Origin of the sequence: Enterococcus sp. DIV1368f (assembly GCF_051712245.1) — a bacterium.
GTDB lineage: Bacteria > Bacillota > Bacilli > Lactobacillales > Enterococcaceae > Enterococcus > Enterococcus faecalis.
This window is the reverse complement of the sequence record NZ_JBIOON010000001.1, coordinates 2,095,930-2,153,600: the sequence shown is the minus strand read 5'-3', so window position 1 is coordinate 2,153,600 and position 57,671 is coordinate 2,095,930. Positions and strand designations below refer to the sequence as shown.

The window sequence follows — 57,671 nt, the reverse complement described above, 5'->3', positions numbered from 1 at the left end:
AAGAATATTCTTCAAAAATTCGTAGTGTCGTTACGCATTTAGTAGCTGCTCAGTTAAGTGAATTACGTGAAACAGAACAATCTTCTCTTAGTGAAGGGAACTATCATGTGATGTTAGCACAACGACCTGTCAAAAAAACAGGCTATATCGTTATCACTTCTGACAAAGGGTTGGTTGGTGGCTACAATAGCTCAATCTTAAAACAAACCATGAGTATGATTCAAGAAGACCATGATTCTAATAAAGAATATGCCTTAATCGCCATTGGTGGTACAGGGGCGGATTTCTTTAAAGCACGCGGAATCGATGTTTCCTATGAGCTAAGAGGCTTAACGGATCAACCAACGTTTGAAGAAGTCCGTAAGATTGTGACAACGGCAACGACTATGTATCAAAACGAAGTGTTTGATGAATTGTATGTTTGTTATAATCACCACGTTAACTCACTAACGAGTCAGTTTCGTGTGGAAAAAATGTTGCCAATTACTGATTTAGATCCATCAGAGGCGACCTCTTACGAACAAGAATATCTTTTAGAGCCTTCACCTGAAGCAATCTTGGATCAATTATTACCACAATATGCAGAAAGCTTAATTTATGGGGCGATCATTGATGCGAAAACAGCAGAACATGCTGCTGGGATGACCGCCATGAAAACAGCCACTGACAATGCGCAAAATATTATTAGCGATTTAACAATTTCTTATAACCGTGCTCGTCAAGGGGCGATTACCCAAGAAATTACAGAAATTGTTGCTGGTGCAGCTGCACTAGAATAATCTAGTCTTACGTTTGAACGTTTATAAAAACGTTCAAAGCGTGTGACTTTATGAAGACTGGAGGAAAGAAATTATGAGTTCAGGAAAGATTGTTCAAGTAATCGGTCCCGTTGTTGACGTGGAATTTTCATTAGATCAATCCTTACCCGATATTAACAACGCTTTAGTCGTTTATAAAAATGGCGAAGCAAAACAAAAAGTAGTACTTGAAGTCGCTTTAGAACTAGGTGATGGAGTGATTCGTTCTATCGCCATGGAATCGACAGATGGTTTACAACGTGGAATGGAAGTTATCGATACAGGAAAATCAATTTCAGTTCCTGTTGGTAAAGATACATTGGGTCGTGTGTTTAATGTTTTAGGAGACACAATTGACTTAGAAGCGCCATTCCCTGCAGATGCTGAACGTAGTGGGATTCATAAAAAAGCGCCAGCATTTGATGAATTAAGTACCAGTAATGAAATTTTAGAAACAGGGATTAAAGTTATTGACTTATTAGCACCTTATCTAAAAGGTGGTAAAGTCGGACTTTTCGGTGGTGCCGGTGTTGGTAAAACCGTCTTAATTCAAGAATTAATTCATAATATTGCCCAAGAACATGGAGGGATTTCCGTCTTTACTGGTGTTGGTGAACGGACACGTGAAGGGAACGACCTGTACTATGAAATGAAAGATTCAGGCGTTATTGAAAAAACAGCCATGGTTTTTGGTCAAATGAACGAACCACCAGGTGCACGGATGCGTGTGGCCTTAACTGGGTTAACGATTGCTGAATATTTCCGTGATGTGGAAGGACAAGACGTGCTATTATTTATTGATAACATTTTCCGTTTCACTCAAGCGGGTTCAGAAGTTTCTGCCCTTTTAGGTCGGATGCCGTCAGCCGTTGGTTACCAACCAACCTTAGCGACTGAAATGGGACAATTACAAGAACGGATTACTTCAACGAAAAAAGGATCAATTACCTCTATTCAAGCAATCTATGTTCCAGCCGATGACTATACCGATCCAGCGCCAGCAACAGCGTTTGCCCATTTGGATGCAACAACTAACTTGGAACGTAAATTAACCGAACAAGGGATTTATCCAGCGGTAGATCCGTTAGCTTCATCTTCTAGTGCCTTGGCTCCTGAAATTGTTGGAGAAGAACACTACGAAGTGGCTACCGAAGTGCAACATATTTTACAACGTTACCGTGAATTACAAGATATCATCGCTATTTTAGGGATGGACGAATTATCAGATGACGAAAAAGTACTTGTTGGTCGCGCACGCCGTGTTCAATTCTTCTTATCTCAAAACTTTAACGTTGCTGAACAATTTACAGGTCAACCTGGTTCTTATGTACCAGTTGCGGAAACAGTTCGTGGCTTTAAAGAAATTCTTGAAGGTAAGCATGACAATCTACCAGAAGAAGCCTTCCGTAGTGTCGGTAAAATTGAAGATGCCATCGAAAAAGCGAAACAATTAAACTACTAGAAAGGCGGCAAACACAATGGATAGTCTTACTGTGAATGTAGTAACGCCTAATGGTCTAGTTTATGACCACCATGCAAAAATCGTTGTGGCGAAAACAACAGATGGTGAAATTGGTATTTTACCAAAACATGCGCCAATCATCGTTCCGCTAGCGATTGATGAAGTCCGCATCAAACGGACCGATTCAGATACACATGTTGACTGGGTAGCTGTAAATGGTGGTATCATGGAAGTCCGTGATAATGTCGTTTCTATTATTGCCGATAGTGCCGAACGTGAACGAGATATCGATGTACCTCGTGCTGAACGAGCAAAACAACGAGCAGAACGTTTAATTGAAGAAGCCAAAGCAAAAGATGACCGCGATCAACTACGTCGTGCGACTGTTGCTTTGCATCGTGCAATCAACCGGATCAACGTATCGAAACATGGGTAAAAAAGGCTGAAGGATTCAGTCACTTTTGTAGAGTTTAAGGCGCTTGCTATTGAGTCAGTTGCCTTAAACTCTATTTCTTCGTATTTTTTAATAAATAGTGTCAAATTTTGGCATTTCAAGTGGATTAATTATCGGTTTTTATTATTTTGTGATAAAATGTTCCTACGTTAGAAAAAAGGAGGCTCCTTATGCAATACTATGGAGTAGATGCTATTGTTCGAATCGTTAGTCATCTTATGTTCATTTACATAAGTTTTTGGGCGTTGCAATCATTGCGTATTGAGCAATTTTTCAAAACCCAATTTACACCGCAAATTAGAATGTTGATGGTATTTTTTGCCATCGCTATCGGATACACAGTTAGCTCGTTTGCTTTAGAATTGATTGCGCTTTGTCGAAATCTTTTCATTGTGTATTTTCCTTAAAAATTGAAAAATAAAAAAAGGTACAATTTTTAGTTGAATAATGGTATAATAGTAAAGATTTTGAATAGGAATACCTATTCTCATTTTTTTGGGGGGAACAAAATGGAACAAATTATTGTTCATGGTGGTAATACAAAATTAGAAGGAACTGTAAAAATTGAAGGCGCCAAAAACGCTGTTTTACCAATTTTAGCAGCTACTCTTTTAGCTGAAGAAGGCGTTACTACTTTAAAAAATGTACCAATTTTATCTGATGTATTTACAATGAATCAAGTAATTAAGCATTTGAATGTAGCCATTGATTTTGATGAAGACGCGAATGAAGTAACAATAGACGCAACACAACCTTTAGGGATCGAAGCAAACTATGAGTACGTTAGTAAAATGCGTGCTTCTATCGTTGTAATGGGACCTTTATTGGCTCGTAATGGCCATGCCAAAGTGGCAATGCCAGGTGGCTGTGCCATTGGCAAACGACCAATTGATTTACACTTAAAAGGCTTCCAAGCATTAGGTGCAAAAATCATCCAAAAAAATGGTTATATTGAAGCAATTGCGGATGAACTAATCGGTAACACTATTTACTTAGACTTCCCAAGTGTCGGCGCTACGCAAAATATTATGATGGCTGCTGTTCGTGCGAAAGGAACAACCATCATTGAAAACGTTGCTCGTGAACCTGAAATCGTTGACTTAGCAAACATTTTAAACAAAATGGGTGCCAATGTTATCGGTGCTGGGACAGAAACGATGCGTATCGAAGGCGTCGATAAATTACATGCCGTAGAGCATTCAATCGTTCAAGATCGAATTGAAGCAGGTACGTTCATGGTAGCTGCAGCAATGACTGAGGGCAATGTTTTAATTGAAGAAGCAATTTCTGAACATAATCGTCCGCTGATTTCTAAATTAACTGAAATGGGTGCAATCATTGAAGAAGAAGAAAATGGCATCCGTGTAATTGGACCAAAACATCTAAAACCAACAGATGTTAAGACAATGCCGCATCCTGGTTTCCCAACAGACATGCAAGCGCAAATGACAGCGATCCAAATGTTTGCTGAAGGAACAAGCATCGTGACAGAAACAGTCTTTGAAAATCGTTACCAACACTTAGAGGAAATGCGTCGAATGAACGCTGACTTAAAAATTGACGGCAACATTGCCGTTATTAATGGCGGCAACGAGTTACAAGGAGCAGCAGTGGAAGCCACTGATTTACGGGCAGCTGCCGCATTGATTTTAGTAGGGTTACGTGCAAATGGCATTACACGTGTCTCTAATTTGAAATATTTAGATCGTGGCTATTATGAGTTCCATAAAAAACTTCAAAAATTAGGCGCGAACGTTGAACGCGTCAATGATGAAAAAATTGAAGAAAAACAAGCAACGACAGTAATCTAAAGGAGTCAAACGTATGAGTTCATTTCGTTATATTTTAGTAACATTATTGAAAATTCTAGTGGTCATTTCGTTAGTCATTATCTTATTTGTTGTGGGAACAATGATTGGTTATGGGTTGATTGGAAATGGGAATCCAATGGATGTCTTTGATGAAAAAATTTGGACTCATATTATGAACTTCTTTAAATAAAAACTTATTTTAAGGCGGTGAACAAAAGTCAATTGACGATTGTTCACCGCCTTTTCTTTTTCCTGAATATCTATTTTATTCTATGCTATAATAATAGAAGTAAGATAATGAAGGAGTGGGATGGAAGATGCAAGCAACCGTAACAGAAATAGGCAAACATGCAATCGATGATTCAGAAAAAATGATTATTCTTTTTGGAGAAACTGCGACCGATACCTTGAAGCAACATGCAGTTATTCAATCATTCCCAGAAAAAGACCAAGTTACCTTGGCAGAAGGAGATCACCTGAAAATTGGCGATACAAACTATACAATCACAAAAGTGGGTTCTTTTGCCAATAGTAACTTGCAAAGTATCGCTCACAGCACTTTAATCTTTGCTGATGCACCAACCGATGAGGATGATGTTATCCGAAATGGTGTTTATCTAACGCCCCATCAGTTACCAAAGATAACTATTGGAACAACAATTGATTATTTAGTAAATGGAGCGTGAATCAATGGATAAAAAACAAACGACTGATAAACGCCTGTCTTGGTTTTGGCGTTGGTTTTTAAATAATCAAGTAGTAACAGCCTTACTGATTGTCTTATTGGTGCTGTTAATTATTCTAACTTTTACGAAAGTTTCTTATTTATTTAAGCCCGTCTGGCAGTTTTTTGGCGTTGTCGGCTTACCAGTAATTATGGCGGGGATTTTATATTATTTATTAAATCCGATTGTCGATTATTTAGAGAAAAAACAAATCTCACGTGTCTGGAGTATTATCGGCCTATTTATTTTAATTGTGGCACTACTCATTTGGGGTGGTATTGTAATCGTTCCTAAAATTCGTGAGCAATCTGTCAGCTTTGTGAATCATTTTCCTCAATATATTGATACAATTGATCAAAAATCGCAGGAAATATTAAGTGATCCACTTTTCGCGCAATTTAGAGAACAAATTGAAGCGGCAGGCGATAAAGTTGTCAGTTCGTTAGGTACCATCATTAAAAACGTCTCAACGTTCACAGTACAAGGAATTGGTAATTTCTTTGGGGCGGTGGCTACGATCTTTGTCGCCATCATTACGATGCCGTTTATTCTATTTTATTTACTGAAAGATGGCAAAAACTTAGCGCCATATTTAATGAAGTTTTTACCAGTGAAGATGCGTAAACCAACCTTAAAAGTTCTTGCAGAAGTCAATGATCAAGTCTCTTCTTATATTAGAGGACAATTAACTGTCGCTTTTGCAGTGGCAATTATGTTTATGATTGGTTTTTCTGTCATTGGCTTAGATTATGCAGTCACTTTAGGTATTGCAGCAGGCTTTTTAAATTTAATCCCTTATTTAGGGTCATTTTTAGCCATGATTCCAGCAGTCTTTTTAGGAATTGTCAGCGGGCCAGCTTTGTTAATTAAAGTCTTGATTGTTTTTGCCATTGAGCAAACGGTCGAAGGTCGGTTTATTTCACCACTTGTCCTAGGCAGTCAGTTATCCATTCATCCAGTCACCATTTTGGTTGTTTTATTAACGTCTGGTAAACTATTTGGGATTGTCGGGGTAATTTTAGGAATTCCTGTTTATGCCGCAGCTAAGGTGATAATTACACACATTTTTGAGTGGTACCAAATTGTTTCTGGTTTGTATGATGAAGATAAGCCAGATCAACAAGAATCTACGTAACAAAAGAGACAAGCAGTGAACGAACTGCTTGTCTCTTTTTGCTGTAAATCACTCGGAAAATTTAGAATGTTTTACCGTATTCAGTTGCTTTGGTCATAGCAGTATTTAAAAGTTCTTCCGCACGATCAGGGAAATGATCGATTCCTTCGATGAATAATCCGTCGACTTGATCAACACCAATAAAGTTTAGAATCGCTTTAATGTATTGAGAAGCAAAATCTTTTCCTTCGTAGAAGCCGCCATTTGATTGGATGTGTAAGGCTTTTTTACCACTTGTTAGAGGTTTTGGTCCTTCTGCAGTATATTGGAATGTTTTTCCAGCAACGTTGATTGTATCTACCCAAGCTTTTAAGCGTGTCGGTACGTTTAAGTTCCACATTGGATTAGCAATTACTACTTTGTCTGCAGATAAAAATTGATCAGTTAATTCATTAAAACGAGCCACTTTTTGTTGTTGGTTTTCGCTTAATGTTTCAAATGCTGCGCCAGCGCGAAGTGCACCCCAAGCAGATAATAATTCTTCATCGATTTCCGGCATGTTTGTTTCTGGGGCATAAACATCTAAAATTTCGATTTCGTCTGATGGATTTGTTTCACGGTATGAAGCTAAAAATGTTTCTAACGCACGAACTGAGCGTGATTCTTCTTTTGTTAATGGATGTGCTTTAACAACTAATAATTTTGACATTGTGTAATCTCCTTAAAATAAATAGTTTAAAAATTCAACATCTCTATTTTACTAATAAAAAGTAAGAGAAAGCAAGTCTTTTTTTTAGATTTAGTAAACTTTTTTTTAAAATGGATCAACAGAGTAAAAAATAAATAAAAATATTTTTTTGGAAAGGCTTGCATATTAAAAAAAAGCATGCTATTATTACTTTGTAAATAAGGATTGTTACTGCTTTGCAGGCAAAACCAGAGTCTTCCATTAACACAATCAGTGGAGGGATTCTGGGCTTTTTTTATAAAAAAGTGAGGTTGCATTCATCATGAGGATTGAAAAAGTTTTAAATAATAATGTCGTGCTTTCAAGAAATGAGCAAGGCGAAGAAATTGTTTATATGGGACGCGGCTTAGCCTTTCAAAAGAAGATTGGAGACACGATCAATCCAGATTATGTTGAAAAGGAATTCGTGTTAAAGGACTCCGCTATGGCAGGGCAATTCCAGCAGCTGTTCGAAGACGTCCCCACCAAAGAAGTAGAAGTCGTCAAACAAATCGTTGATTTAGCAGAAACAACGCTAGCGATTGAGCTTTCATCAAATATTTATTTAACTTTAACGGATCATATTCACTATGCGTTACTTCGAGCCAAAGAAGGAATTGATATTCCGAATCCTCTTGTATTCGAAACACGCAAATTTTATCCTAAAGAATTTGAAATCGCAAAGCAAGCATTAGCGATTATTGCTGAAAAGCTAGGGGTTCAATTTTCAGAAAATGAAGCGGGCTTCATTGCTTTTCATATTGTGAATGCTGAACAAGGAAATGGCAATATGGAAGTTACCATGGAAGCAACCAAGATGGTTCGTGATATTTTAACGATTATTAGTCGCTACTTTGGACAGGTGTTTGATGAAGATTCATTGAACTATCAACGAATTGTTACACATCTTCAATATTTTGCGCAACGTTATTTAAAACAAGAAGCGCATGATGAGGAGGACGAATTTCTTTTTGCATTGGTCCAAGGAAAGTATCCTAAGGCGTTTCAAGCGGTCCAACGTATTAATGAGTATTTATTAAAAAGCTATGATCGACCAATTGATCAAGCGGAAATGATTTATTTAACCATTCATATCCAAAGAGTGGTCAATGATAAAAAAGCATAACAACCAATAATCGCGGATTGTTACTGATAATGCAGGCAAAACCTAGATTGAAAAAACCGATAACGATTTTCGCAGACTGCGCAGCTGTGAAGAGAAGGATCTGGCTCTTTTTCAATGTAGGTTTTTTTGATATTAAAAATTAATGGAAATGAGGATCTAGAGATGAGTAAAAATCAAGAAATTGCAGCACGTGTGTTAAAAGCTGTTGGGGGCGAAGGCAACGTTAATAGTGTTGTTCACTGTGCTACGCGCTTACGTTTTAAATTAAAAGATGAGAATAAAGCAGATACAGCTGCATTGAATGCTGACCCAGATGTTATTCAGGTAGTTCAAAGTGCAGGACAATATCAAGTGGTTATTGGCAGTCACGTTAGTGATGTCTATAAGGATTTGATGGCCAACAGTGGACTAGGTAATGATTCTGATAATAGAGAAAAAGAAAGTGGCGGAAATATCTTTAACCGTTTAATTGATATTATTTCTTCTATTTTTACACCGTTTTTAGGTGCAATGGCCGGCGCTGGGGTTCTAAAAGGCTTCTTAACATTAGCTGTAACTATGGGCTGGTTAGCTGACACTTCAGGCGTATATCTTGTTCTCTTTTCGATTGCAGATGGTTTATTTACTTTCTTACCAATTATGTTAGCGTTTACGGCTGCTAAAAAATTCAATACTAATCCCTTTTTAGCGGTTGCTTTGGCGATGGCCTTGGTTCATCCCAGCATTACTGCTTTAGCAGGCAAAACAATTAGCTTTGCTGGTCTTCCAGTGATTATTGGGCCAAGTGGCTATACTTCTTCGGTTTTACCAATTATTTTGGCTGTTTTTGCACAAAGTTATGTGGAACGTTTCTTCAAAAAAGTAATTCCGAGTTTTCTACAAATTATCTGCGTTCCGTTAGCTGTGTTCCTTATTATGGCACCTGTTACCTTCTTAGCTATTGGTCCTATTGGGACGGTCATCGGCGATTGGTTGGGACAAGGATACAACGCAATTTACGCTTTTAGTCCAATTATCGCAGGGTTATTAATGGGTTCGTTGTGGCAAGTCTTGGTAATGTTTGGTATGCATTGGGGCTTTGTACCAATTATGATGTTAAACTTAACACAAGGTGGCGATACGATGGTACCAATGTTATTACCAGCCGTTATTGCACAAGGTGGGGCTGCTTTAGCTGTCTTTTTCCTAACAAAAAATGTGAAACTAAAAGGTTTGGCTTTGTCTTCAAGTATTACGACTATTTTTGGAATTACTGAACCAACTGTATATGGCGTGACTTTACCATTGAAAAAACCATTTATTGCAGCTTGTATTGGTGGCGGTATCGGTGGTGCATTTGTGGCTATGAATCACGTGAAAAACTTTACGTTTGGCTTGGTTAGTATGTTGAGCTTACCTGGGTTTATTCCTGCAGAGACAAAAGATACTGCACCGATGATTACTGGTGCGATTGGTGCTGGAATTGCCTTTATCATTGCGTTTGTCTTAACGTTTGTCTTACGTTTTGAAGATCAACCTAATCCAGAAACAGCAACTGAAAAAACAGAAACTGATGAGATGGTGGCACCTGTAAAAACGAATCAAGAAGATAAAATTATTTTAGCAAGTCCACTTCAAGGTGAAATTTTACCGCTAGAAAAAGTACAAGACCCTGTTTTTGCTTCAGGTGCTTTAGGAAAAGGTGTTGCAATTGAGCCGACTGAAGGCAAACTGTATGCACCCGCAGATGGTGAAATCACCACATTATTTCCGACAGGACATGCTGTTGGCTTGACGACAACAGAGGGCGTTGAATTATTAATGCATATTGGCATGGATACGGTCGAATTAGATGGTAAAGGCTTTGAATTATCAGTGAAACAAGGTGATTCTGTTAAAAAAGGAGATTTGCTGGTTACTTTTGATATTGCTGCCATTAAAGAAGCTGGTTATCCAGTAGTTACACCGATTGTGGTAACGAATACGAATGATTATTTAGATGTTTTGGATATGAACCAAACAGACGTGTTACATGGTGAAGACTTTTTAGCCATTATTAAATAAAAGACAATTGGAGGAGGAACAAGTATGACAACAACGACAAAATTTCCAAAAGGATTTTTATGGGGCGGTGCGACCGCGGCCAATCAATTAGAAGGGGCTTACTTAGCCGATGGTAAAGGGTTATCTGTGGCAGATGCGATGCCGGGAGGAAAACAACGTTTCGCTATTTTAGGAGATGAAGCGTTTGATTGGACGATTGACGAAACGAAATATAGCTATCCTAATCATACAGGAATTGATCACTATGATCGCTTTAAAGAGGACATTGCGTTGTTTGCTAAAATGGGCTTCAAATGTTATCGATTTTCAATTGCGTGGTCGCGTATTTTTCCACAAGGAGATGAAACACAACCGAATGAAGCCGGCTTGAAATTTTATGATGCGGTTATCGATGAATGCTTAAGCTATAACATTGAACCAGTAATTACGATTTCTCATTATGAAATGCCCCTGCATTTAGCGAAAGAATACGGTGGGTGGAAAAATCGTCAATTAGTTGACTTTTATGAACGTTTTGCGGAAACTGTTTTAACACGTTACCACCAAAAAGTTAACTATTGGATGACATTCAATGAAATTAATTCAGCTTTTCATTTCCCAGCACTTAGTCAAGGATTGGTGAAAAGCAATGGAGCCAATGATTATCAAAACATTTTCCAAGCCTGGCATAATCAATTTGTTGCAAGTAGTAAAGCTGTAAAAATTGGCCATGAATTAAATCCAGAATTACAAATTGGATGTATGATTATTTATGCCACAACGTATGGCATTGATTCGAATCCAGTCAATCAAGTTGCTACAATGATTGAAAACCAAGAGTTTAATTATTATTGTACAGATGTTCAAGTTCGTGGTGAATATCCAGCATACGCAGAACGCATGTATCAAAAATATGCTGTGAAAGACTTAGTTATTGAAGAAGGAGATTTAGAATTATTAAAAGAATACCCAGTGGATTACATTGGCTTTAGTTATTATATGTCGACTGCTGTCGATGTTACTGGTACTACCAACGATACAGCAAATGGGAATCTTTTAGGCGGCGTTAAAAATCCCTTCTTAGAAGCAAGTGAATGGGGTTGGCAAATTGATCCCGAAGGCTTACGAATTGCCCTAAATGAATTATATAATCGTTATCAAAAACCTTTATTTATTGTGGAAAACGGCTTAGGTGCAATTGATAAAGTAGACGAAAATTTCTATGTGGCAGACGACTATCGGATTGATTATTTACGTCGTCATATTGAAGCAATGGCAGAAGCAGTTGCAGATGGCGTCGATTTAATGGGCTATACGCCGTGGGGCTGTATTGATTTAGTCAGTGCTTCCACAGGTGAAATGAGTAAACGGTATGGGTTTATTTACGTTGATTTAGACGATGAAGGAAATGGTACTAAAAACCGTTATGAAAAAAAATCGTTTAATTGGTACAAACAAGTTATCGAAACTAATGGACAAAACTTAGACTAGTTATTGTAATTAAACAAAACAAGATAATCGTAGTAGGTAGTTGCTTCTGTTCCCGCCGTTTATTAATTTTTAAGCTTGAGCCAAAAATCCAAAGTGATTTTTGGCCCAAGCTCTTTTTTGTCAATTTTTCAAAATAGTGCACAATACGTTATAATAGAAACAACTGAGAGGAGCGTTTCTAATGATTAAGCAATTACAACATCCATTTTTTGTTATTATGGGTCCGAGTGGTTCTGGCAAGACCGCAATTACAAGTAAGGTTTTTCCGAAAAACTATAAAGTTATCTCGCATACTACGAGGAAAAAACGATTGGATGAAGTGGATGGTGTGGATTACTATTTTGAAACAAAAGCAAGTTTTCAAACCTTGATTGAAACCAATCAGTTAGTGGAGTATGATTTTTACCATGGAAACTATTACGGTGTCGGTGTAGCTGCCATCGTTGAAACAACGAAAGAGCATCCAGCCTATAATGCGTTAACTTTTCCAGGCTTTCAAGCGGTCTTTGAGCGTTTTGGCGAGTCCGTCATTCCAGTTTTTTTTGACGTTTCAAAAGAAAATATTTATCAACGTTTAAAGCAACGAGAATCTGATCCTAAAATTATTGAAGAACGTTTAAATCTTTATGATCAAGAAATTCTTATCAAAAACCAATTGGAACAATATCCTAATTATCAACGAATAGATGCCAATGGACCTATAAAAGAGGTCGCTGGCTTGTTACAAGAATGCATCAAACACTATTATTAATCAAGCAACTGGTGAGACAGAATCTAACATCAATTTTGTCTTGCTAGGTGCTTGATTTTTTTTGTAAAAAACTTGCATTCTGAATAGAGAGTGCTATAATGACATGGTGTCATATGACAATGTGTCATAAAAGGGAGGAACACAAATATGCCTACGAATACGTTTTTTCATTTGCCAGAAGAAAAGCAACAACGCTTATTAGATGCTGCGCAAATTGAATTTTCGCGCCATTCTTTACAAGAAGCGTCAATTGCAAATATTGTTAAATTAGCGGAAATTCCTCGCGGTAGCTTTTATCAATATTTTGAGAACAAAGAAGATTTGTATTTTTATTACTTTGCGACATTAAGAAAAAATAGTGAACGAGATTTAGAGAAACAAATTATTGCGGAAAATGGTGATTTAATCGAAGCCATGGATGTCTATTTCTCCAAAATGATTGTCGAAGTGCTAACTGGAGAGAATGCTTCTTTCTATCGGAATTTATTTGTCAACATGGACTATCGTGCTTCACGTCGGGTGACGGATAATTTAGCGACTGGAGAAGAGGAAAAAAATAGGAAACAGCACTGTCATAAGCATAGAGGAAGAAAAGGCCATGCTGCCTATGCAGAACATCTTTATCAAATAATTGATCGTTCGAAATTAACCATTGAAACGCCAAAAGAATTCACATGGTTCATGCAGACGGCGATGCATGCCGTTTTCTCAACAATTGTTGATGGGTATCGTCAACAAAGAGAAAATACTGCCTATGATTCAACTGAAGCAGTCAAACAATTAAAAATGAAATTAAGTTGGTTGAAAAATGGCGCTTATAAGTAGCAAAAAGGAGGAGAAGTTAGTTGATTAAACTAGTCAAACGGATGTCATTATGGTCGGTCTTTGCAGCGGTTTTATTTATGATCGTGCAAATTATCGCAGATTTATATCTGCCCACATTAACATCTAATATCATTAATGACGGTGTTGCTAAAGGAGATATTAACTATATTTGGAGTACAGGAGTTGTCATGTTAGGCTTTTCTTTGATTAGCATTGTCGCTTCTATTGGAAATACCTTTTTTGCCACCAAAGAATCACAAAGTTTAGGTAAAAAATTACGGACCGATATTTATCGAAAAGTTGAAAATTTTTCTAATAATGAATTTGACAAATTTGGGACAGCTTCGCTAATTACACGAACAACCAATGATGTCAATCAGATTCAAATGGTTATGCAAATGTTTTTACGTTTAATGATTAATGCACCTTTAACGTTAATTGGTGCAAGTTTTATGGCGTATAACAAGGATCCACAATTGACGAAAATTTTTCTATATGTTTTACCAATTATGGCTGTTTTAGTGGGCGGTATCATGTTTTTAGCGGTTCCGTTATTTAAAAGCATGCAAAAGAAAACCGACCGTTTAAATTTAGTTTTTCGTGAAGGACTGACAGGAGTTCGTGTGATTCGGGCCTTTGGCAAAGCAAACTATGAAGAACAACGTTTTGATGAAGCCAATAAGGATTATACACAAACGGCGATTAAAGTGAATACGATTGTCGCTTTGATGATTCCTTTAATGACACTCATTATGAGTGGTACCAATATTGCAATCACTTGGTTTGGTGGTCATTATATTGCGGAAATGCAACTAGAAGTAGGGAACTTAATTGCCTTTATGACTTATGCCATGCAAATTCTGATGAGTTTCATGATGTTATCTATGATTTTTGTCATGGTACCGCGGGCGCAAGCTTCTGCTGATCGGATTAATGAGGTGCTAAATACTGATTCAGAAATCAAAGATGTACCCAATCCAGAACTACTCTCTCTAAAAGGCGACAAAGCAACATTGGCGTTTGAACATGTTAATTATCGTTACCAGCATGCTGAAAACTTAGCACTGGAAGATATAGATTTTTCAGCAAAATCTGGGGAGACGGTCGCAATTATTGGTGGGACTGGTTCTGGGAAAACAACGCTGGTTAATCTTTTACCACGTTTTTATGATGTTGAATCTGGCAAGATTTTGCTAAATGGTAAAAACATTAAAGATACGTCACAGCATAATTTACGAGAAATGATTGGCTTTGTACCGCAAAAGGCTGTTTTATTTACAGGAACGATTCGTGAAAATATGCAATACGGCGCCCCAAATGCGACCGATGAAGAAATTTGGCAAGCCTTAGAAATTGCGCAGGCAAAGGCGTTTGTTTCAGAATTGGCAGAAGGTTTGGATAGTCATGTCGAACAAGGCGGCGGTAATTTCTCTGGCGGACAACGCCAGCGGTTGGCTATTGCTCGTGCTTTAGTAAAACCAGCAGATGTCTATGTTTTTGATGATTCCTTTTCTGCATTGGATTTCAAAACAGATGCTAATTTAAGAAAAGCCTTAAAAGAGCAGATGACGGATGCAATTGTCGTTTTAGTGGCCCAACGTGTAAGTACGGTTATGGAAGCATCGACAATTTTAGTATTAGACGAAGGGAAATTAGTTGGTAAAGGAACGCATGAAGAGTTATTAGCGAATAACCAAACGTATCAAGAAATTGTACATTCTCAATTGAGAGAGGAGGACCTTGCATGAGTAGTCGACCAAAAGGCGGACCAATGGGCGGGGGACCAGGACGCAACATTGGCGCAAAAGGGCCAAAACCAAAAAATTTCTGGAAAACAGTGAAACGTTTATTTCGGTACATGTCTAAACGAATGCTGTCAATTATTGCTGTCTTAGTATTAGCAATCGCAGCCGTCGTTTTCCAAATTCAAACACCAAAAGTATTAGGACAGGCGACAACTGAAATTTTTAAAGGCGTCATGAAAGGCGCTGCTGAAATGAAACAAGGCTTAAAAATAACATCTTTTCCAATTGATTTTGACAAAATCGGTCAAATTTTATTAATTGTTATTGCCATGTACCTTATTTCTGCTGTCTTTAATTTCTTGCAGCAAGTAATTATGACACGTGTTTCACAGCGAACAGTTTATGAATTACGTCAAGAATTAGAAGCGAAAATGAACAAAGTTCCAATTTCCTATTATGATACTCATAGTAATGGGGACATTATGTCACGGGCAATTAACGACATGGATAATATTGCGAGTACTTTACAACAAAACTTAACCCAATTAATTACCAGTATCGTGACATTTGTGGGTGTACTTTGGATGATGCTGACCATTAGCTGGCAGTTAACACTAATTGCCTTAGCAACAGTGCCATTAAGTTTAATTGTTGTGATGGTTGTGGCGCCTCGCTCGCAAAAACATTTTGCGGCTCAACAAAAAAGCTTAGGATTATTGAATAACCAAGTCGAAGAAACCTACGGTGGTCACGTAGTAGTAAAAAGTTTCAACCACGAAGAAAGTGATCAAGAAGTATTTGAAAAAGAAAATGAAAAATTATACCATGCTGGTCGCAAAGCACAATTTATTTCAGCGATCATTATGCCTTTAATGAACTTTATCAAAAATCTAGGCTATGTGTTTGTTGCAGTCCTTGGTGGCGTAAAAGTAGCGAATGGTATGATGGATTTAGGGGATGTCCAAGCATTTCTTCAATATACCAATCAATTTTCACAACCGATTACTCAAATCGCTAATTTAATGAATACAATCCAAGCTACGGTGGCTTCGGCAGAACGTGTCTTTGAAGTATTAGATGAAGAAGAAATGGTGGATGAACCTTCTGGCGTACCAGTGGAAACAGATAGTCCTTATCGTGTTTCTTTTGAACATGTTGCTTTTGGCTATTCACCAGAGAAATTATTAATGAAAGATTTCAATTTAAATGTTAAACCTGGGGAAATGGTCGCAATCGTGGGCCCAACAGGTGCTGGGAAAACAACCCTAATTAACTTATTGGAACGCTTCTATGATATTAGTAGCGGCAGCATCAAATATGATGGCGTAGATACGCGCGATTTGTCTCGCGAAGAGTTGCGAGCACACTTTTCAATGGTTCTTCAAGATACTTGGTTGTTCACTGGAAGTATCTATGACAATATTCATTATGGTAATGAGCAAGCGAGCGAAGAAGAAGTGATCCGTGCGGCGAAAGCAGCCCATGTGGATGATTTTGTCAGAAAATTACCAGAAGGCTATCAAACGATTCTAAATGAAGAAGCCAGCAATATTTCTCAAGGTCAACGACAATTAATTACAATTGCTCGAGCATTCTTAGCAAATCCAGACGTTTTAATTTTGGATGAAGCCACCTCAAGTGTGGACACTCGAACAGAAATACTGATTCAAGCAGCAATGAATCGTTTACTGGAAAATCGGACCAGCTTTGTAGTCGCTCATCGCTTGTCGACTATCCGTGATGCCGATACGATTATCGTTATGGCAGAAGGTTCAATTGTGGAAACAGGAACCCACGATGAATTAATGGCGAAAAACGGTTTTTATGCTGATTTATATAACAGTCAGTTTTCTGAAGAAGTAGCCTAAAAGGCGAAGCAAAAAAATAGTAATTCATGATGAGGCTTCAGGAACCATAGTCGTAAAGACTGGTTCCTAAAGCCCTATTTTTTTGACAAAAAGTTAGCGAAATTGAAAAATTTCTATTTTCTTTTGAGAAAAACAGGATATTACTTGATGAAATAGCAAGAGATGTATAAAATGGGAGAGAAGAAAATGGAGGTAACAGAAAAAATGACTGAATTTCAATTAGAAAAAGCTGCGACATTAAAAACAATTGCCATTCGTGCGAAAAAAGTTGGCGAAATGGTCGACTTTTATAAAAAAGTAATGGGTTTTGTTTTAAAGTCAGAAGAAAATAACCTGTCTATCTGGGGTACACGTGAAGCAGGAACGCAATTATTAATTTTAGAAGAAACTAGAAAAGCCGAAGATTTTCATAATGAAGAAAAGCAAATGGCTTATTTTTCAATTAAAGTTCCTACGGAAAAAGAATTTTTACAAATTGCTCAACGAGTGCTTGAACAAGACTACCCAATTGATGAAAGTTTCCAAATTGGCACACGTCAAAGCATGTTCATTACTGATCTTGAAGGCAATCAATTTGAGATTTTTCACGATGAAGCAACAGCAAATTCGACTTCTGAAAAGCAACCGATTGTGCTTAAAGATCTTATCAGTGAGGACTTAGAGCCACATCAAGGGTTAGCCGCTGGCTCATATTTAGCGCATGTGCAATTAAAAACAAACAATCAAAAAGAAATAAAAGCATATTATGAGGAAGTTCTGGGTTTAAAACGCAATGAAAAAGATCAATTTGTTTTAGAAGATGGCAAAGCAACTATTGGATTCCAAAAACCTGAAACAAGTGAAGTGGATCAATTACCTGATCCACACTTAGGTTTAGATTTCTTTACCATTAAGCTCTCTGATCAAGACCATATTTTAGCAATGGAGCAACAATTAACGGCAAAAAATCAAGAGTTCTTTATTGACCAGAAAAAAGCGATTGTCACTGTGTTTGATCCAATTGGCTTGGAATGGTGGTTTGTCTTAAAATAAACGCTTAGACAGACAAAATAAGCTTGTTTTAGCAAGTCTGGAATAAAGTCGGAATAAAAGTTTAACGCTACTTTTGTTCGGAACTTATTCTAGACTTTTCCTTTAATATTAAAAATAGAAGGTGAAAAAATGTACGAAAAAACAAAGTGGAAAATTCAAAAAATGATGAAAAAAGGTGTTTTTTCGGGGGCTAGTTTTTGTTTCATTGAAGGTGAAAAAGAGGAGAGCAATTGTTGGGGACTCGCACAAGTAAAACCCACCAAAGAACAATTAACCTCGGCCATGCTGTTTGATGTGGCTTCTTTAACCAAAGTAGTCGGCACCACCACCGTTATTTTGCAATTAGTGGAAGAAGGAAAAATTATTCTAGATCAATCATTACAAACTTATTATCCCTCTTTTCAAGCTTCTAACATTACAATCCGGCATTTGTTGACACATACGGCAGATTTACAAGGCTATATTCCTAATCGTGATCAGCTGAATGCCCAAGAATTAAAAGACGCCTACAATCATTCATTTCACGCAGGCAAAGCAATAGGTAAAAAAGTCGTCTATACAGATGCAGGGACTATTTTATTAGGCTTTATGTTAGAAGAAATGTTCCAGCAATCAATGATAGAAATTTTATCTGAGCGAGTATTGCTTCCTTTAGGGATGAACGAAAGTACGTTTCTACCAAAGAATCCTTTAAACTGTGTGCCAACAGAATTACATGAACAAAGAGGGTTGATTCGAGGTATAACCCATGATCCTAAGGCATTTGTTTTACGGGAACATGCAGGGAATGCTGGCTTGTTTAGCAATGTCTATGATTTAACAAAATTTGTTCGAATGTATTTAAATCGAGGCAGTTATCACAATCACCAATTCTTGAAAAAAGAGACAATTGATTTGTTACTAGTTAACCAAGTGCCAGCTGCAGATAAACCACGTTCTCTAGGCTGGGATTTTAAATATGATGTAGCTACGCAATGGCCATTATTATTCCATACAGGCTATACAGGCACTTTTTTGCTAATTGATGTGCAACGACAATCAGCGTTTATCTTTTTATCTAATCGAGTCCATCCAGAGGACCACCGGAACACTTATATCGAAGAAAGAGATCAGTTGTTGGCAACCTATTTAAAAGAGAAATCATCAGTTTCAGATGAAATGACTAGTTTTTAGTGATATAATGAGAGCGAATTCAATTTGGGAGGTCACAGTCAATGCAAGAACCATTATTTTTACAACCTGTTTTTCAAGAAAAAATTTGGGGCGGCAATCGTCTACACACGCTATTTGGTTTCGATTTACCGAGCGATAAAATTGGTGAAGATTGGGCAATCAGTGCACATCCACATGGCGTTAGTACTGTTTTAAATGGCAAATTTAAAGGAAAAAAATTAGATGAATTGTGGGCAGACCACCAAGAGTTATTCGGCCATGCAGGTGGCGCTGTCTTTCCATTATTAACGAAAATTTTAGATGCTGAAGATGATTTATCCGTGCAAGTTCATCCCGATGATGCATATGGCCAAAAACATGAAGGCGAGCTAGGCAAAACTGAATGTTGGTACATTATTGATGCAGAACCTGGCGCTGAAATCATTTATGGACATCACGCGAAAACAAAAGAAGAACTAGCTGAAATGATTGAAGAAGGTCGTTGGGACGATCTTTTAAGAAAAGTACCAGTGAAAAAAGGCGATTTTTATTATGTACCAAGCGGCACTATTCATGCCATCGGCTCGGGTATTTTAATTTTAGAAACGCAACAAAGCAGTGATACTACGTATCGGGTTTATGATTATGATCGAACAGATGATCAAGGAAAGACCCGGGAATTGCATATTCAACAATCCATTGATGTGACAACCGTTCCGGCAAAGGATCCTGACCTCTCTATTCAACAAGAAAATCAAGGACAATCAAGCATTGTTACTTATGTAAAAACAGATTTCTTTAATGTCTATGAGTGGCGTGTCAGTGGGATTCTAAAAGTTAAAAAACAAGCACCTTATACATTAGCAACAGTTATTGAAGGTGTGGGTCGATTGATTACAGAAGATGCTGCAAAAGCAGATGTGGCTACTTTTGATTTGAAAAAAGGCGATAGCTTTATCTTTCCGACAGATATTCCGAGCTGGCGTTTTGAAGGTGATCTAACGATTATAGCTTCAGAACCTGGCAGTCGCTAAAAAAAAGAGGAGATCATCAACAGATGATTTCCTCTTTTTTTAGCATTAAAACAGTTTATTTTGTTATAAAGGAACGTTTAGGTAAGGCAGCGATAACAGCTGTGACGATGATGACTGATAGCAGACGATCCCCGTAATCTGTTATCAATTGAACCAACAGGACGCTTGCTAGCTGATTTAAGCCTAAACCATATAAAAATTGGACAATTATGCTGGAGCCAGCAGAAGTAATTCCACCAAATAAACAAACTGTAATCAAGGAAGAAATCACTGTTCCTGGTATCGTTAACCACAACGTTTTAAATGGTAATTTGGTTACTTTTAACTGCTGATGAAGGAGCAAACCTGCTAAAATTCCTGTGCAGAGTTGGACAGGTGAATAATACAGAGAAAAGATATCCGTTGTCAATCCAGTTACTAGGCTTGTTAAAATACCTGTCAGTGCACCAAAGAGTGGGCCTAATAACGCACCTGTAAAAATAGTTCCCGCGCTATCAAGATAAATTGGTAAACGAAGAAGTAACGCAATGGTACTGCCAAGGTAATTTAAAGCAACACTAAAAGCGATAATTGTAATGATTCGTGGTGTTATTTTTTTCATGGTTATCCCATCCTTAAATTTTTGAAATCTCTTTCGATCTCATCTATTTGTACATTTAAAAGAATGGATAGAAACTTCACGAAAAACTGTTGACTATCAACCGTAGTCAAGACATGACAATTGGCTGGTTGCTGCTGGAAATGATACTGATCGATCATTGATTGCCCCATAGCAATGCCGTCAGGAACAATTTGTCCGTAACTGGAAAAGCCTTGGCAGAGCGTAGGATCAATAAAATAAGCAACCGCTAAGGGATCGTTGATAACACACCCTAAAATACGTTCATATTTCCAATGAAAATCAAAATAAAATTGAGTAATCTCAGCGAGGTAATTCCCCATTTTGGGGTTGAGTCGTTGACAATAATTGAGAATTGTTGGTGTAAAAACAATTTCTCGTGTGACATCTAAGCCGACAATCTCGATTTTTGCACCTAATTCCTCAAAAACCCAAGCTGCTGCATCAGGATCACACCAATAATTAAATTCTGCAACAGGAGAGCAATTGCCGTGGCTTTTAAAGGTGCCACCCATTGAGACAAAACGTTGAAGATTTCGCCCCAGAAGAGGTTCTTTTTTTAAAGCCAAAGCAATATTTGTTAAAGGACCAAGGGCAATGATTGAGCAATCGGTAGCTTGTTGAAAGGTTTGTGCTAAATAGTCAGCAGCGGAAAGCGCTTGTGTTTGGATTTTGCTAGTTCTGGGGAAATATGTTTCACCTAAACCATCCATGCCATGTGTATCTTGTGCACTAACAAATGGCCGTTTTAAAGGGCTAGCAGCCCCTTGGTAGACAGGAATATCTAAGCGATTAACTTTTTCCAAACATTTAAAAACATTTTCCACGCCAATCTCCACAGGGACATTTCCGCAAACAACTGTAATCGCTTGGACATCTAGCTCTGGTGAAGCAAGTGCATACAAGAGAGCAAGCGTGTCATCAATTCCAGGATCACAATCAATAATTACTTTTTGCATTTTTTCCAATCCTCCTTTTTCGTTAACTGCAAATGATAACTCTTGTTAAAAAAGCTATGACTTGAGTTAGTATTGAGAGATACTTAGTTTTTTATTCTGGGAAGTTTCCGAACCAGTCCGAGAAATTCTCGATTTTAAATGCACCTCTTTATCTTACTATATTTTGTAAAGATGTAAATAGTTGTCGGAGAAATGAAAAAGAATCTAGCCCTATATGTAGGAACTAGATTCTTCTTTTATTTATAAAGCGTTTCAGGAATAGCGATCGGTTCACCATATTTTTTCTCTAAAGCGGTCCGAATTAACCGAATCCCTAGATTTTTGTTGCGTGCTAAGATTGGACCGTGGAAGTAGGAGCCAAACACATTTTTATAGACAACGCCTTCGCCATTATCTTGACCGTTATTGCCTTTGCCTTGTTTGACTGTTCCTAAAGGTCGTTCACCTTCGCCTAAAAAAGTCATGCCATTATGATTTTCAAAACCATAATACGTTTCATCAAATTCTTCATTATAAATTTCGATATCACCAATGAAACGATTGTTGTCTTGGCTCAAAGTGTAATGATCTAATGCACCGATTCCTTTAATTTTTTCGCCTTGTGCGCCGACATAGTAATGTCCTAGAAGTTGATAACCACCACAGATAGCTAACAAGACGCCGTCATTTTCAATATAAGAAGTCAAAGCTTCTTTTTTATTCTGAATGTCTTCTGAGATGATCAATTGCTCGAAGTCTTGACCGCCACCAACAAAGACTAAATCATATTTTTCGGGATCAAACGGTTCGTAGATACTGATAATTTCTGATCGGAAGGTAACGCCCATTTTTTCGGTTAAATATTTAAGCATCAATAAATTTCCGTTATCTCCGTAAGTATTTAATAAGTTGCCATATAAATGACAAACGACTAATTCTTTAGACACCATTCATTCCCCCTTGAATATACCCTTGGGCTGTTAATGATTTTCTTAATTGCAAAACAGCAGTATAGGTTGCCAAAATATAGACATGATCTGTCGGCAACGTTTTAATTTCTGAAATTACTTGCTCCAAATCAGGAATTTCTAGTAATTTTTCTTCAGGAATACCCGCAACTTTTAAACGCAAGGCCATATCTTCATGGCGATCACCGCCAGCAATTACTTTTGGAATGTCCATATCAGCAAAGGCTTCATGATTACCATCCCAAATCCAACTGACATCAATTCCATCTGCATAATTAGCATTTAATAATGAAACTAGCGAGAAAGAGTAAGGGGCTAAGCCCATCATATCAATGACCTGATTTAAACCAACGGGATTTTTTACTAAAACTAACGTACATTCTTTATCGCCAACTTTAATGGTTTCTTGACGCCCAAAAACTTTTTCATCATAAGCTAAACCTGCTCGGATTTTATCTGGTGCCACCTGATAGTATTCTGCTACCGCTGTGGCCGCTAGCGCATTATAAACATTATACATCCCACCAACAGCAATGCCGTATTCTTCGCCATCAATCACAAAATCAGCAGATGTATTATCCATCCGGACCATTTCAGTTAACTGCACATCCAATTCAGGGCGTTTGAAGCCACAATTTGGGCAATAGTAATCACCTAAATTAGCATACGTAATCATTTTATAATGAAGAATATGATTACATTTTGGACATAAAACCCCATCTGTATTGTAATGAGCCAATTGCTCTTTTGGTTGTAAATGATTAAATCCATAGTATTTGCGAGGATTTACAGTTTCTTTTGAATTAAAAATTGGCGAATCACCATTGCACAAAATAGTTGCTTCAGGAGCAGCGGCGGCGCCTTCCATAATTAAGCGATACGTCGTATAAATTTCACCATAGCGATCCATTTGGTCGCGGAAAATATTCGTAAAAACAAATAATTTTGGTTGAATATATTTAGTGACACGGCTTAAACTTGCTTCATCAATTTCTAAAACCGCAAATTTCTTTTGTCCTTTTTTCGCCTTGGCATTTAAAAAAGTAGAGACAATTCCTTGCTCCATGTTAGCACCAGTTGGATTTGTTAATACCTCATCAAATTCTTGGCGTAAAATGTTAACAGTTAAAGCAGTTGTCAATGTTTTGCCGTTCGTTCCAGTGACTACGACAATTTCATAGTCTTTTGCCAATGTATCTAAAATTTTAGGATCGATTTTTAGGGCTAATTTCCCTGGGTAGCTACTGCCGCCTTTAAAAAATGTTTGTAAAACCCATTGCGAAGTTTTTCCTGCAGCAATTGCTAAATGACTTCGAATCCCCATTTGTTGTCCCCCAATTTCTATATCTTTAATTTTTCGTTATTTTAAATTAAACTCAATCTATCATACCATAACTAAAATAAAAAATTAATTCCTTTTACTTTTTCTTACTATTATTTAAAAAGTCTTTTAGAAAAAGTAGAATAGTGAAGGAAAAAAGAGAATAGACGACTTGTCTTAATAACAAATCGTCCATCGATTTCCATTTTTATTTCGCATCAATATAACTGTATAGCGTATATTTAGAAATATTGAAGAAGTTAGAAACTTTGTCCCCAGATTTAGTGACTAAGAAGGCGCCTTTATTGTTTAAAAATTGAATACACTTGATTTTATCGTCCTTCGTCATTAATGGGACCGGCTTACCAACTAATTTGACTGATTCATGAATTAAATCGTCTAACAACTCATTAACATCCTGAGGAATGTAATCAGGGTCTTTATCTTCTTCAGGTTCTGCAGTGGAAATCAAAGATTTTAAGTTTGACTCTGCAGCAATCAATGTAGTGATGTCGTAGTTAATAGCAAAAATACCATCGAGTTGACCATTCTCATCTTTAAAATACATTGTACTAGATTTTAAAATACGACCATCATGGGTGCGGGTCAGATAGTTAATATGATCATTCAACTCACTAGGGTCTTTTTTTAAGGCTTCTAAGACTACTTGAGAAGGTCCATCGCCCAGATGACGAGAAGAGACATGACCATTTTCAATGGAAACAATAGAATTGTTAATATTGTCTTCATTGATTTGGTGGATAACGACTTCGCAGTTTTCCCCAAATTGACCAGCTAAACCTTTAGCAATTTGTGTTAAAAAAGTAAGTTTTTCGTCGGATAACATAAATAAGCTCCTTTCTAATGTGCCTGGCACAAACAGTTTTTATAAGATTGTGTCAAATTTAACATAATATTTTTAAATGGAATAGGCAGGGCTAAATCCTTTAATGTCGCGTACTGCCTGTTCTGAAAAATAATGATAGCATGATAAAAATAATAATACAAGATAACGGCTGTCAAAATTCTAAAAAATATTTTTTAGGTAGCATTGTTTTTTTTAAGGTAAGGTGATATACTTTAATCAAGTTAATGAGTTCGTTAGTAAAAAAATGCAAGCGCTTCAAATGCTTTTCGTAGGGATATAGATTAGCCAAGCTAGTCAAGCTATATTCGTGAATGATTGAGCGATAGATTTGTAAGCGTTTGCCGCTTGTGGGGAATAGGTTGAAAAATAGGAGGAGAATACATGTTATTAATTGGAAATGGGCGTTTAATCACTCGGGATGCGCAGAATCATTTTTTTGAAAATGGGTGTGTGGCGATTGATGGTCAAGTTGTGAAACAAGTCGGAACGACAGAAGATTTAAAACAAGCTTATCCAGAAGCGACATTTATTGATGCTAAAGGTGGAGTGATTATGCCAGGCTTTATTAACATGCACAATCATATTTATAGTACCTTTGCACGTGGGTTAAGTTTAACGAATTATCATCCTAAAAATTTCATGGATATTTTGGTAGATCAATGGTGGCGAATTGATCGTGCTTTGACATTAGAAGACACTTATCAAAGTGGTAAGGTTGCTTATTTAGATAGTATTCGCAACGGTGTTACAACTGTCTTTGATCATCATGCTAGTTACGGAGAAATTACAGGGAGTTTAACCCAATTATCTAATGCAGCGGACGAGTTAGGGATTCGGACCTGCCTTTGTTATGAAGTTTCTGATCGCGATGGTGAGCAGAAAATGCGGGAAGCAGTTCAAGAAAATGCCGCCTTTATTAAAGCCAGTTCCTTAAGAAATGATGATATGCAAAAAGCGATGATGGGTATGCATGCAGCATTTACTTTATCAGATGCTTCTTTAGAATTATGTGCAGCCAATACGCCAGATGGGATTGGTTATCATATTCATATTGCAGAGGATTTAGCCGATGTTCATGATTCTTTGAAAAAATATGGGAAGCCGATTGTGAACCGATTATTTGATTTAGGAATTTTAGGAAAACAGACAATGGCAGGCCATTGCATCCATATTGGACCTCATGAGATGGAATTACTAAGAGATACAGACACAATGGTGGTCACGAATCCAGAGTCGAATATGGGGAATGCGGTCGGTTGCCCACCTGCGATGCGTATGTTTAATGAGTATGGTATTTTGATGGGTCTTGGCACAGATGGTTATACGAATGATGTGACGGAATCTTATAAGGTAGGAAATGTTATCCACAAACATCATTTAGCTGAGCCAAATGCGGCTTGGGCAGAAATTCCCACAATGCTGTTTGATAATAATCCGCAAATGGCTAATCGCTATTTTAAAACAAAGCTAGGCGTTTTAGAACCTGATGCAGCAGCGGACGTCATTATTGTTGATTACCATGGCCCGACACCAATGACAAAAGAGAATTATAACATGCATATTTTATTCGGCATGAATGGTGGGATGGTCACTGACACGGTGATTAATGGAGAAATTCGGATGCGTAATCGTGAAGTTCAAGGAATTGATGAAGAGAAAGTTTGGCATGATGCGCAAACGCAAGCACAATCTTTCTGGAAACGAGTAAATCAATAGCTTTCATTATAAATAAAAGGAGTGACGTTAATGAGTGATATTATGCATCCCATCTCAATTGATGCTTTGTTAAATTGGATTTTTAGTGAGTATCAACAAGATGGCACAATTTTTGGCATTCGTAAATTTTATCATGCGGATCCTACAAAAACGATTTCGCTATTTGGAGAAAAAATGGAAACCCCTTGTGGTCCAGCAGCAGGTCCTCATACACAATTAGCACAAAATATTATTGCGGCCTATTTAACAGGTTCTCGTTTTTTTGAAGTTAAGACAGTCCAGATACTGGATGGAGAAGATCTACCGGTGAGTAAACCATGTATCGCAGCAGCGGATGAATGTTACAACGTTGAGTGGTCCACAGAATTGCGCGTTCCCCAAGCTTATGATGAATACGTCAAAGCATGGTTTGTTTTGAAGTTACTGAGTAAAGAGTTCGAGCTAGGTGACCCGAATGGTTTCATTTTTAACATGAGTGTTGGCTATGATTTGGCAGGGATTCAATCACCAAAAATTGATCGTTATATTAACGAAATGCAGAACGCAGATGGAACGCCGATTTGGGCGGAATGCCAAGCAGCTGCCAAAAAATATCTATCTTATTTTAAAAAAGTAGATGACTTATATATCGAAGCAATTAGTCCTAAAGTCTGTCATTCTATTACGCTGTCGACTTTACACGGTTGTCCATCAGACGAAATTGAACGAATTGCGGCCTATTTATTAAGTGAAAAAGGGCTCCATTCCTTTATTAAATGTAATCCAACCATGTTAGGTTATGAATATGCGCGTCAAACGATGGATGAGCTAGGGTTTGATTATATGGTTTTTGACGATCACCATTTTAAAGAAGATTTACAATTTGAAGAAGCAGTACCGATGTTACAACGTCTACAATTATTAGCCAATAGTAAAAATCTAAGCTTCGGCGTTAAAATTACGAACACTTTCCCGGTAACGATTGCAGCAAATGAATTACCTGGTGATGAAATGTACATGTCAGGACGTTCGCTATTTCCTCTTAGTATTTCATTGGCACAAAAATTATCAGAAGCATTTGATGGGAAACTACAAATTTCTTATTCTGGCGGTGCAGATATTTTCAATAGTAAAGAAATATTTGATGCTGGGATTTGGCCAATCACTATGGCAACGACTCTGTTGAAACCTGGTGGCTATCAACGAATGAATCAAGTTGCTAATGTATTGGGCGCAGCAGAATATCCTCAGATGGTTCATGTCAGCTTGGACAAATTAGCCCAAGTTGTTGAGAAAGCTAAAACACAAGCACGTTACCAAAAATCAATTAAATTACCAGAAAGTACCAAACTAAGAAAAACAGTTCCGTTAACAGATTGTTATATTGCTCCTTGTCGAAGTGACGGTGGTTGTCCGATCAATCAGGATATTCCTGCTTACCTTCGTTATGTAAGTGAAGGCAATTATTTAAAGGCCTTGCAAGTAATTGTCGATAAAAATCCATTGCCTTTTATTACTGGAACCATTTGTGCACATCCTTGTATGACCAAATGCACACGTCAATTTTATGAAGAATCTATTCATATTCGGGAAGTGAAGTTAGAAGCAGCTGAACATGCTTATGATGAATTATTGACGACACTAGAAAAGCCACAGCCAAAAGAAAATGCACCTAAAACAGCTGTTGTGGGTGGAGGTCCTGCAGGGATCTCTGCTGGGTATTTATTAGCACGTGAAGGCATGCCTGTTACTGTGTTTGAAAAATCCGAGACAATTGGGGGCGTTTGTAGCCAGATTGTACCAGAATTTCGAATTTCTATGGAATCTGTTCAAAAAGACGTTCAGTTAGCGGAATTTATGGGAGCTGAATTCCGTACAGGACAAGAGGCGCCATCATTGGCAGAATTGAAAAACCAAGGCTATACGAATGTTATTTATGCCATTGGTGCATGGAAACATGGGGTCCTTCGTTTAGAATCTGGGCGAGCATTGAACTCGTTAGAATTTTTAAAAGCAAACCGAGAAAATCCAACGCTTAATCCTTACGGGGAACAGATTGTCGTCGTTGGTGGCGGAAATACAGCCATGGACTGTGCTCGTGCAGCCACAACATTGCCTGGTGTTAAAAAAGTCTCAGTGGTTTATCGTCGGAATAAACGCAATATGCCAGCAGATGAAGAAGAACTTTATTTAGCCTTAGAAGATGGTGTCGACTTTTTAGAATTACTTTCGCCAATTAAACATGAAAATCAACAATTAACTTGTGAAAAAATGGTCCTAGGTGAACGAGATGCTTCTGGACGCCGTCGTCCGATTGGTACAGGAGAAATGATTGATATTCCTGCTGATACAGTGATTGCCGCTGTTGGTGAAAAAGTAGATACAGAATTTTACCAAGCATTAGGCATTCACACAGACAACTATGGGAAAGTCGTTTCAAATCAAGAAACATTGGAAACAAATATACCAGGCGTCTATGTCATTGGTGACGCTAATTTAGGACCAGCCACAATTGTTGAAGCAATCGCTGATGCAACAAAAGCGGCAAATAATATTTGTCTTGTCCACAATCATCACTATGAAAAAGATAATTTAAATAGTGATGTCGCATTTGTTAGAAACAAACGGGGTATCCTTGTGACAGACGAGATGTCTTGTAGTCAAGCTAGTCGTTGCTTAGAATGCTCCACAATTTGTGAATCTTGTATGGATGTCTGTCCAAACCGAGCAAATATTGTTGTGTATGTCGAAGGAAAACCACAAATTGTCCATGTTGATCGGATGTGTAACGAATGTGGTAACTGTGAAACATTTTGCCCTTATGCAAGTGCCCCTTACAAAGACAAATTTACCTTATTTAACAGTGAAGCTGATTTTTATGACAGTACTAATTCAGGTTTCTATGTTCAAAATCCTGTGGATAAAATTTGTTTACTGCGTCTATGGGGAACGGTGTCAACAATTCAATTAACGGATCAAGGATTAGATGTACCAGAAGATTTAATCGCATTAATGGTAACTATGATTGAAGAATATGCTTATTGTATGCAAGCATAAAAGGAAATTTACGACTGGGGGATAAATAAATGTCTATTCTGCTAAAAGGTGGAACCGTCGTATCTGCATATAATCGTCGTCAATTGGATATTCGAATTGACGGCGAGCAAATTGTAGAGATGGGGGCAAATTTACCAGTAGAAAATTCTCAGATTGAGGATGTTACGGGGTGTTATGTATTACCAGGCTTTATTGATGCGCACACGCATCTGGAATTAAATAATGGCAAAGGTTCGTTAAGTACGGCGGATAACTTTACTACTGGCAGCCAAGCGGCGGTGGCCAAAGGTACGACTACGGTTATTGATATGGCTACACCTAATAAAGGCGGCTCATTGAAAGACTGTTTAGCTACTTGGAATCAATTGGCTAAAGGCAAGAGTTCATGTGATTATACTTACCATATGTCCATGATTGAATGGAAACCAACGATAGCTGCTGAAATTCAGGAAATGATTGCTGCAGGTATTACTTCCTTCAAAATGTATATGGCTTATGATAACTTACGGACCACAGATGCGGAAATTTTTGAAGCGATGAAGGAAATAAAAAAAGTTAATGGAATGTTAGGCGTTCATTGTGAAAATGGTGATTTAGTAGATGAATTAATCCAATCATATGTTTCTCAAGGAAAGTTAGCCCCGCACTATCATCCGTTATCAAGACCGGCGGCTGTGGAAGCAGAAGCGGTAGCAAGATATTTGATGATAGCGGAAATGGCTGATTTGCCGGTTAATATTGTGCATTTAAGCACAAAACGATCGTTAGAAGCGGTGGAACGGGCTCGTCAAAGAGGACAATCAGTCTATGTAGAAACTTGCCCTCAATATCTTTTACTAGATGATCACTTGTATGATGCGCCTAATTTTGAAGCAGCAAAATATGTCTGCTCACCGCCACTACGCAAACGAGAGGATCAACAGGCTTTGTGGCAAGGAATTAAAGAGGGGGCAATCAATACAATATCGACAGATCACTGCAGTTTTAATTTTCACGAACAAAAAACAGTTGGCAAAGATGATTTTAGTAAAATTCCCAATGGGATGCCAGGTGTTGAAACGAGACCAGAATTAATTTACACGGAAGGTGTGGCGAAGGGCCGAATCACCTTGGAAAAAATGGTTGCTCTGCTTTCTGAAAATATTGCTAAACAATTCTCGATGTATCCACAAAAAGGTGTGGTGCAAGAAGGCAGTGATGCCGATTTAGTTGTTTGGGATCCTAGAACAACCGGCGTGATTGCTGCGAGAACGCAGTTACAAAATGTCGATTATACGCCGTATGAAGGATTTGAAACACAAGGACAGGCTCGAATGGTTTATTTAAGAGGTCAAAAAGTTGCTGAAACTGGGAAAGTCATCTTGGCAAATCAAGGAAAATTTGTTTTTCGTAAAGCAACTTAAAAATAGAAGGAGGAGAAGTATTTTTGGAAAAAATTAAATGGACAGCAAATGAAATGCCGAAGACGGAGGATAAGTACTTACCTCTGATGTCTAAAGAAAAAATTGAGAAAGCTTTGGCTTTTCACAAAAGTTTTCCACAGTACTCAGAAACACCATTAGCAGAATTGAATCATATGGCCGCGTATCTGGGGTTAAATGATTTCTTTGTTAAAGATGAATCTTATCGCTTTGGTTTAAATGCTTTTAAAGTCTTAGGTGGTTCGTTTGCCATGGCTAACTATATTGCCGAAAAATTAAAGAAAGATGTTTCGGAACTAACATATGATGAATTAACTTCTGATCAATTACGATCAGCTTTTGGACAAGCTACGTTTTTTACAGCAACTGATGGTAACCATGGACGAGGAGTCGCTTGGGCTGCGAATAAATTAGGCCAAAAATCAGTTGTACTCATGCCGAAGGGTTCAACACAGACGAGAAAAGAAAATATTGAAAAAGAAGGCGCAACCGTCACAATCGAAGAAGTTAATTACGATGAATGTGTGCGAATGGCTAATAAAATGGCCGAAGAAACTGAAAACGGTGTCATGGTTCAAGACACCGCTTGGGACGGATATGAAAAAATTCCAACTTGGATTATGCAAGGATACGGAACGATGGCGTTAGAAGCCTCTCAACAATTAAGAAAATTTGGCTCTGAACGACCTAGTCATGTTTTTGTTCAAGCTGGTGTCGGCAGCTTAGCTGGTGCGGTGATTGGTTATTTTGCTAATGCTTTTCCAGAAAACCCACCGATTATGGTCGTAGTTGAGGCACAGGCGGCTGACTGTTTATATCAATCAGCAATTAAAAAAGACGGAGAAATTCGCTTTGTCGATGGTGATTTACAGACAATTATGGCTGGCTTAGCATGTGGAGAACCTAATACGATTTCTTTTGATATTCTAAAAAATCATACATCCTTCTTTGTTTCAGCACCAGATTGGGTTTCTGAAAAAGGAATGCGTATGTTGGGCGCGCCATTAAAAGGGGATCCGCAAGTTGTATCAGGCGAATCTGGGGCAGTAGCAATGGGCTTAGTAGCTACAGTTATGCAAGATCCCGACTATCAAGAATTACGTGAGGCATTGCAACTGGATGAGACGTCAAACGTTTTAATGTTTTCTACCGAAGGGGACACTGATCCAGACAATTATAAAAAAATTTTATGGAGGTAAAAGGAATGGATTTTAATGCAGTAAATGCAGCAGCAGAAGGTTACAGAGAAGATATGGTCAAATTTTTAAGAGACCTTGTCAAAATTCCAGGAGAAAGTGCAGAAGAAGGCAACAAAATTGCGCGAGCAAAAGCCGAAATGGAAAAATTAGGTTTCGATAAAATTGACATTGATCCTCAAGGGAATTTACTTGGTTATATGGGGTCTGGTGAAAAATTAATTGCTTTTGATGGGCACATGGATACTGTCGGAATTGGTGAAATGAGTAACTGGAAATTTGATCCTTACGATGGCTATGAAACAGAAACTGAGATCGGTGGTCGCGGTACGTCTGACCAAGAAGGCGGGATTGTTTCGGCTATTTATGGCGCTAAAATCATGAAAGATTTAGGTCTATTATCAGAAAAATATACTGCTTTAGTAACAGTTACTGTCCAAGAAGAAGACTGTGACGGCTTATGTTGGCAGTACATTATCAAAGAAGATGGTATCCGTCCAGAATTTGTTGTTTCAACAGAGCCAACAGATGGTGGGATTTATCGTGGTCAACGAGGCCGAATGGAAATTAAAGTTGATGTCAAAGGCGTTTCGTGTCATGGCTCAGCACCAGAACGTGGAGATAATGCCATTTACAAAATGGCGGATATCTTACAAGATGTTCGTGCCTTAAACAACAATGGAGATACAGAAAGCACAGCGATTCGTGGTTTAGTTCGTATGTTAGATCCTAAGTACAATCCAGAGTGGCAAGAAGCCCGTTTCTTAGGACGTGGTACGGTGACTGTATCGCAAATTTTCCATTCTTCACCAAGTCGGTGTGCTGTTGCGGATGGCTGTACCGTTTCACTAGACCGTCGAATGACTGCTGGAGAAACTTGGGAAAGTTGTTTAGAAGAAATTCGCAATTTACCAGCTGTTAAAAAATATGGAGATGATGTGACGGTTTCAATGTACAACTATGATCGTCCTTCTTATACTGATTTAACTTATGAAATTGAATGTTATTTCCCAACGTGGGTCATTCCAGAAAATCATGATGTAACAAAAGCCTTGATGGAAACGCATAAAAATCTCTATGGAGAAACACGGAAAGGCTCTGTAGAAACAGTGGAAATGCGTGAAGAACGCCCATTGTTAGATAAGTGGACCTTCTCAACAAATGGCGTTTCAATTATGGGACGTAATGGCATTCCTTGTATTGGTTTCGGACCAGGCGCCGAAGCACAAGCACATGCACCAAATGAAAAAACTTGGAAAGATGATTTGGTTCGTTGTGCAGCCGTTTATGCGGCATTACCAACGGTTTATTGTGGTTAAGTAAAGGATTATTAGACAAGAAAAAAGGAGCAGATGGAATGGAAACGTTTAAAGAATATATTGAGAAATTAGATAAATTAGAATTTGAAAAAATGTACGAAAATGACTTTTTCCTAACTTGGGAAAAAACAAGAGATGAATTAGAAGCTGTTTTCACAGTTGCCGATACATTACGCTATTTAAGAGAAAATAATATTTCAACTAAAATCTTTGATAGTGGCTTGGGGATTTCTTTATTCCGCGACAACTCTACAAGAACGCGTTTTAGTTTCGCTTCAGCGTGTAATCTTTTGGGCTTAGAAGTTCAAGATTTAGACGAAGGAAAAAGTCAAATTTCTCACGGAGAAACTGTTCGTGAGACAGCAAACATGATTTCTTTTATGGCTGATATCATTGGTATTCGTGATGACATGTACATTGGTAAAGGCAATGCTTACATGCACGAAGTATCAGAATCTGTCCAAGAAGGATATAAAGATGGGGTATTAGAACAACGCCCAACGTTAGTGAATTTACAATGTGATATTGACCATCCGACGCAAGCAATGGCGGATGCGTTGCATTTAATTCATGAATTTGGTGGTATTGAAAACCTGAAAGGGAAAAAAGTTGCCATGACTTGGGCGTATTCACCATCTTATGGAAAACCATTATCTGTTCCTCAAGGAATTGTTGGTCTAATGACCCGTTTAGGAATGGATGTCGTCTTAGCACATCCAGAAGGTTATGAAATTATGCCAGAAGTAGAAGAAGTTGCGAAGAAAAATGCAGCAGAATTTGGTGGGAACTTTACTAAAACGAATAGTATGGCAGAAGCATTCAAAGATGCGGATGTTGTTTATCCGAAAAGCTGGGCACCTTTTGCGGCAATGGAAAAGCGAACTGAATTATATGGCAATGGTGACCAAGCAGGAATTGATCAATTAGAACAAGAATTACTTTCTCAAAATAAAAAGCACAAAGATTGGGAATGTACAGAAGAATTGATGAAAACAACGAAAGACGGCAAAGCTTTGTATATGCATTGTCTACCAGCTGATATTACTGGTGTAAGTTGTGAAGAAGGTGAAGTGGAAGCTTCTGTTTTCGATCGTTATCGGGTCGAACTTTACAAAGAAGCTAGCTACAAACCGTATGTTATTGCGGCTATGATTTTCTTAAGTAAAGTAAAAAATCCGCAAAAAACTTTAACAGACTTAGCGGATAAAGCGACACCAAGAGAAGTAAAATAATGAATTTGGCATGAAGACAGATGCTTTTTCTTTACACAATGAATCATTAGAAGTTGCCTCTTCAACATGAACAAATAAGACCTTCCCAAGTCTATTCATGAATGTGTGATTGTCTCGAGTCAAGAACGCTTAGTCATGTGCGTTGACTTCATGCAACGACAACAGACAGTTAATACGAAAACTCGTTGTGAAAAAGAATAAGCATCGTCCTTTTTATAAAACAGAAAATGAGGTGAAGCAATGGGCAAACGCGTCGTAGTAGCTTTAGGTGGCAATGCTTTAGGAAATAATTTGACGGAGCAGATGACTGCCGTAAAACAGACCTCCAAAGCGATTGCAGATTTGATTGAAGCAGGATATGAAGTTATTTTATCTCATGGCAATGGTCCTCAAGTGGGGATGATTCAATTAGCTATGGAAGAATTTTCCTTTAATAATCCACAATATCCAGTTGTTCCGTTATCCATGTGCGTAGCCATGAGTCAAAGTTACATTGGCTATGATTTAGAGAATGCGCTACAAGAAGAGTTGCGTCAGCGAAATATAAGTAAAGCCGTCACCACCATAGTCACTCAAGTGGTCGTGGATGAAAATGATCCGGCGTTCAAAAAACCAACGAAACCAATTGGTCGCTTCATGACAAAAGAAGAAGCAGAACAATTAGTCAAAGAAAAAAATATACAAGTGATGGAAGATGCTGGCCGTGGTTATCGCCAAGTCGTCGCTTCTCCTAAACCAAAAAATATTGTCGAACTTCTCACGATTCAAACATTGGTTGACGCTGGCCAAACAGTCATTGCTGGCGGCGGTGGTGGCATCCCAGTCATTCAAGAAGGGAACCGACTGAAAGGTGTAAATGCAGTCATCGACAAAGATTTTTGTAGTGAACGACTAGCTGAACAAGTAGATGCTGATCTGCTCGTGATTTTAACAGCAGTTGAAAAAGTTTGTATTAATTTTGGTAAAGAAAATCAAGAAGCCTTAGGGAATATTTCAACAGAAAAAATGAAACAATATGCGCAAGAAGGTCAGTTTGCTCCAGGTTCAATGTTACCAAAAGTTGAAGCAGCGATTAAGTTTGCTGAATCTAAGCCAGGTCGAAAAACATTGATTACGTTATTAGAAAAAGCCAAAGAAGGATTATCTGGAAAAACAGGGACTTTAATTGAAAATAAAGAATCATAGAATGGAGGAAAACGATGACAAACAAAATGATTAATTCTGCACAGGCACCAGCTGCTGTAGGACCTTATTCACATTCTGTCTTAGCGGGAAATACGTTGTACATTTCTGGACAACTAGGATTAGATCCGCAATCGGGTGAAATGAAGGCTACAGTGGAAGAACAAGCAAAACAAGCTTTTATCAATTTAGGTTCGATTTTAAAAGAGGTCGAAATGACCTATGATAATGTTGTGAAAACAACGGTGTTTTTACAACATATGTCTGATTTTAGCAAAATTAACGAAATCTATGGGAATTACTTTTCAGAAGTTTTGCCTGCACGTTCTTGTGTAGAAGTAGCCAAGTTGCCAAAAGATGGGTTATTTGAAATTGAAGCAGTTGCTGTCAAAGGATAATTTTTAAGATGTTTCTGAGGGAAAAAGGATTGCATTCTTTACTGATTAAGGGGAACAATCCTTTTAGAATAAAAAGAAGAAGGAAACGATCCTATGAATGAAAAAAAAGAGCAAGCATTATTTGAATATGATGCGAAACTATCAATTTCTGAAGCAATTCCGATGGGATTGCAACACGTTGTCGCAGCAGTAGTAGGGATTGTCACACCGGGAATTATGATTGCCAAAGTTTGCCAATTAAGTCCTAGTGATACGACTATTTTGATTCAAACATCATTGATTTTTTCAGCAGTTGCCACGTTAATTCAACTTTTCCCTATTTTTGGAAAAGTGGGTTCACGGTTACCAGTTATGATGGGTGCAAGTTTTGCGTATGTACCGATTTTGATGGCCATCGGAGCTGATTTTGGGATTGCAGCAATTTTTGGTTCCCAATTAGTTGGCAGTATTCTTGTTATTATTGTTGGTTTGTTCATTAAAAAAATCCGTGTGTTGTTTCCGCCTTTAGTAACAGGAACGGTTATTTTAAGTATTGGGCTATCCCTGTTTCCAGTTGCGATTAAGTATATGGCAGGAGGAGCTGGTAGTGCTGATTTTGGTTCAGCCCGGAATTGGTTAGTTGCATTATTAACCTTTGCGATTGTCTTTTACTTCAATTATTTTGCAAAAGGATTTTTGAAGTTATCAGCAATTTTAAACGGAATGGTTATTGGTTATTTGATTTCTTTAGCTTTAGGGATGGTTAGTTTTGAGCCAGTTCAAAATGCTAAAATCGTTCAGCTAATTACCCCGTTTCATTTTGGACTGGATTTTCAACTGGTACCTATCTTTACGCTGGTGGTAATGTTTATTGTTGATGCTGTTCAAGCCATCGGTCAATTTACAGCAACAACGGTTGGGGCAATGGATCGGGATGCAACGGATGAAGAATTATCTGGCGGAATTATGGGGAGTGGTTTCACTAACTTTATTGGCAGTTTATTTGGATCAATCCCAGTGGCAACTTTTGGACAAAATGTTGGTCTGGTTACGGTAACAAAAGTGATTAATAAGTATGTTCTGGTTTTCGCTTCAGTTATATTATTAATTGCTGGTTTTGTTCCGAAAGTAGCTGCATTATTAACTACAATTCCTTACGCGGTAATTGGTGGCGCAACGATTTCAGTTTTTGCTTCTATTTCTATGACAGGTATTCGGATGATTGCTTCGCAGGAAATGACTCCTCGAAATACTGGGGTTGTCGGAACAGCTCTAGCATTTGGAATTGGTGTCACATTGTCTACTGGAAGCTTAGCTGGTTTTCCAACTTGGGTAACAACGATTTTCGGTAATTCGGAAGTTATCTTAACCACTTTGGTAGCAGTCCTTTTAAATGTCATTTTAAAACCAAAAAAGCGCGTAGCACTTGAGTGAAGATTGCTTTTTTTGATACGAAAGTGAGTAAGCTTTCGTATCCTTTTTCCCTTACGTTATCTATAAAAAAATGAACGAATAAAGGAGGAGAAGATGTTTACGTATTCCCTAAACTTAAAATTAAAAACAGATCGGAACTTTTTTGGTCCTGGCGTTGTCGAAGTTTTACAAAAAATTCAGCAAACTGGTTCACTAAACTTAGCGGCAAAAGAGATGAAAATGTCTTATAATAAAGCATGGCGAATTGTGCGGGTAGCTGAAGAAGAGCTATCTTTTCCATTAATTATCAAAAGCGTTGGCGGTTGTAATGGTGGCGGGTCAATTGTTACGGATCAAGGAAAAGAGTTGATTGATCAATATCTTTTATTTGAGAAAAAAGTGTATCAACAGGTAGAGGCATGTTTTGAAGAAATCTTTAAAGAACAGGATGTAGTATCGGAGGAACTGAAATGAGAGAAGTATTTCAGCGTTTGAAACAGGCAATATTGGAAAAGCAAGACACGATGTTATTAACGATTGGTACAAGTTCAGGATCTACACCACGAAGTCAAGGGGCTAGAATGCTGGTTTCCGCCGAAGGTAGAATAGCCGGAACTGTTGGTGGTGGGGCGGTTGAATTTCAGGCTGAACAAGTGGCAAAAAAGCTACTTATTGAGAAAGAAAATGCACAACGTCAATTTATTTTAGCACCGAATAATATTGCTGATTTAGGCATGGTCTGTGGCGGAAATGTCACGATTTTTTTTCATTATCTTTCATGGGAAACGCCATTTTTAAAAGAGTTGTGTGAGTCCATAGAAACGCATTTTCAAAATAATCAACAAGGTTGGTTAATGACTGAACTAGATCAAAACAATTTAGGAAAAGTATCCTTTTATAGTGAAACAGGCGAATTGATTGGTTCCACTTCTTGGGAGGGGGAATTAAGTTTGCTACCTAAAGGTATCCATTGTGAGCAAAAAGAGGACATAATTTTTTTAACAGAAGCGATCCTCCAAGTAGGGAAAGTGTATATTTTTGGAAGTGGACATGTCGCACGCGCATTGGTACCTATTTTAAACTATTTATCGTTTTATTGCGTTGTAGTGGACGATCGTCCAGAATTTTTGACGGCACAAGCTTTTCCACAAGCTAAGGAACTACGGGTGATTCCTTTAGAAAATTTAGCTGCGTTTATTGAAATAACGGCGGATGATTATGGTATAGTAATTACCAGAGGACACAATTTTGATTTCATCGTTGCCAAACAGTTATTGGAAACACCAGCCAAATATATTGGTGTGATGGGGAGCAAACACAAAATTGCTTCACAAGTTCGACGGTTAAAAGAGGTCGGTTATACAATGACTGAAATTGAAAGAATTTTCATGCCAATTGGCTTAGACATTGCAGCCGAAACACCAGAAGAGTTAGCGATTAGCATCGCGGGAGAATTAATTCAACAGCGCTATCAATAATGAGGACCTTTAAATTAAACAAAAAACTTTTTTTGCTAAAAAATAATTTTTAGAACGAAGATTTGTGGTATAATCTAGGTGATTGAACACTAAACTATATCAGAAATCGAGGTGCAAGAAATGTATTCAATTATTGTAAATGGTCAAAGTGAAACCTGTGAAACAAACAAAAAATTAATGGACTTTTTGCGGGAGGATCTGGGCCTAACTGGAACAAAAGATGGTTGTAACCAAGGCTCTTGCGGCGCATGTACGGTGTTAGTGAATGGAAAGGCTTCCAAAGCATGTTTGTTTACTCTGGAAAAATTAGCTGGCAAAGAAGTCACGACAATCGAAGGTTTAAGCCAACGGCAAAAAGATGTCTACGCCTATGCGTTCGCAAAAACGGGTGCAGTTCAGTGCGGGTATTGCATCCCTGGGATGGTTATTTCGGCACAAGGATTGTTGAACAAGAAACTCGAACCCACAAAAGAAGACATTCAGAAAGCTATACGAGGAAACATTTGTCGTTGTACAGGATATGTGAAAATAATAGAAGCCATTCAGTTAGCTGCTAAAATGTTTTGTGAAGAAACGAGCATTCCAGAAGAACATTCAAATGGTAAATTAGGGGAAGACTTCCAACGGGTCGATGCAGTGGAGAAAACATTAGGCACAGGGATTTATGTAGATGACATTGACATAGAAGGAATGCTTCATGCATCTGCTTTGCGGAGTGCCTATCCTCGTGCAAAAGTTCTATCAATCGATAGTACCCAAGCATTGGCGCATCCTGACTGTGTGGCTGTGTTCACAGCTAAAGACGTTCCAGGAAATAATAAAATTGGTCATTTAGAATTTATTTCCGATTGGGATGTAATGATTCCAGAAGGAGAAATAACACGGTATGTTGGGGATGCAGTGGCACTCGTTGTTTCAAAAAGAAAAGAAACCTTACCAGAGATAAAAAATTTAGTGGAAGTTGATTACGAAGAAATGATACCGCTTACTTCTTGTGAAGCTGCTTTAGCAGAAGGTGCATCAGCTATTCATGAAAAGGGCAATATCTTGTCTCATGAACACTTGGTACGTGGCAACGCAGATGAAGTATTAGCAAATTCTGCGTTTGTAGTGACAGAACATTATTCCGTACCAATTAACGAACATGCCTTTATGGAACCCGAGTGTGCGATTGCACAGCCTGAAGGTGAGGGCATTTTACTCTTTAGTGCGGGTCAAAGTATCTATGATGAACAACGGGAAGTGGCTCGGATGTTAGGTCTGGACAAGGAAAAAATTCATGTTCAATCAAAACTTGTTGGTGGTGGTTTTGGTGGAAAAGAAGACATGAGTGTTCAGCATCATGCATCCTTAGCCGCTTGGTTATTGAAGAAACCAGTAAAAGTACTGCTAAGCCGTGAAGAAAGTTTGATGGTTCATCCCAAACGCCATGGCATGGAAATGGACTTTACGACCGGCTGTGATGAAGAAGGCAATTTAACTGCAATGAAAGCAGTGATTTATGCGGATACTGGGGCCTATGCTTCTTTAGGAGGACCAGTATTGCAACGGGCTTGTACACATGCGGCAGGTCCCTACAAGTATCAAACGATTGATGTGGAAGGGTTTGCTGTATATACTAATAATCCGCCAGCAGGTGCATTTCGTGGATTTGGTGTTTGCCAAACGGCTTTTGCAATTGAAAGTAATTTAAACTTGTTAGCAGAAAAAGTCGGACTATCACCATGGGAAATACGCTTTAAAAATGCCGTCGCCCCAGGAGATACTTTACCGAATGGACAATTGGTCTCGAAAAATGCGGCGTTAAAAGAAGCCTTGTTAGCAGTTAAAGACGTCTATGAACAAGCGGAAGTTGCTGGAATTTCTAGTTTCTTTAAAAACAGTGGCGTGGGTGTGGGGCTACCTGATACAGGGCGTTGTATTATTTCTGTTGAAGAAGGAAAAATACATGTCCGCACAAGTGCTGCTTGTATCGGTCAAGGGATGGCAACCGTTACGACACAAATTGCCTGTGAAACATTAAATTTACCACCAGAAATGATTGTTGCGGAAGCCCCTGATACGAGAAGAACACCGAATTCAGGAACGACAACGGCTTCGAGGCAGTCACTCTTCACAGGAGAAGCAACTAGAAGAGCGGCAATGCAATTACGGTATGAGCTTGATATGGGACGTGCTTTAAGTGATTTGGAAGGCGAAGAATTTTATGGGGAATATTCAGCGAAAACGGATCCATTAATTAATGATAAAAAAAGTCCAGTTAGTCATGCTGGTTATGGTTATGCTGCTGAAGTAGCTATTCTAGATGACAAAGGAAAAGTAGCTAAATTTGTGGCTGCGTATGATATGGGGCAAGTGGTGAATCCACGAGCTGCTGAAGGTCAAATTGAAGGTGGGATTGCAATGGGCATGGGGTATGCTTTAACTGAAAAATTTGCCTTAGAAGAAGGCTATGTTAAAGCAAAATATGCAACGCTAGGATTAGTGAACGCCACTCAAGTACCACCAATCGAAACAATTTTGGTTCATGCTGACAATCTTCACGAAGGTTTAGCCTATGGAATTAAAGGCGTAGGTGAGTTAGCAACAATCCCTACCGCACCAGCTTTAGCAGGCGCATATTTCGCCTTGGATGGTCAGCTCCGACCAAGTCTGCCTTTAGAAAATACCCCTTATCAAAAGAAAAAAAGATAAAAGGAGACAACTCATGTCACTCGTTAGTGTCATTATTCTAGCATCGGGCAATTCACAACGAATGGGCCAAAATAAATTGTTCTTAAAATATCAAGGAAAAACATTTTTAGAGCACACGTTAACCTTAGTGAACCAATTAGACGTATTAGAACGGATTTTAGTTGTTTCGCCTGAGAATCAGCCAGCGTTTCCTTTACCTAAGAACATTCAGTTGATTCTCAATCATCAATGGCAAGAAGGGCAAAGTAGCAGTATTCGTTTAGGAACTGAACAAGCTCGGGGAGCTGGCTATTTATACTTACCTAGTGATCAACCATTGTTAACACCTAAAATGCTACAACCCGTGTTAGATAAATGTCAGAGAAATAAAATTATAGTGCCGTTACAAAAAGATGGTTGTCCTAGTAGTCCAGTATTATTCGGTAATCAATTTCGACAAGAACTATTAACATTGACTGGTGAAACAGGCGGACGCATGATTTATGAACGCTTTCCAGAAGCAGTTCAGATGTTGAGAATAGCGACTCCTGGCCGTTTAAAAGATATTGATACGCCAGAAGAGTACAGAAAACTAATTCAAGAAACCAATAGTTAGAGAGGAAAAACGTATGAAGGACTTGGTTTATTTAAATTATGCAGCGACTTCCTATAAAAAATTTCCAGCAACCATTGCGGCTTTGACTGCCTATTTAGCAGAAAATCAGTTCATGAATTACGGAAGAAATGCCCCTTTGCTTAGAGAGGGGCTTCCTCTTTTAGAGACACGTCAATTGTTAGCAGACTTTTTTCAGGCACCCAGTTCGGCTCAGATTACGTTTACGAATAACGCAACAACTTCCTTAAATCTTGCATTAGCGGGGATTTTACAACCTGGCGACCATGTGATTACGACCATGCTAGAACATCATGCAGTAGCTAGACCTCTTCACTTACTTGAGAAAGAACGAGGTATTTCAGTGACGTATGTTGCTTGTCAAAAAACGGGCCTGTTAGATGTAGAAGATATTCAGCGAGCCTGGCGAACGAATACAAAAGCATTGGTGATGACACACGCGTCGAATGTCTTAGGCACCATTTTACCCATTGAAGAATGTTTTCAATGGGCTCAACAGAAAGGATTATTAACCGTTTTGGATGCGGCTCAAACGGCGGGATTTTTACCAATAAAAATGACCCAGATGGCCATTGATGTGTTAGCCTTTACTGGACATAAAAGCTTATATGGATTAGCAGGTATTGGTGGGTTAGCTTTTAGTGAGCGAGGGGCTGAAGCGGTCAAACCACTGATAACGGGCGGCACTGGTAGCCATTCTAAGTCTTTTGATCAACCCTCTTTTTTACCAGATAAATTTGAAGCTGGTACGTTAAACAGTTTAGGTATTTTAAGCTTAAATAGTTCTATTAAAGAGTTGAATAAAATTGGTTTAGCAGCGATTCAAAAGCACGAACGAACCTTAATGCAGAATTTTTTTAATGGTTTATCAGGGTTACCTGTCACAATTTTAGGAACCAAGGACGTGGCACAAACTGTCCCTGTTGTTTCTATCACACTATGGAATCAGGAAGAAACAGTGGTGGCACAGCAACTAGCAGAACAATATGGCATTATGACCCGCGCAGGTTTGCATTGTGCACCATTAGCCCATGAAACAGCTGGGACTTTAGCAACTGGCACCTTACGTTTTAGCTTTGGTTGGCAGACAACGCCTGAAGAAATTACTTGGACAATTCACGCTTTACAAGAACTACTAATTTGAGAAGGAGCGGACAGCATGGATTTTTTATCACAATGTACATCAGGTGGCTGCGGGGCAAAAATTGAATCCCGTGTACTGAACCAATTGTTGCAACACTTACCCGAAACACCGGCAAATGAGCGGCTACTCGTCGGATTTGAACATGCCGACGACGCCGCGGTTTACCAACTAACGCCTGAAAAAGCTTTGATTTCAACGGTAGATTTTTTTTCACCAATGGTCAATGATCCGTTATCATTTGGAAAAATTGCGGTCGCTAATGCTTTAAGCGATGTCTATGCCATGGGCGGAACAGTCCTTTATGCGCTAAATCTTGTTTGTTTTCCACAAAAGATGTCAAAAGAATGGTTGGAACAAATGCTCTTGGGTGGCAGCTTAAAATTAAAGGAAGCGGGTGCTTTACTGGCGGGAGGCCATTCGATTTATGACCATGAACCCAAGTATGGTTTAGCGGTAACTGGAGAAGTTCATCCAGAAAAATTGTGGCATAATAATACGCCACAGGTGGGGGATGTCTTGATTTTAACTAAAGCATTAGGTGTAGGAATTATTCAAGCGGCTGTTCGAGGGCAATTAGCGAAGCAGACGGAACAAAAAATCGCACAAGATTCGATGGAACGTTTAAATAAATATGCCGCTGCAAATGCTCGATCCTACGCAGTACATGCTTGTACTGATGTGACTGGGTTTGGTCTATTAATTCATGCAAAAGAAATGGCTGATAATCAGGTAACATTACTGATTGATACAGAAGCATTACCAACCATTACAGGAGCGTTGGCCTACGCCGCAGAATGTTTAGTCACTGCAGCTGGGCAAAGAAACCGCCAAACAATCGGAACGACAATCGATTATTCAAAAATTTCTATGGAAATGCAAGAACTTTTGTTTGATCCACAAACATCTGGCGGACTGTTAATTAGTGTCGCTGCTGATGAAGCGGCAGCCTGTTTAGCAGCTATTCAAAAAGAGGACCCTGTTGCCAAAATTATTGGCGAGGTTCTGCCAAAAGAACAACAAGCAGTAGTACTTTTATAGAGAGAAGGGCCAAATATGAAATTAGTAGATGCGTTGGGAAAACCTTGCCCAATACCTGTGATTGAAACAAAAAAAGCCTTGGCGGAGTTAGGTTTAGCTAGAGGCACTATCGAAGTTTTAGTCGATAACGAAGTAGCTGTTGAAAATTTGAAAAAATTAGCTGCTAAAAAACAGGCCACTTTGACTGCAAAGCAGATAGAAGACACGGTTTTCTCTGTCAAAATTACGGTACCTGAAGAAGCGACGCAACAAACAAGTCAGTCAGCAACAGATTTAGTAATTACGATTGGCTCCGATCAATTAGGTACTGGAGACGAGCAGCTAGGACGACTATTAATGAAAAGTTATCTTCAATCATTATCAGAAGCAGAAACTGTTCCTACACAGCTGTTATTCTTTAATCGAGGGGCGTTTTTAACGAATCAAGCAGCGAATACCTTAGCTGATTTGCAACAATTAGTGGAGAAGGGAACCACGATTCAAACGTGTGGGGCCTGTTTAGATTTTTATCATTTAACAGACACCTTAGCCATCGGCTCTATTACTAATATGTACGAAATTGTTGAAACAATGAATCAAGCGGCTAAAGTAATTACGCTTTAACAAAAAAAGAAGGTGAAAAGATGGAGTATTTGCTAACCTTTCCGAATACACATTATGCTGTTCAGGCAGAACAAGTACTGTTGACAAGAAAGGTGGCTGTTCGCGTCTTTACTTTGCCACCATCATTGACGGATGGCTGTGGGATCGGTTTACTCATTAATGAAGCAGAAATAACTCACAGTGTATTTTTTTTAGAAGAAGCAAAAGTACGCGTAGCCTCTATTTTTTCTGTGAAAAATGACCTTGGGGAAAGGAGGTACCAACTGTGGAGTCCTTAAAAAAGTGTTTTGATTTACAAGGAAAGGAGATTGTGTCGATTGTTGGTAGTGGTGGGAAAACAAGCTTAATGTGGGCGCTAGCAAAAACATATCGAAAGGAAGCTGTTCTGGTTAGTACAACTACAAAAATTGGGTTTCCCCAACGTCAATTGTATGATTATTTTTATACAAACCATTTTGAAAAAATAACGCCGAATATCTGCGGAATCACTTTAGCAGGAACCGCTATCAACAACCAAACAAAACTAACGATGCCTGCAATGACCTCGTTTCAAACATTGTTTCAGCACTTCACGAAAGTTTTTTTAGAAGCGGATGGGTCCAAACAACGACCTTTGAAAGGCTGGTCCTCTTATGAACCTGTGATATTAAAGGAAACAACCACCACAATTGGTGTGCTTCCGATTTCTGTAATTGGTCAAAAGATAGATGAAACGACCATTCATCGGTTGCCGCTTTTTTTGGAATTAACCGATGAGCAACAACAAGAACCAATCACAGAAACATTGTTAGCTCAACTCATTGCTCATCCAAAAGGATTGTTTAAAGAGAGCCAAGGCAAACGAATTTTGTGTTTAAATCAAACCCATACGCGAAGAGAGTTCGTTCAAGCGATGAATGTCTGTCTTCAGTTACCCAAAAGCTGTTTTGAAAAATTAGACAAAATTATTGCTTGCAATATGGAATTAGAGAAAGGACTTATTTTATGGGAGAAATCAGTCAAAACATCCAAGAAAAATTAGTGATTGTTCGCGGAGGGGGCGATCTAGCGACAGGTGTTATCCAAAAATTATGGCACGTTGGCTTTAAAATACTAGTATTAGAAACAGAATGTCCTCTGGCCATTCGGCGGACTGTTTCAGTTTGTGATGCTATTTTTCAGAAAGAACAAAGAGTGGAAGATTTGGTTGCTGTTCGAATTACTTCATTAAAGGATTGCGCGAAATGTTGGCAGCAAAATAAGCTGCCTGTTTTTGTCGATCAAACAGCAAGTGCTATTCAACAATTGAAACCACTGATTGTTATCGATGCGATTTTGGCTAAGAAAAATTTAGGTACGCATCGAGGAATGGCACCGATTACGATTGCTTTAGGACCAGGCTTTTCAGCACCGCAAGATGTCGATGTTGTGATTGAGACAATGCGTGGACATAGGTTGGGACGTTTATACTTTGAAGGAACAGCTTTACCTAATACAGGTATTCCAGGTGAAATTGGCGGAAAAAGTGCGGAACGAGTTGTCCATGCCCCTGCTTCAGGACAAGTTACCCACCTTAAAAACATCGGGGATTTTGTGTTGAAAGGGGAAGCATTATTTTTTATCGATCAGGTTCCAGTTTATTCGCCTCTGACAGGGACTTTGAGAGGATTGATTTCAGAAAAGGTAACATGTTATCAAGGGTTGAAGTGTGCAGATGTAGATCCTCGACCGGTTGAGAAAGTCGATTGCTTGACGATTTCCGACAAAGCTCGTGCATTAGGGGGAGCGGTTTTAGAAGCAATTTTTATGATTGGAAGAAGGAAAAACGTTTTATAAAAAAGAACCTAAATAATATTTTTTTTACCTTAAAAATATTGTTAAAAAGGTTTGGAGTGTGGTATAGTAAAGACGTAGTAAAAAACACTCTATCTCGAAAGGAGAAGAGTACATACTTAGTTAGATTAGTTTGTGAATAAAATCATTTGTAAAAGTTATTTTTTTAGGAATTAATGTAAGGGGTTACAATTGCATTTGAATGCATTGAAATATTTAGGAAAAAAGAAAGGAAATGAATGAAGATGGCACTAGTAAAAATTGTTTATGCAAGTATGACTGGAAACACAGAAGAAATTTCCGAGATTTTGGAAGAACAGTTTCAAGAAGCTGGAGTTGAAGTAGAACGTGAAGAATGTTCAGAAGTTGATGTAGACTTCTTTGATGATGCAGATGCCTGTATTATCGCAACGTATACTTATGGTGATGGAGAACTGCCTTTTGAATTTGAAGATTTCTTTGATGAATTAACTGAAAAGGATTTAGCAGGTAAGCCATTTGGCGTTGTTGGCTCCGGTGATCGTGAATATGGTGAATTTTTCTGTAAATCAGCGCATGATTTTGTAGGAGCTTTTGAAAAAGCTGGTGCTAAAAAAGTAGCTGAAACAGTTGAAATTGAAAACAATGCAGAAGAAGAAGACATCGAAATGCTAAAAACATTTGTTAAAAGTGTCGCCACAACTTTATCTGATAGCGTTGCCTAAGGATTTAAGAAAGTAGGAGTCAGAATGAAAAGGAATGATGAAGGTAGGTATTTCAATGTTTAATATTCTTCAGTCGACTCAATTATCTAGTAATACATTTGATTTTTGGTTGGAAGCGCCAAGAATAGCGACACATGCTCAGGCTGGACAGTTTGTTATTTTAAGAATTGACGAAAAGGGAGAACGGATCCCCTTAACGATTGCGGAGACAAATCCACAAGCAGGCAGTATTCGAATTATTTTCCAAGTAATCGGTAAGACAACAGCTGCACTTTCCCAACTTAAAACTTCCGACTCTTTGTTAGATATCACTGGACCTTTAGGCATGCCCACAGAAGTGAAGCAATATGGAACGGTGATGGTTGTCGGTGGCGGGGTTGGTATCGCGGCTATTTATCCAATTATCAAGGCTTTAAAAGAAGCAGGCAACCGAGTGATTACGATTTTGGGGGCACGAACAGCTGAGTTAGTTCTGTTACAAGAAGAATGCCGTTGTTATTCGGATGAGCTAATCATTACAACGGATGATGGTTCATTAGGTAAAAAGGGCTTAGTAACAGAAGCGATGGAAGAAGTTATTGCACGTGAATCTGTAGCGTGCAGTTGGGCGATTGGGCCCAGCATCATGATGAAATTTTGTACCTTGACAGCTGAAAAACATCAATTACCAATTTATGTTTCCTTGAATCCTATTATGATTGACGGAACAGGCATGTGTGGCGGTTGTCGGGTCACTGTTGATGGCACCATGAAATTTGCCTGTGTTGATGGACCTGAGTTTAAATGCAATGAAGTAAATTGGGATGAATTCATTAATCGAATGAAGCAATATCAGGAAGAAGAAGCAGTTTGCTTTACAGATCGTTTGAAAGAGCAGGTGGAGAAAAATGGCTAGAAAAAGTCGTATAAAAACACCGATTGCGGAACAAGCACCTACTATCAGAAAGAGTAATTTTGAAGAGGTTTGCTTAGGCTATACATTAGCAGAAGGGCAAGAAGAAGCGGTTCGTTGTTTACAATGTAAAAATGCACCTTGTATTGCTAAATGCCCAGTGATGATTGATATTCCTGGATTTATTTTAGCTATTCGTGAAGGAAACATGGAACAAGCAGCCGATATTTTAAGTAAATATACGAATTTACCTGCTATTTGTGGACGCGTTTGTCCGCAAGAGAAACAATGTGAACAAGTTTGTAAATTAGGGAAAGCCAAAAACTTTGAACCAGTGGCAATTGGCAAATTAGAACGTTTAGTTGCCGATTGGGCATTAGAAAATCACAAGTTTCCTAAGAAAACAGCGGAACCAACAAAAGGGAAAGTCGCAGTGGTCGGTTCTGGTCCTTCTGGGTTAACGGTTGCGGGGGATTTGGCAAAGCTCGGTTACGAAGTAATTATTTTTGAAGCGCTTCATGAAGCTGGCGGCGTATTAACCTATGGTATACCTGAATTTCGCTTACCGAAAAAAATTGTTAAACAAGAAATTGCGAGTATTGAAGCCTTAGGTGTAACAATAGAAACCAATGTGGTAGTAGGTAAAACGATTACGATGGAAGAAATAATGTCAGAGTTTGATGCCTGTTATCTATCGGTTGGTGCAGGGGCACCAAACTTTATGGGAATCCCAGGAACTAGCTTAAACGGGGTTTATTCTTCTAGTGAATTTTTAACACGAATCAATTTAATGCATAGCTATGAGTTTCCAGAATATGATACACCGATTAAACGTGCTAAAAATGTCGTTGTGATTGGCGGCGGGAATGTTGCAATGGATGCTGCTCGTTCAGCCAAACGATTAGGCGCTGAAAATGTGAACATTGTGTATCGTCGTTCGTTAGAAGAATTACCAGCAAGAATTGAAGAATACCACCATTCCCTTGAAGAAGGAATTAACTATTATTGGTTAACGAATCCAATTGCTTATTTAGATGACCAACAAGGAAATCTAGCCGGTGTTGAATGTGTCAAAATGGTTTTAGGTGAACCAGATGCGTCTGGAAGACGACGGCCAGAACCAATTCCAAACAGCACGTTTACCATTCCTGCTGATGCAGTAATCGAGGCAATTGGCCAAGGGGCAAATCGAGTCTTGTTATCAACGTATCCAGAAATAGAACTAAACCAATGGGGGTACATTCAGGCTGATCCTAAAACAGGAGCAACCTCAATACCTGGCGTTTTTGCTGGGGGCGACATAGTCACAGGTGCTGCCACCGTTATTTTAGCGATGGGCGCCGGAAAAATCGCAGCTAATGCAATTGATCAGTATGTCAAAACACAAAAAACAACAGTCACAAGCAATGCTTAGGAAAGATAAAAGGTGAAAAAATGAAAAAAACAATGGATGGAAACACCGCAGCGGCTTATATTTCATATGCGTTTACAGAAGTTGCCGCTATTTATCCTATCACACCAAGTTCAACAATGGCTGAGTTGGTGGATGAATGGGCGGAAAATGGATTAAAAAATATTTATGGTCAAAAAGTTCAAGTTATTGAAATGCAATCAGAAGCTGGGGCAGCGGGAGTAGTTCATGGTTCGTTAAAAACAGGTGCGTTAACCACTACTTATACTGCTTCACAAGGTTTACTGTTGATGATTCCCAATATGTATAAAATCGCAGGAGAATTGCTGCCTTCTGTGTTCCACGTGGCGGCTCGGGCAGTAACGACAAGTGCGTTGAGTATTTTTGGTGATCATGGCGATGTGATGGCTACCCGCCAAACAGGTTTTTGTATGTTAGCAGAATCGAGTGTTCAAGAAGTGATGGATTTGTCGGCAGTTGCTCATTTAGCTAGCTTAGAAGGTAGTTTACCTTTTGTAAACTTTTTTGATGGTTTTAGAACGAGCCATGAACTACAAAAAATCGAAGTGATTGATTATGATGACCTGAAAGAAATGGTGAATCAGGAAGCTGTAACTCGTTTTAGAATGGGAGGCATGAATCCTAATCATCCCACTGTTTCAGGGACCGCTCAAAATCCTGACATTCATTTTCAACAAAGAGAAACAGTCAATAAAAATTACGAAGAAATGCCAAAAATTGTTCAAAAATACATGAAAAAAATTAACAATCTTCGTGGAACAACGTATGATTTAACCGATTATTACGGGGTTGAAGATGCAACAGAAGTCATTATTTCAATGGGGTCGGCTTCGCCAGTAATCAAACAAACAGTCGACTATCTCAATCAACAAGGACGCAAAGTTGGTTTTATCAATATTCATTTATATCGTCCATTTCCTACCGAAAACCTTCTTGAAAAATTACCAGCTACAGTAGAAAAGGTTGCGGTTTTAGATCGAACAAAAGAATCAGGAGCCGAAGGGGAACCATTATTGCTAGATGTTCAAAGCGCTCTTTATCAACATGAAAATCGACCAATTGTGATTGGTGGACGTTATGGGTTAGGCTCTAAAGACGTAGCGCCTAATCAAATTAAAGCGATCTATGATCATTTGTTATTGCCATTTAAAGAATTAAAACAACGCTTTACGGTGGGGATCGTTGATGATGTAACCTATCAATCATTGCCAGAAGAACCTGCCTTAGATTTAACGCCAGATACTACCTTCCAAGCAAAATTTTGGGGCTTTGGTTCTGACGGAACTGTGGGAGCAAACAAGCAAGCGATTAAAATTATCGGAGATCATACCGACCTTTATGCACAAGCTTACTTTAGTTATGATTCTAAAAAATCAGGCGGTTTAACCGTTTCGCATCTGCGTTTTGGTAAAGAGCCAATTACTTCCACGTATTTAATTGAACAAGCAGATTTCATCGCTTGTCATAATGCTTCCTATTTGCATAAATACGACCTGTTAAAAGGTTTAAAAGATGGTGGAACGTTTTTACTGAATACTATTTGGGATCAAGAAAAGGTTCACCGTTTATTACCGGCTAAGTTAAAAAAATATATTGGGGAACACCAAATCAAATTTTACATTATCAATGCGGTTGAGTTAGCTCGCAAAGTAGGCTTAGGTCGTCGGATCAATACAGTGATGTCTACTGCCTTTTTTGAAGTAACAGATATTTTAACGAAAGAGCAATATTTACCGTTACTTAAAGAAGAAGTGAAAAAGACTTATGGAAAAAAATCAATGGAAATTGTTGAAAAAAATTACCAAGCGATTGATGCTACCTTTGAATCGCTGCAAGAAATTGTAGTTCCAGAAGATTGGGCCACCATTGTTTTAGAACCAGAAAATCAAGAGTCGGAAGCTCCAGCTTTTGTGACAAATATTTTAGAACCAATCAATCGTCAAGAAGGGGATCAGCTGACCGTTTCAGATTTGATTGAAAACGGAATGAAGGGCGGTGCCATTCCTATGGGCACTGCGGCTTATGAAAAACGTGGCATTGCGTTAGAAGTGCCTGAGTGGCAAATGGATAAGTGTACGATGTGTAATGAATGTGCCTTTGTTTGTCCACATGCGGCTATTCGACCATTTTTAGCGGATGAAGAAGAACTGAAAGAAGCACCTGCAGGTTTTGCCATGCGCGAAATGCGTGGCACAGATGGATTGATGTATCGTATCCAAGTTTCTTTAGAAGATTGTACAGGTTGTGGTCTTTGTGTTCAGGCTTGCCCTGTGAAAGACAAGGCGATTTTAATGAAACCTTATGAAACTCAGAAAGAGCAAGCGATGAATTGGGCCTTTGCGATGACTCTTAAACAAAAAGCCAACCCAGTCAAAAAACTTTCTGTTAAAGGTTCCCAATTTAATCAGCCATTGATGGAATTTTCAGGTGCTTGTGAAGGCTGTGGCGAAACACCTTATATTAAGTTGTTGACACAATTATTTGGTGATCGAATGATGATTGCTAACGCAACAGGCTGTTCATCAATTTGGGGTGGTTCGTCACCGGTGACGCCTTATACAACGAACGAATGTGGCCAAGGACCAGCTTGGAGTAATTCGCTGTTTGAAGATAATGCGGAATATGGTTATGGTATGTATATTGCCAATCGAACGAAACGTCAACATTTAGCTAGTCTGGTTGAAGAAAGTCTTGCTAAAAATGTCGGATCAGATTCACTACAAGCCTTGTTAAAAGATTGGTTGGAACACATGGCTGAAGGGGAAGGAACACAACAGCGAGCCACCAAACTAGCGGCAGCATTAAGTGAAGAAGCCGATGAAGATCCACTTTTAACAAAAATTTACGAACAAAAAGATTTACTAGTGAAAACGAGTCAATGGATTGTCGGCGGCGATGGTTGGGCCTATGATATCGGGTTTAGCGGCATCGATCATGTTCTTGCCAGTGGGGAAGATGTTAATATTTTTGTTATGGATAACGAAGTGTATGCCAATACAGGCGGACAAACATCTAAAGCTACACCAGCTTCAGCCATTGCCAAATTCTCAGCGGGTGGGAAACATACCTCTAAAAAAGATTTAGGGATGATGGCAATCACTTATGGGAATGTCTACGTTGCACAAGTAGCTTTAGGCGCAAACTCAATGCAAACGATTAAAGCAATTGACGAAGCGGAGCGGTACCCAGGCCCATCAATTATCATCGGTTATACCCCATGTATTAATCACGGGGTCAAAGGCGGAATGGTTCGGACGTTAGATCAAGCCAAAGAAGCCGTTGAATCTGGCTATTGGCCACTTTATCGCTATAATCCAGAGTTAGTTAAGAAAGGCAAAGATCCGATGGTCATTGACTACAAGAAAACAGATTTTGACAAAATGCGTGATTTTCTTGAAAAACAAACACGTTACTCTGCGTTGCATACAATTAAAGAGAATCAAGAAGTAGTCGAACATTTACTTGATAAAACTAAAGAAGATGCAATTGAACGCTCTGAAAGTTATAACAAACTAGCCACACATATGAAAAAATAAAAAACAAAGCCTCTTACTTGAGAGGCTTTGTTTTTTTATCCAATAATAATTTTTTCTGAAGGGTATTCGTAGCCTAAGTCACGTGTTTCTTTTGGTACAAAAATCATTAAGGTATAAAGCATACCAATACGTCCAATAAACATTAATAAGGCAATCATTAATTTACCTACTGTTGTTAAATCGTCTGTAATGCCCAAAGAAAGACCGGTTGTTCCAAAGGCAGAAGCGACTTCCACAATGATTGAAATCAAGGGCAGATTTTCAGTGGCTGACAAAAAGACGACAGCGAAAAAGCACATAATCAAAGATAACATGAAGACGACAATCGATTTTTTGACATCATCGTCATCTATTTTACGGCTAAAGACGCTAATATCATCTTCACTTTTTAAAAAAGCTAACAAATACAAGCCAATAATCGCAACAGTCGTTGTTCGGACACCACCACCAACAGAGCTAGGACTACAACCAATAAACATTAACACAGAAAAAATAATCAACGTTGTAATTTGGAAGTCCCCTAAATCATTAATTTGGAGGCCAGCGTTTCGTGTAGTCATCGAATAAAACATCGAACTTACCCAACGGCCACTTTCATTCATTGTCAAAAATAGGTGATCTTTTTCTAATAAGTAAATCAAAATAGTCCCACCAATAAACAGAACAATAAACGCTAGCAAAGCAATTTTACTAAACAATGAAAAGCGGAAAGGCAAGCCTCGTTTCTTCTTACGAAAGTTCTTTTTCTTAAAATGTAACCACTCATGAATTTCCAGTAAAACGGGAAATCCAATCCCGCCAATAAAAATCAAGAACATAATTGCCAGTAAAAAGAGATAATCATGAGCAAAAGGAATAATTGAATCACCTGAAATATCAAAGCCTGAATTAGTTACTGCAGAAATAGCTTGATAAAAGCCATAAAATATCGCATCTCGCCAGTTCGTATAATAACCATTTATATAAAAATAAAGCGAAAAGAGCGAGCCGAAGATTACTTGAAACCAAATTAAAATCAAAAAAGTGGTGCGGATCAGTCGAACAATTCCGCTCAGTCGCGGCTGATTCATGTCAGTCATAATTAACTGACGTTGCTTTAATGTGATTCGCCGTTTTGATAAAATAAAAAAGACCGTTGAAATCATCATAATCCCTAAGCCACCAACTTGGAAAAGAACCTCCAATAAGACGATCCCACGATCATTAAAAACCGAATTAATATCGACTGTGGTGAGTCCAGTAACACTGACTGTACTGATTGCTAAGAAAAATAAATCAATAAAAGGAACATGCGAGTCAGGTTCTCTGAAAATAGGGAGGCAAAACAATAAATAAGAAATAACCGTCATTAATATGTAATAAGCGACGATGATTTGAATAGATGAAAAATTTTTGCGAATAAATCGATCGCTTTTTCGCTGTGCTAGCCACAGCAAACGTGTATGGTTCACTAGATAACCTCCCAATTCTAATTAAACTAAGTATACCAAAACTTTTCGCCTCAAACGAATAATTCTGCCAGAAAATCCTTGAAATGACAAATAAAAATAAGAAATTCGTTAGAAATAATTGGAAAACATCCACAAACAAGCGAGAACATGATATTTTATGAAAGAATAGAAAAATAGGTTGTTCCCCAAACAACTTATTGCTAATTGGTCAGTTTGTCTAACGATACAACTTTAAAAAGTAGTGGTAGCTTTTTTATTTCGGTTGATATGTGAATGTGTTCACTTTATGTAACAAACTGTTATTTTTATTCAAATGAAAAATAAGAAATTGTGTTGGTAGAAATCAATAGTTTATAAGGTGGGAAAACAATGAAAAAAGTGTTAATGGGAGTTCTTTCCCTAGGGTTATTATTAGGTGCAGCAACAGGTTGTACAAGCGATCAAGAAAAAGCCGCTGGTAAAACAAAAGCATCTTCTGAAAAAACAGAAGCAACATCTGGTGCCTCTGCTAATGGTTATACAGATCCAAGTGAACTAAAAGACAGTTATGATGTTGTTATTGTTGGCTCAGGTGGTGCGGGGATGACCGCTGCATTACAAGCCAAAGAAGCTGGCATGAATCCAGTTATTTTAGAAAAAATGCCTGTTGCAGGTGGGAATACAATTAAATCGTCTTCAGGAATGAATGCTTCACAAACAAAATTCCAAGAAAAAGAAGGCATTAAAGATAGCAACGATAAATTCTTTGAAGAAACACTAAAAGGCGGTAAAGGAACCAACGATCAAGAATTACTACGTTATTTTGTTGATCATTCAGCTGAAGCAATTGATTGGTTAGATACAAAAGGAATTACATTGAGCAATTTAACGATTACAGGTGGAATGAGTGAAAAACGCACACACCGTCCTGCTGACGGATCAGCAATTGGGGGCTATCTAGTTGACGGTTTAGTACGTAACGTTCGCGAAGAAAAAATTCCATTGTTTGTTGATGCTGACGTCACAGACTTAGTTGAAGAAAACGGTCAAATTGATGGCGTAAAAGTGAAAATGAAAGATGATAAAGAAAAAACAGTTAAAGCAAAAGCAGTCGTTGTCACAACAGGTGGTTTCGGTGCCAACGAAAAATTAATTACACAATACAAACCAGAATTGAAAAACTATGTTACAACGAACCAAGAAGGAACAACAGGTGACGGTATCCAAATGATTCAAAAAGTTGGCGGTGCGTTAGTGGATATGAAAGAAATTCAAATTCACCCAACTGTTCAACAAAGCGATGCTTTCTTAATTGGTGAAGCAGTTCGTGGAGAAGGCGCAATCTTGGCTTCTCAAAAAGGAGAACGTTTTGTTAATGAGTTAGATACACGCGACAAAGTTTCTGCAGCAATCAATGCCTTACCAGAAAAATCAGCTTATTTAGTCTTTGACCAAGGCGTTCGCGACCGTGCAAAAGCCATTGATTTCTATGATCAAAAAGGCTTCGTGGAAAAAGGTGAAACGATTGAAGAATTAGCTGAAAAAATTGGCATGCCTGCCGATACATTGAAAGCAACGATTGATACTTGGAACCAAGATGTTAATGCCAAAGATGACAAACAATTTGGCCGGACAACTGGAATGGAAGCTGACTTAAGCACAGCGCCTTACTACGCAATTAAAATTGCACCAGGGATTCACCATACAATGGGTGGCGTGAAAATCAACACGAAAACAGAAGTTTTACGTGAAGATGGCACACCAATTAAAGGTCTATATGCTGCTGGTGAATTAACAGGTGGCTTACATGGTCAAAACCGTATCGGAGGCAATGCCATCGCCGATATTATCATTTATGGTCGTCAAGCAGGTACGCAATCAGCAGAATTTGCCTCTGCTCAAAAATAACTAGCATTAAAAAGTCTGAAATTGTAGTCAAATAACTACAATTTCGGGCTTTTTTATTGCATACTAGCAGGATCATTAGTTGGAGTATAAACAGCCCTGCTAAAATGACTTTGGCGTAGATTCTGTTTTTTTCAGAAAAATGCACGACCATTTTAGCTAAAAATACTGCTTTTTTGCTGAAAATATAGTAATTTCGATTGGCTGATAAAGTAATCTTTAAAAAAAAGAGAGTTTGTAGTGAGAGTGTGGAAGAGACAGGATAATATTGAAGGAGACCAAATTGTTCAGGCGTGGAAATTTTTATAAGGAAAAATTTGACTATAACTAGGATCACAATTAACATCACACACTTAAAAGAAAGGTGTGATAATAATTTCAGCAACAAGCAAAGTACTAGAAAAATTATAAGGAGTACTAGGAGAAAAAATGGAGGGATTATAGTGAGTTGAAGAAATGACCTTGCTGAAGGTATTGAACTAAGTTATTCTCAACATGTAAATTGAAACAGAATATCAAAAGTGCATACTGTTAAAGAATTAATTAGTGATTTAAAAGTAATCATAAAGAAAAAGATTCTTTGGTAATTACTTAATTAGGGAGCTGATAAGACCTCTTTTTTGGTATAATAAAGTATCAATAGGAATA

Annotated in this window: 49 protein-coding genes and 1 riboswitch (1 of these 50 running past the window's edge); of the genes, 42 read left to right on the top strand and 7 right to left on the bottom strand. The window is 38.3% G+C overall.

What is annotated here, in order from left to right; genetic code table 11:
- From IGL07_RS10450 to IGL07_RS10415, 8 genes are all read left to right on the top strand, one after another.
- Positions 1-779, top strand: partial view of a F0F1 ATP synthase subunit gamma gene (locus IGL07_RS10450; protein WP_002359606.1) — the 3' portion only. The gene continues 130 nt to the left of window position 1, outside the view; 779 of the gene's 909 nt are visible here — the last part of the coding sequence; the start codon falls outside the window, past its left edge; the stop codon is at positions 777-779.
- A gap of 73 nt (positions 780-852) precedes the next feature.
- Entirely contained in the window at positions 853-2,259 is a 1,407-nt protein-coding gene (gene atpD, locus IGL07_RS10445) for a F0F1 ATP synthase subunit beta (protein ID WP_002356558.1), read from the top strand.
- A gap of 16 nt (positions 2,260-2,275) precedes the next feature.
- Complete coding sequence (locus IGL07_RS10440) at positions 2,276-2,695, top strand: F0F1 ATP synthase subunit epsilon (RefSeq protein ID WP_002356559.1); 420 nt, start codon at positions 2,276-2,278, stop codon at positions 2,693-2,695.
- Between the two features lie 188 nt (positions 2,696-2,883).
- Complete coding sequence (locus IGL07_RS10435) at positions 2,884-3,120, top strand: DUF1146 family protein (protein ID WP_002356560.1); 237 nt, start codon at positions 2,884-2,886, stop codon at positions 3,118-3,120.
- Positions 3,121-3,222: 102 nt separating this feature from the next.
- Positions 3,223-4,524, top strand: coding sequence for a UDP-N-acetylglucosamine 1-carboxyvinyltransferase (gene murA, locus IGL07_RS10430; RefSeq protein WP_002356562.1), 1,302 nt, complete (start codon positions 3,223-3,225; stop codon positions 4,522-4,524).
- 13 nt (positions 4,525-4,537) lie between these two features.
- Positions 4,538-4,714 carry a DNA-directed RNA polymerase subunit beta gene (locus IGL07_RS10425; RefSeq protein ID WP_002356564.1) on the top strand — a complete coding sequence of 59 codons (177 nt, stop codon included), beginning with the start codon at positions 4,538-4,540 and terminating at the stop codon, positions 4,712-4,714.
- A 127-nt stretch (positions 4,715-4,841) separates the two neighbouring features.
- Entirely contained in the window at positions 4,842-5,210 is a 369-nt protein-coding gene (locus IGL07_RS10420; RefSeq protein WP_002356567.1) for a PTS glucitol/sorbitol transporter subunit IIA, read from the top strand.
- A 4-nt stretch (positions 5,211-5,214) separates the two neighbouring features.
- Positions 5,215-6,384 (top strand): AI-2E family transporter, encoded by a 1,170-nt coding sequence (locus tag IGL07_RS10415; protein ID WP_010712725.1) that lies wholly within the window; start codon positions 5,215-5,217, stop codon positions 6,382-6,384.
- Between the two features lie 61 nt (positions 6,385-6,445).
- On the opposite strand, the gene IGL07_RS10410 is transcribed toward IGL07_RS10415, so the two are convergent.
- Positions 6,446-7,072, bottom strand: a complete 627-nt coding sequence (locus IGL07_RS10410; protein ID WP_002367152.1) for an FMN-dependent NADH-azoreductase — start codon at positions 7,070-7,072, stop codon at positions 6,446-6,448.
- Positions 7,073-7,373: 301 nt separating this feature from the next.
- On the opposite strand from IGL07_RS10410, the gene licT reads away from it, so the two are divergent.
- The 10 genes from licT to manA all read left to right on the top strand — a co-directional run bounded on the left by licT (position 7,374) and on the right by manA (position 20,136).
- Entirely contained in the window at positions 7,374-8,216 is an 843-nt protein-coding gene (gene licT, locus IGL07_RS10405) for a BglG family transcription antiterminator LicT (protein ID WP_002359608.1), read from the top strand.
- Between the two features lie 162 nt (positions 8,217-8,378).
- Complete coding sequence (locus IGL07_RS10400) at positions 8,379-10,259, top strand: beta-glucoside-specific PTS transporter subunit IIABC (protein WP_010817553.1); 1,881 nt, start codon at positions 8,379-8,381, stop codon at positions 10,257-10,259.
- Positions 10,260-10,283: 24 nt separating this feature from the next.
- Complete coding sequence (locus IGL07_RS10395; protein WP_010817552.1) at positions 10,284-11,729, top strand: glycoside hydrolase family 1 protein; 1,446 nt, start codon at positions 10,284-10,286, stop codon at positions 11,727-11,729.
- A 181-nt stretch (positions 11,730-11,910) separates the two neighbouring features.
- Positions 11,911-12,480 (top strand): guanylate kinase, encoded by a 570-nt coding sequence (locus IGL07_RS10390; protein ID WP_002367148.1) that lies wholly within the window; start codon positions 11,911-11,913, stop codon positions 12,478-12,480.
- A gap of 147 nt (positions 12,481-12,627) precedes the next feature.
- Entirely contained in the window at positions 12,628-13,305 is a 678-nt protein-coding gene (locus IGL07_RS10385; protein WP_002376582.1) for a TetR/AcrR family transcriptional regulator, read from the top strand.
- Positions 13,306-13,325: 20 nt separating this feature from the next.
- Positions 13,326-15,053 (top strand): ABC transporter ATP-binding protein, encoded by a 1,728-nt coding sequence (locus IGL07_RS10380; protein WP_002356575.1) that lies wholly within the window; start codon positions 13,326-13,328, stop codon positions 15,051-15,053.
- Complete coding sequence (locus IGL07_RS10375) at positions 15,050-16,918, top strand: ABC transporter ATP-binding protein (protein WP_002362258.1); 1,869 nt, start codon at positions 15,050-15,052, stop codon at positions 16,916-16,918. Before IGL07_RS10380 ends, IGL07_RS10375 begins: the two co-directional genes overlap by 4 nt.
- 162 nt (positions 16,919-17,080) lie before the next feature.
- A complete protein-coding gene (locus IGL07_RS10370; RefSeq protein ID WP_002384155.1) occupies positions 17,081-17,950 on the top strand; it encodes a VOC family protein in 870 nt (289 codons plus the stop codon).
- Positions 17,951-18,079: 129 nt separating this feature from the next.
- Positions 18,080-19,123 (top strand): serine hydrolase domain-containing protein, encoded by a 1,044-nt coding sequence (locus IGL07_RS10365; protein WP_010817551.1) that lies wholly within the window; start codon positions 18,080-18,082, stop codon positions 19,121-19,123.
- 41 nt (positions 19,124-19,164) lie between these two features.
- Positions 19,165-20,136, top strand: a complete 972-nt coding sequence (gene manA / locus IGL07_RS10360; protein ID WP_010817550.1) for a mannose-6-phosphate isomerase, class I — start codon at positions 19,165-19,167, stop codon at positions 20,134-20,136.
- A gap of 55 nt (positions 20,137-20,191) precedes the next feature.
- Here manA and IGL07_RS10355 read toward each other — a convergent pair whose 3' ends face one another.
- From IGL07_RS10355 to IGL07_RS10335, 5 genes are all read right to left on the bottom strand, one after another.
- A complete protein-coding gene (locus IGL07_RS10355) occupies positions 20,192-20,737 on the bottom strand; it encodes an ECF transporter S component (RefSeq protein ID WP_002376588.1) in 546 nt (181 codons plus the stop codon).
- 2 nt (positions 20,738-20,739) lie between these two features.
- Entirely contained in the window at positions 20,740-21,714 is a 975-nt protein-coding gene (locus tag IGL07_RS10350; RefSeq protein WP_010817549.1) for a nucleoside hydrolase, read from the bottom strand.
- Positions 21,715-21,791: 77 nt separating this feature from the next.
- A riboswitch (PreQ1 riboswitch) is annotated at positions 21,792-21,836 on the bottom strand.
- 114 nt (positions 21,837-21,950) lie between these two features.
- Positions 21,951-22,643 carry a type 1 glutamine amidotransferase gene (locus IGL07_RS10345; protein ID WP_002356583.1) on the bottom strand — a complete coding sequence of 231 codons (693 nt, stop codon included), beginning with the start codon at positions 22,641-22,643 and terminating at the stop codon, positions 21,951-21,953.
- Positions 22,633-23,985, bottom strand: a complete 1,353-nt coding sequence (locus IGL07_RS10340; protein ID WP_010817548.1) for a Mur ligase family protein — start codon at positions 23,983-23,985, stop codon at positions 22,633-22,635. The genes IGL07_RS10345 and IGL07_RS10340 overlap by 11 nt, the downstream gene beginning before the upstream one ends.
- A gap of 205 nt (positions 23,986-24,190) precedes the next feature.
- Entirely contained in the window at positions 24,191-24,829 is a 639-nt protein-coding gene (locus IGL07_RS10335; RefSeq protein WP_002381503.1) for a helix-turn-helix transcriptional regulator, read from the bottom strand.
- 402 nt (positions 24,830-25,231) lie between these two features.
- On the opposite strand from IGL07_RS10335, the gene ssnA reads away from it, so the two are divergent.
- The 23 genes from ssnA (at position 25,232) to nifJ (ending at position 53,688) form a co-directional block, all read left to right on the top strand.
- Positions 25,232-26,566, top strand: coding sequence for a putative aminohydrolase SsnA (gene ssnA, locus IGL07_RS10330; protein ID WP_002368903.1), 1,335 nt, complete (start codon positions 25,232-25,234; stop codon positions 26,564-26,566).
- Between the two features lie 30 nt (positions 26,567-26,596).
- Positions 26,597-29,602, top strand: coding sequence for a putative selenate reductase subunit YgfK (gene ygfK / locus IGL07_RS10325; protein WP_075575442.1), 3,006 nt, complete (start codon positions 26,597-26,599; stop codon positions 29,600-29,602).
- Positions 29,603-29,631: 29 nt separating this feature from the next.
- Positions 29,632-31,005 (top strand): dihydropyrimidinase, encoded by a 1,374-nt coding sequence (hydA, locus tag IGL07_RS10320; RefSeq protein WP_438747375.1) that lies wholly within the window; start codon positions 29,632-29,634, stop codon positions 31,003-31,005.
- Between the two features lie 23 nt (positions 31,006-31,028).
- On the top strand, positions 31,029-32,222 hold the full coding sequence (gene dpaL, locus IGL07_RS10315) for a diaminopropionate ammonia-lyase (protein WP_002356589.1): 1,194 nt from the start codon (positions 31,029-31,031) through the stop codon (positions 32,220-32,222).
- Positions 32,213-33,538, top strand: a complete 1,326-nt coding sequence (locus tag IGL07_RS10310; protein WP_002362247.1) for a YgeY family selenium metabolism-linked hydrolase — start codon at positions 32,213-32,215, stop codon at positions 33,536-33,538. Before dpaL ends, IGL07_RS10310 begins: the two co-directional genes overlap by 10 nt.
- A 38-nt stretch (positions 33,539-33,576) precedes the next feature.
- Positions 33,577-34,770 (top strand): knotted carbamoyltransferase YgeW, encoded by a 1,194-nt coding sequence (gene ygeW / locus IGL07_RS10305; RefSeq protein ID WP_002359643.1) that lies wholly within the window; start codon positions 33,577-33,579, stop codon positions 34,768-34,770.
- A gap of 240 nt (positions 34,771-35,010) precedes the next feature.
- Entirely contained in the window at positions 35,011-35,955 is a 945-nt protein-coding gene (gene arcC, locus IGL07_RS10300; protein ID WP_002359647.1) for a carbamate kinase, read from the top strand.
- Between the two features lie 14 nt (positions 35,956-35,969).
- Positions 35,970-36,350, top strand: coding sequence for a RidA family protein (locus tag IGL07_RS10295; protein WP_002356593.1), 381 nt, complete (start codon positions 35,970-35,972; stop codon positions 36,348-36,350).
- Positions 36,351-36,443: 93 nt separating this feature from the next.
- Entirely contained in the window at positions 36,444-37,763 is a 1,320-nt protein-coding gene (locus tag IGL07_RS10290; RefSeq protein WP_010815215.1) for a nucleobase:cation symporter-2 family protein, read from the top strand.
- Positions 37,764-37,856: 93 nt separating this feature from the next.
- Positions 37,857-38,216 carry a winged helix-turn-helix domain-containing protein gene (locus IGL07_RS10285; protein ID WP_002356595.1) on the top strand — a complete coding sequence of 120 codons (360 nt, stop codon included), beginning with the start codon at positions 37,857-37,859 and terminating at the stop codon, positions 38,214-38,216.
- On the top strand, positions 38,213-39,220 hold the full coding sequence (locus IGL07_RS10280; protein ID WP_010817545.1) for an XdhC family protein: 1,008 nt from the start codon (positions 38,213-38,215) through the stop codon (positions 39,218-39,220). The genes IGL07_RS10285 and IGL07_RS10280 overlap by 4 nt, the downstream gene beginning before the upstream one ends.
- A gap of 120 nt (positions 39,221-39,340) precedes the next feature.
- Positions 39,341-41,914, top strand: a complete 2,574-nt coding sequence (gene xdh / locus IGL07_RS10275; protein ID WP_010817544.1) for a selenium-dependent xanthine dehydrogenase — start codon at positions 39,341-39,343, stop codon at positions 41,912-41,914.
- A gap of 13 nt (positions 41,915-41,927) precedes the next feature.
- Positions 41,928-42,509, top strand: a complete 582-nt coding sequence (gene mocA, locus IGL07_RS10270; RefSeq protein WP_002374263.1) for a molybdenum cofactor cytidylyltransferase — start codon at positions 41,928-41,930, stop codon at positions 42,507-42,509.
- 13 nt (positions 42,510-42,522) lie between these two features.
- Positions 42,523-43,671, top strand: a complete 1,149-nt coding sequence (gene sclA, locus IGL07_RS10265) for a selenocysteine lyase SclA (protein WP_010817543.1) — start codon at positions 42,523-42,525, stop codon at positions 43,669-43,671.
- Between the two features lie 15 nt (positions 43,672-43,686).
- Entirely contained in the window at positions 43,687-44,709 is a 1,023-nt protein-coding gene (selD, locus tag IGL07_RS10260) for a selenide, water dikinase SelD (protein ID WP_002384171.1), read from the top strand.
- 15 nt (positions 44,710-44,724) lie between these two features.
- Entirely contained in the window at positions 44,725-45,312 is a 588-nt protein-coding gene (gene yedF, locus IGL07_RS10255; protein ID WP_010817542.1) for a sulfurtransferase-like selenium metabolism protein YedF, read from the top strand.
- A gap of 20 nt (positions 45,313-45,332) precedes the next feature.
- A complete protein-coding gene (locus tag IGL07_RS10250) occupies positions 45,333-45,590 on the top strand; it encodes a DUF3343 domain-containing protein (RefSeq protein WP_002376611.1) in 258 nt (85 codons plus the stop codon).
- Positions 45,578-46,333, top strand: coding sequence for a selenium cofactor biosynthesis protein YqeC (yqeC, locus tag IGL07_RS10245; protein WP_010817541.1), 756 nt, complete (start codon positions 45,578-45,580; stop codon positions 46,331-46,333). The genes IGL07_RS10250 and yqeC overlap by 13 nt, the downstream gene beginning before the upstream one ends.
- Positions 46,297-47,127 carry a selenium-dependent molybdenum cofactor biosynthesis protein YqeB gene (gene yqeB, locus IGL07_RS10240; RefSeq protein WP_002376613.1) on the top strand — a complete coding sequence of 277 codons (831 nt, stop codon included), beginning with the start codon at positions 46,297-46,299 and terminating at the stop codon, positions 47,125-47,127. The genes yqeC and yqeB overlap by 37 nt, the downstream gene beginning before the upstream one ends.
- A gap of 236 nt (positions 47,128-47,363) precedes the next feature.
- The gene (locus IGL07_RS10235; RefSeq protein ID WP_002382673.1) at positions 47,364-47,828 is read left to right on the top strand and encodes a flavodoxin; all 465 of its coding nucleotides are present in this window, start codon (positions 47,364-47,366) and stop codon (positions 47,826-47,828) included.
- A 37-nt stretch (positions 47,829-47,865) separates the two neighbouring features.
- Positions 47,866-48,723: a sulfide/dihydroorotate dehydrogenase-like FAD/NAD-binding protein gene (locus tag IGL07_RS10230; RefSeq protein ID WP_438747460.1), complete on the top strand. Its 858-nt coding sequence runs from the start codon at positions 47,866-47,868 to the stop codon at positions 48,721-48,723.
- Positions 48,716-50,134, top strand: a complete 1,419-nt coding sequence (gene gltA / locus IGL07_RS10225; RefSeq protein ID WP_002376628.1) for an NADPH-dependent glutamate synthase — start codon at positions 48,716-48,718, stop codon at positions 50,132-50,134. The genes IGL07_RS10230 and gltA overlap by 8 nt, the downstream gene beginning before the upstream one ends.
- A 20-nt stretch (positions 50,135-50,154) precedes the next feature.
- A complete protein-coding gene (gene nifJ, locus IGL07_RS10220) occupies positions 50,155-53,688 on the top strand; it encodes a pyruvate:ferredoxin (flavodoxin) oxidoreductase (RefSeq protein ID WP_002376630.1) in 3,534 nt (1,177 codons plus the stop codon).
- A 35-nt stretch (positions 53,689-53,723) separates the two neighbouring features.
- On the opposite strand, the gene IGL07_RS10215 is transcribed toward nifJ, so the two are convergent.
- Positions 53,724-55,139 carry a TrkH family potassium uptake protein gene (locus IGL07_RS10215; RefSeq protein WP_010712710.1) on the bottom strand — a complete coding sequence of 472 codons (1,416 nt, stop codon included), beginning with the start codon at positions 55,137-55,139 and terminating at the stop codon, positions 53,724-53,726.
- A gap of 369 nt (positions 55,140-55,508) precedes the next feature.
- On the opposite strand from IGL07_RS10215, the gene IGL07_RS10210 reads away from it, so the two are divergent.
- Positions 55,509-57,026, top strand: a complete 1,518-nt coding sequence (locus IGL07_RS10210; RefSeq protein ID WP_002356617.1) for a flavocytochrome c — start codon at positions 55,509-55,511, stop codon at positions 57,024-57,026.
- The last annotated feature ends 645 nt before the right edge of the window (positions 57,027-57,671 follow it).

Excerpts from the sequence above, each read along its gene's own strand:
- ygeW (WP_002359643.1), top strand. The coding sequence starts at position 33,577 with ATGGAAACGTTTAAAGAATATATTGAGAAATTAGATAAATTAGAATTT.
- IGL07_RS10340 (WP_010817548.1), bottom strand. The coding sequence starts at position 23,985 with ATGGGGATTCGAAGTCATTTAGCAATTGCTGCAGGAAAAACTTCGCAA.
- IGL07_RS10280 (WP_010817545.1), top strand. The coding sequence starts at position 38,213 with ATGAGAGAAGTATTTCAGCGTTTGAAACAGGCAATATTGGAAAAGCAA.
- xdh (WP_010817544.1), top strand. The coding sequence starts at position 39,341 with ATGTATTCAATTATTGTAAATGGTCAAAGTGAAACCTGTGAAACAAAC.
- IGL07_RS10375 (WP_002362258.1), top strand. The coding sequence starts at position 15,050 with ATGAGTAGTCGACCAAAAGGCGGACCAATGGGCGGGGGACCAGGACGC.
- arcC (WP_002359647.1), top strand. The coding sequence starts at position 35,011 with ATGGGCAAACGCGTCGTAGTAGCTTTAGGTGGCAATGCTTTAGGAAAT.
- IGL07_RS10410 (WP_002367152.1), bottom strand. The coding sequence starts at position 7,072 with ATGTCAAAATTATTAGTTGTTAAAGCACATCCATTAACAAAAGAAGAA.
- IGL07_RS10345 (WP_002356583.1), bottom strand. The coding sequence starts at position 22,643 with ATGGTGTCTAAAGAATTAGTCGTTTGTCATTTATATGGCAACTTATTA.
- sclA (WP_010817543.1), top strand. The coding sequence starts at position 42,523 with ATGAAGGACTTGGTTTATTTAAATTATGCAGCGACTTCCTATAAAAAA.
- IGL07_RS10395 (WP_010817552.1), top strand. The coding sequence starts at position 10,284 with ATGACAACAACGACAAAATTTCCAAAAGGATTTTTATGGGGCGGTGCG.
- IGL07_RS10365 (WP_010817551.1), top strand. The coding sequence starts at position 18,080 with ATGTACGAAAAAACAAAGTGGAAAATTCAAAAAATGATGAAAAAAGGT.
- yedF (WP_010817542.1), top strand. The coding sequence starts at position 44,725 with ATGAAATTAGTAGATGCGTTGGGAAAACCTTGCCCAATACCTGTGATT.
- IGL07_RS10415 (WP_010712725.1), top strand. The coding sequence starts at position 5,215 with ATGGATAAAAAACAAACGACTGATAAACGCCTGTCTTGGTTTTGGCGT.
- selD (WP_002384171.1), top strand. The coding sequence starts at position 43,687 with ATGGATTTTTTATCACAATGTACATCAGGTGGCTGCGGGGCAAAAATT.
- IGL07_RS10335 (WP_002381503.1), bottom strand. The coding sequence starts at position 24,829 with ATGTTATCCGACGAAAAACTTACTTTTTTAACACAAATTGCTAAAGGT.
- murA (WP_002356562.1), top strand. The coding sequence starts at position 3,223 with ATGGAACAAATTATTGTTCATGGTGGTAATACAAAATTAGAAGGAACT.
- IGL07_RS10400 (WP_010817553.1), top strand. The coding sequence starts at position 8,379 with ATGAGTAAAAATCAAGAAATTGCAGCACGTGTGTTAAAAGCTGTTGGG.
- ygfK (WP_075575442.1), top strand. The coding sequence starts at position 26,597 with ATGAGTGATATTATGCATCCCATCTCAATTGATGCTTTGTTAAATTGG.
- IGL07_RS10425 (WP_002356564.1), top strand. The coding sequence starts at position 4,538 with ATGAGTTCATTTCGTTATATTTTAGTAACATTATTGAAAATTCTAGTG.
- IGL07_RS10435 (WP_002356560.1), top strand. The coding sequence starts at position 2,884 with ATGCAATACTATGGAGTAGATGCTATTGTTCGAATCGTTAGTCATCTT.
- IGL07_RS10230 (WP_438747460.1), top strand. The coding sequence starts at position 47,866 with ATGAAGGTAGGTATTTCAATGTTTAATATTCTTCAGTCGACTCAATTA.
- yqeB (WP_002376613.1), top strand. The coding sequence starts at position 46,297 with ATGGGAGAAATCAGTCAAAACATCCAAGAAAAATTAGTGATTGTTCGC.
- IGL07_RS10310 (WP_002362247.1), top strand. The coding sequence starts at position 32,213 with ATGGAGGTAAAAGGAATGGATTTTAATGCAGTAAATGCAGCAGCAGAA.
- IGL07_RS10370 (WP_002384155.1), top strand. The coding sequence starts at position 17,081 with ATGTATAAAATGGGAGAGAAGAAAATGGAGGTAACAGAAAAAATGACT.
- hydA (WP_438747375.1), top strand. The coding sequence starts at position 29,632 with ATGTCTATTCTGCTAAAAGGTGGAACCGTCGTATCTGCATATAATCGT.
- IGL07_RS10290 (WP_010815215.1), top strand. The coding sequence starts at position 36,444 with ATGAATGAAAAAAAAGAGCAAGCATTATTTGAATATGATGCGAAACTA.
- atpD (WP_002356558.1), top strand. The coding sequence starts at position 853 with ATGAGTTCAGGAAAGATTGTTCAAGTAATCGGTCCCGTTGTTGACGTG.
- IGL07_RS10390 (WP_002367148.1), top strand. The coding sequence starts at position 11,911 with ATGATTAAGCAATTACAACATCCATTTTTTGTTATTATGGGTCCGAGT.
- gltA (WP_002376628.1), top strand. The coding sequence starts at position 48,716 with ATGGCTAGAAAAAGTCGTATAAAAACACCGATTGCGGAACAAGCACCT.
- ssnA (WP_002368903.1), top strand. The coding sequence starts at position 25,232 with ATGTTATTAATTGGAAATGGGCGTTTAATCACTCGGGATGCGCAGAAT.
- mocA (WP_002374263.1), top strand. The coding sequence starts at position 41,928 with ATGTCACTCGTTAGTGTCATTATTCTAGCATCGGGCAATTCACAACGA.
- IGL07_RS10235 (WP_002382673.1), top strand. The coding sequence starts at position 47,364 with ATGAAGATGGCACTAGTAAAAATTGTTTATGCAAGTATGACTGGAAAC.
- IGL07_RS10285 (WP_002356595.1), top strand. The coding sequence starts at position 37,857 with ATGTTTACGTATTCCCTAAACTTAAAATTAAAAACAGATCGGAACTTT.
- nifJ (WP_002376630.1), top strand. The coding sequence starts at position 50,155 with ATGAAAAAAACAATGGATGGAAACACCGCAGCGGCTTATATTTCATAT.
- IGL07_RS10250 (WP_002376611.1), top strand. The coding sequence starts at position 45,333 with ATGGAGTATTTGCTAACCTTTCCGAATACACATTATGCTGTTCAGGCA.
- IGL07_RS10355 (WP_002376588.1), bottom strand. The coding sequence starts at position 20,737 with ATGAAAAAAATAACACCACGAATCATTACAATTATCGCTTTTAGTGTT.
- IGL07_RS10350 (WP_010817549.1), bottom strand. The coding sequence starts at position 21,714 with ATGCAAAAAGTAATTATTGATTGTGATCCTGGAATTGATGACACGCTT.
- IGL07_RS10420 (WP_002356567.1), top strand. The coding sequence starts at position 4,842 with ATGCAAGCAACCGTAACAGAAATAGGCAAACATGCAATCGATGATTCA.
- manA (WP_010817550.1), top strand. The coding sequence starts at position 19,165 with ATGCAAGAACCATTATTTTTACAACCTGTTTTTCAAGAAAAAATTTGG.
- IGL07_RS10385 (WP_002376582.1), top strand. The coding sequence starts at position 12,628 with ATGCCTACGAATACGTTTTTTCATTTGCCAGAAGAAAAGCAACAACGC.
- IGL07_RS10295 (WP_002356593.1), top strand. The coding sequence starts at position 35,970 with ATGACAAACAAAATGATTAATTCTGCACAGGCACCAGCTGCTGTAGGA.
- IGL07_RS10440 (WP_002356559.1), top strand. The coding sequence starts at position 2,276 with ATGGATAGTCTTACTGTGAATGTAGTAACGCCTAATGGTCTAGTTTAT.
- licT (WP_002359608.1), top strand. The coding sequence starts at position 7,374 with ATGAGGATTGAAAAAGTTTTAAATAATAATGTCGTGCTTTCAAGAAAT.
- IGL07_RS10210 (WP_002356617.1), top strand. The coding sequence starts at position 55,509 with ATGAAAAAAGTGTTAATGGGAGTTCTTTCCCTAGGGTTATTATTAGGT.